General features: G+C 40.9%; 47 protein-coding genes and 1 pseudogene (2 of these 48 running past the window's edge). 21 read left to right on the top strand and 27 right to left on the bottom strand.

The features are described 5' to 3' along the window. The 3 genes from V7K79_RS15370 to V7K79_RS15360 form a co-directional block, all read left to right on the top strand. A protein-coding gene (locus tag V7K79_RS15370) for a methyl-accepting chemotaxis protein (RefSeq protein WP_335048858.1) crosses the window boundary here: on the top strand, nt 1–781 show its end. 2,165 nt of this gene lie to the left of the window's left edge; the window shows 781 of its 2,946 coding nt (coding positions 2,166–2,946); its start codon lies off the left edge, out of view; it ends in the stop codon at nt 779–781. A 98-nt stretch (nt 782–879) separates the two neighbouring features. Further along, nucleotides 880–6,945 (top strand): hybrid sensor histidine kinase/response regulator, encoded by a 6,066-nt coding sequence (locus V7K79_RS15365; protein WP_335048857.1) that lies wholly within the window; start codon nt 880–882, stop codon nt 6,943–6,945. 218 nt (nt 6,946–7,163) lie between these two features. Continuing rightward, nucleotides 7,164–9,257: a prolyl oligopeptidase family serine peptidase gene (locus tag V7K79_RS15360; RefSeq protein WP_335048856.1), complete on the top strand. Its 2,094-nt coding sequence runs from the start codon at nt 7,164–7,166 to the stop codon at nt 9,255–9,257. Between the two features lie 65 nt (nt 9,258–9,322). Here the strand turns inward: V7K79_RS15360 and V7K79_RS15355 are convergent, their stop codons facing one another. Then, nucleotides 9,323–9,862, bottom strand: coding sequence for a hypothetical protein (locus V7K79_RS15355; RefSeq protein ID WP_335048855.1), 540 nt, complete (start codon nt 9,860–9,862; stop codon nt 9,323–9,325). Nucleotides 9,863–10,275: 413 nt separating this feature from the next. Continuing rightward, nucleotides 10,276–10,743, bottom strand: a complete 468-nt coding sequence (locus tag V7K79_RS15350) for a hypothetical protein (protein ID WP_335048854.1) — start codon at nt 10,741–10,743, stop codon at nt 10,276–10,278. A 364-nt stretch (nt 10,744–11,107) separates the two neighbouring features. Between V7K79_RS15350 and V7K79_RS15345 the strand changes: the two genes are divergently transcribed. Continuing rightward, nucleotides 11,108–13,924 carry a M16 family metallopeptidase gene (locus V7K79_RS15345; RefSeq protein ID WP_335048853.1) on the top strand — a complete coding sequence of 939 codons (2,817 nt, stop codon included), beginning with the start codon at nt 11,108–11,110 and terminating at the stop codon, nt 13,922–13,924. Nucleotides 13,925–14,077: 153 nt separating this feature from the next. Here V7K79_RS15345 and V7K79_RS15340 read toward each other — a convergent pair whose 3' ends face one another. The 3 genes from V7K79_RS15340 to V7K79_RS15330 form a co-directional block, all read right to left on the bottom strand. After that, nucleotides 14,078–15,094 carry a sulfate/molybdate ABC transporter ATP-binding protein gene (locus V7K79_RS15340; RefSeq protein ID WP_335048852.1) on the bottom strand — a complete coding sequence of 339 codons (1,017 nt, stop codon included), beginning with the start codon at nt 15,092–15,094 and terminating at the stop codon, nt 14,078–14,080. Between the two features lie 549 nt (nt 15,095–15,643). Next, entirely contained in the window at nt 15,644–15,991 is a 348-nt protein-coding gene (locus V7K79_RS15335) for an SH3 domain-containing protein (RefSeq protein WP_335048851.1), read from the bottom strand. A 56-nt stretch (nt 15,992–16,047) separates the two neighbouring features. Further along, complete coding sequence (locus V7K79_RS15330; protein WP_335048850.1) at nt 16,048–16,800, bottom strand: L,D-transpeptidase; 753 nt, start codon at nt 16,798–16,800, stop codon at nt 16,048–16,050. A gap of 547 nt (nt 16,801–17,347) precedes the next feature. On the opposite strand from V7K79_RS15330, the gene chlP reads away from it, so the two are divergent. From chlP to V7K79_RS15310, 4 genes are all read left to right on the top strand, one after another. After that, nucleotides 17,348–18,568, top strand: coding sequence for a geranylgeranyl reductase (chlP, locus tag V7K79_RS15325; protein ID WP_322720788.1), 1,221 nt, complete (start codon nt 17,348–17,350; stop codon nt 18,566–18,568). Nucleotides 18,569–18,782: 214 nt separating this feature from the next. Next, on the top strand, nt 18,783–19,061 hold the full coding sequence (locus tag V7K79_RS15320; RefSeq protein ID WP_335048849.1) for a hypothetical protein: 279 nt from the start codon (nt 18,783–18,785) through the stop codon (nt 19,059–19,061). A gap of 151 nt (nt 19,062–19,212) precedes the next feature. Continuing rightward, a complete protein-coding gene (locus V7K79_RS15315) occupies nt 19,213–20,577 on the top strand; it encodes a DUF3370 domain-containing protein (protein WP_335048848.1) in 1,365 nt (454 codons plus the stop codon). Between the two features lie 157 nt (nt 20,578–20,734). After that, nucleotides 20,735–22,087 carry a pentapeptide repeat-containing protein gene (locus V7K79_RS15310; RefSeq protein ID WP_335048847.1) on the top strand — a complete coding sequence of 451 codons (1,353 nt, stop codon included), beginning with the start codon at nt 20,735–20,737 and terminating at the stop codon, nt 22,085–22,087. A 20-nt stretch (nt 22,088–22,107) separates the two neighbouring features. Here the strand turns inward: V7K79_RS15310 and V7K79_RS15305 are convergent. The 5 genes and pseudogenes from V7K79_RS15305 to V7K79_RS15285 all read right to left on the bottom strand — a co-directional run. After that, nucleotides 22,108–22,446, bottom strand: a pseudogene (locus tag V7K79_RS15305) (Uma2 family endonuclease); the annotation flags it as partial. Nucleotides 22,447–22,635: 189 nt separating this feature from the next. Next, a complete protein-coding gene (locus tag V7K79_RS15300) occupies nt 22,636–23,322 on the bottom strand; it encodes a calcium-binding protein (RefSeq protein WP_335048846.1) in 687 nt (228 codons plus the stop codon). A 406-nt stretch (nt 23,323–23,728) separates the two neighbouring features. Next, entirely contained in the window at nt 23,729–24,343 is a 615-nt protein-coding gene (locus V7K79_RS15295) for a Uma2 family endonuclease (RefSeq protein WP_335048845.1), read from the bottom strand. Between the two features lie 141 nt (nt 24,344–24,484). Then, entirely contained in the window at nt 24,485–25,270 is a 786-nt protein-coding gene (gene map, locus V7K79_RS15290) for a type I methionyl aminopeptidase (RefSeq protein WP_335048844.1), read from the bottom strand. Continuing rightward, complete coding sequence (locus V7K79_RS15285; RefSeq protein ID WP_335048843.1) at nt 25,270–26,289, bottom strand: Gfo/Idh/MocA family protein; 1,020 nt, start codon at nt 26,287–26,289, stop codon at nt 25,270–25,272. The genes map and V7K79_RS15285 overlap by 1 nt, the downstream gene beginning before the upstream one ends. Before the next feature lie 572 nt (nt 26,290–26,861). On the opposite strand from V7K79_RS15285, the gene V7K79_RS15280 reads away from it, so the two are divergent. Continuing rightward, a complete protein-coding gene (locus V7K79_RS15280; protein WP_335048842.1) occupies nt 26,862–27,161 on the top strand; it encodes a ferredoxin in 300 nt (99 codons plus the stop codon). A 235-nt stretch (nt 27,162–27,396) separates the two neighbouring features. Here the strand turns inward: V7K79_RS15280 and V7K79_RS15275 are convergent, their stop codons facing one another. After that, nucleotides 27,397–29,094: a SpoIID/LytB domain-containing protein gene (locus V7K79_RS15275; protein WP_335048841.1), complete on the bottom strand. Its 1,698-nt coding sequence runs from the start codon at nt 29,092–29,094 to the stop codon at nt 27,397–27,399. 115 nt (nt 29,095–29,209) lie between these two features. Here V7K79_RS15275 and V7K79_RS15270 point away from each other — a divergent pair, with 115 nt between their 5' ends. The 4 genes from V7K79_RS15270 to V7K79_RS15255 all read left to right on the top strand — a co-directional run bounded on the left by V7K79_RS15270 (nt 29,210) and on the right by V7K79_RS15255 (nt 32,137). After that, a complete protein-coding gene (locus V7K79_RS15270; RefSeq protein WP_104907642.1) occupies nt 29,210–29,473 on the top strand; it encodes a ParB N-terminal domain-containing protein in 264 nt (87 codons plus the stop codon). Nucleotides 29,474–29,585: 112 nt separating this feature from the next. Continuing rightward, complete coding sequence (locus V7K79_RS15265; protein ID WP_289799395.1) at nt 29,586–30,077, top strand: Dps family protein; 492 nt, start codon at nt 29,586–29,588, stop codon at nt 30,075–30,077. 124 nt (nt 30,078–30,201) lie between these two features. Then, the gene (grpE, locus tag V7K79_RS15260) at nt 30,202–30,846 is read left to right on the top strand and encodes a nucleotide exchange factor GrpE (RefSeq protein WP_335048840.1); all 645 of its coding nucleotides are present in this window, start codon (nt 30,202–30,204) and stop codon (nt 30,844–30,846) included. A gap of 964 nt (nt 30,847–31,810) precedes the next feature. Beyond that, nucleotides 31,811–32,137 (top strand): STAS domain-containing protein, encoded by a 327-nt coding sequence (locus tag V7K79_RS15255; RefSeq protein ID WP_335048839.1) that lies wholly within the window; start codon nt 31,811–31,813, stop codon nt 32,135–32,137. Here the strand turns inward: V7K79_RS15255 and V7K79_RS15250 are convergent, their stop codons facing one another. The 6 genes from V7K79_RS15250 to V7K79_RS15225 all read right to left on the bottom strand — a co-directional run bounded on the left by V7K79_RS15250 (nt 32,138) and on the right by V7K79_RS15225 (nt 37,998). Continuing rightward, a complete protein-coding gene (locus V7K79_RS15250) occupies nt 32,138–33,274 on the bottom strand; it encodes a PP2C family protein-serine/threonine phosphatase (RefSeq protein WP_335048838.1) in 1,137 nt (378 codons plus the stop codon). Nucleotides 33,275–33,896: 622 nt separating this feature from the next. Then, on the bottom strand, nt 33,897–34,664 hold the full coding sequence (locus V7K79_RS15245) for a DUF1350 family protein (RefSeq protein WP_335048837.1): 768 nt from the start codon (nt 34,662–34,664) through the stop codon (nt 33,897–33,899). Between the two features lie 242 nt (nt 34,665–34,906). Continuing rightward, nucleotides 34,907–35,626 carry a hypothetical protein gene (locus tag V7K79_RS15240; RefSeq protein ID WP_335048836.1) on the bottom strand — a complete coding sequence of 240 codons (720 nt, stop codon included), beginning with the start codon at nt 35,624–35,626 and terminating at the stop codon, nt 34,907–34,909. A gap of 498 nt (nt 35,627–36,124) precedes the next feature. Further along, nucleotides 36,125–36,376, bottom strand: a complete 252-nt coding sequence (locus V7K79_RS15235) for a hypothetical protein (protein WP_335048835.1) — start codon at nt 36,374–36,376, stop codon at nt 36,125–36,127. Between the two features lie 427 nt (nt 36,377–36,803). Continuing rightward, complete coding sequence (gene psaK, locus V7K79_RS15230) at nt 36,804–37,064, bottom strand: photosystem I reaction center subunit PsaK (protein ID WP_335048834.1); 261 nt, start codon at nt 37,062–37,064, stop codon at nt 36,804–36,806. A gap of 286 nt (nt 37,065–37,350) precedes the next feature. Next, on the bottom strand, nt 37,351–37,998 hold the full coding sequence (locus V7K79_RS15225) for an AraC family transcriptional regulator (RefSeq protein ID WP_335048833.1): 648 nt from the start codon (nt 37,996–37,998) through the stop codon (nt 37,351–37,353). A gap of 163 nt (nt 37,999–38,161) precedes the next feature. On the opposite strand from V7K79_RS15225, the gene V7K79_RS15220 reads away from it, so the two are divergent. The 6 genes from V7K79_RS15220 to V7K79_RS15195 all read left to right on the top strand — a co-directional run bounded on the left by V7K79_RS15220 (nt 38,162) and on the right by V7K79_RS15195 (nt 45,722). After that, nucleotides 38,162–38,692, top strand: a complete 531-nt coding sequence (locus V7K79_RS15220) for an alpha/beta hydrolase (RefSeq protein WP_335048832.1) — start codon at nt 38,162–38,164, stop codon at nt 38,690–38,692. 559 nt (nt 38,693–39,251) lie between these two features. Continuing rightward, the gene (locus V7K79_RS15215; RefSeq protein WP_335048831.1) at nt 39,252–40,562 is read left to right on the top strand and encodes an efflux RND transporter periplasmic adaptor subunit; all 1,311 of its coding nucleotides are present in this window, start codon (nt 39,252–39,254) and stop codon (nt 40,560–40,562) included. 243 nt (nt 40,563–40,805) lie between these two features. Beyond that, a complete protein-coding gene (locus tag V7K79_RS15210; RefSeq protein ID WP_335048830.1) occupies nt 40,806–41,546 on the top strand; it encodes an SDR family oxidoreductase in 741 nt (246 codons plus the stop codon). 56 nt (nt 41,547–41,602) lie between these two features. Continuing rightward, nucleotides 41,603–42,697: an alkene reductase gene (locus V7K79_RS15205; RefSeq protein ID WP_335048829.1), complete on the top strand. Its 1,095-nt coding sequence runs from the start codon at nt 41,603–41,605 to the stop codon at nt 42,695–42,697. A gap of 785 nt (nt 42,698–43,482) precedes the next feature. Next, nucleotides 43,483–44,214 (top strand): class I SAM-dependent methyltransferase, encoded by a 732-nt coding sequence (locus V7K79_RS15200; RefSeq protein ID WP_335048828.1) that lies wholly within the window; start codon nt 43,483–43,485, stop codon nt 44,212–44,214. 20 nt (nt 44,215–44,234) lie between these two features. Next, nucleotides 44,235–45,722 carry a hypothetical protein gene (locus V7K79_RS15195; protein ID WP_335048827.1) on the top strand — a complete coding sequence of 496 codons (1,488 nt, stop codon included), beginning with the start codon at nt 44,235–44,237 and terminating at the stop codon, nt 45,720–45,722. 183 nt (nt 45,723–45,905) lie between these two features. Here V7K79_RS15195 and V7K79_RS15190 read toward each other — a convergent pair whose 3' ends face one another. Then, nucleotides 45,906–48,779, bottom strand: coding sequence for an ATP-binding protein (locus tag V7K79_RS15190; RefSeq protein WP_335048826.1), 2,874 nt, complete (start codon nt 48,777–48,779; stop codon nt 45,906–45,908). A gap of 560 nt (nt 48,780–49,339) precedes the next feature. Between V7K79_RS15190 and V7K79_RS15185 the strand changes: the two genes are divergently transcribed. Further along, a complete protein-coding gene (locus tag V7K79_RS15185; RefSeq protein ID WP_335048825.1) occupies nt 49,340–50,533 on the top strand; it encodes an MFS transporter in 1,194 nt (397 codons plus the stop codon). 12 nt (nt 50,534–50,545) lie between these two features. On the opposite strand, the gene V7K79_RS15180 is transcribed toward V7K79_RS15185, so the two are convergent. From V7K79_RS15180 to V7K79_RS15145, 9 genes are all read right to left on the bottom strand, one after another. Next, the gene (locus V7K79_RS15180; RefSeq protein ID WP_335048824.1) at nt 50,546–51,121 is read right to left on the bottom strand and encodes a TMEM175 family protein; all 576 of its coding nucleotides are present in this window, start codon (nt 51,119–51,121) and stop codon (nt 50,546–50,548) included. A gap of 196 nt (nt 51,122–51,317) precedes the next feature. Further along, a complete protein-coding gene (locus V7K79_RS15175) occupies nt 51,318–51,479 on the bottom strand; it encodes a hypothetical protein (RefSeq protein WP_335048823.1) in 162 nt (53 codons plus the stop codon). Between the two features lie 202 nt (nt 51,480–51,681). Next, on the bottom strand, nt 51,682–53,070 hold the full coding sequence (gene hisS / locus V7K79_RS15170) for a histidine--tRNA ligase (RefSeq protein WP_335048822.1): 1,389 nt from the start codon (nt 53,068–53,070) through the stop codon (nt 51,682–51,684). 71 nt (nt 53,071–53,141) lie between these two features. Continuing rightward, nucleotides 53,142–53,315, bottom strand: coding sequence for a type II toxin-antitoxin system RelN family antitoxin (locus V7K79_RS30020; protein WP_442938944.1), 174 nt, complete (start codon nt 53,313–53,315; stop codon nt 53,142–53,144). Nucleotides 53,316–53,409: 94 nt separating this feature from the next. Next, on the bottom strand, nt 53,410–53,625 hold the full coding sequence (locus V7K79_RS15165; protein ID WP_335048821.1) for a hypothetical protein: 216 nt from the start codon (nt 53,623–53,625) through the stop codon (nt 53,410–53,412). Next, the gene (locus tag V7K79_RS15160; RefSeq protein ID WP_335048820.1) at nt 53,622–53,843 is read right to left on the bottom strand and encodes a hypothetical protein; all 222 of its coding nucleotides are present in this window, start codon (nt 53,841–53,843) and stop codon (nt 53,622–53,624) included. The genes V7K79_RS15165 and V7K79_RS15160 overlap by 4 nt, the downstream gene beginning before the upstream one ends. Before the next feature lie 192 nt (nt 53,844–54,035). Further along, entirely contained in the window at nt 54,036–54,203 is a 168-nt protein-coding gene (locus V7K79_RS15155; RefSeq protein ID WP_335048819.1) for a hypothetical protein, read from the bottom strand. Beyond that, on the bottom strand, nt 54,193–55,611 hold the full coding sequence (locus tag V7K79_RS15150; RefSeq protein WP_335048818.1) for an aldehyde dehydrogenase family protein: 1,419 nt from the start codon (nt 55,609–55,611) through the stop codon (nt 54,193–54,195). The genes V7K79_RS15155 and V7K79_RS15150 overlap by 11 nt, the downstream gene beginning before the upstream one ends. 284 nt (nt 55,612–55,895) lie before the next feature. Then, nucleotides 55,896–56,666, bottom strand: a complete 771-nt coding sequence (locus V7K79_RS15145) for a red chlorophyll catabolite reductase (RefSeq protein WP_335048817.1) — start codon at nt 56,664–56,666, stop codon at nt 55,896–55,898. 287 nt (nt 56,667–56,953) lie between these two features. On the opposite strand from V7K79_RS15145, the gene V7K79_RS15140 reads away from it, so the two are divergent. After that, nucleotides 56,954–57,671, top strand: partial view of an NmrA family NAD(P)-binding protein gene (locus V7K79_RS15140; RefSeq protein WP_335048816.1) — the 5' portion only. It continues 221 nt past the right edge of the window; only the first 718 of its 939 coding nucleotides appear in the window; the start codon lies at nt 56,954–56,956; its stop codon lies off the right edge, out of view.

The raw sequence follows: 57,671 nt of genomic DNA, 5'->3' as shown, positions 1-57,671 counted from the left end.
TAGTGATGCTTTACGCCAAGCAGAAGAGTTAGCAGTAACGCTGAATTCTGTACAGGTGATGACTGACTCGATTCAACGGGTAGCAGAGGCGGCGCGAGAAGCCGAAACCGTTGCACGTGATGCTAGTGCGATCGCCTTGAAAGGTGGCGAAGCAGTAGAAAATACCGTAGCAGGGATTTTAGAAATTCGAGAAACTGTTGCCGAAACCACTCGCAAAGTGAAGCGGTTGGCGGAATCTTCCCAAGAAATTTCTAAAATTGTGGCGTTGATTTCTCAAATTGCTTCCAGAACAAATTTGTTAGCACTCAATGCTAGTATTGAGGCGGCAAGAGCCGGAGAAGCTGGACGCGGGTTTGCGATCGTTGCAGATGAAGTGCGCCAGCTAGCAGATAAATCTGCTAAATCCCTCAAGGAAATTGAACAAATTGTGATGCAAATCCAAAGCGAAACAGGCTCAGTAATGACCGCGATGGAAGAAGGCACACAACAAGTAATTAAAGGGACAAAATTGGCAGAAGATGCCAAGCGATCGCTCGAAAACATTATTCAAGTAGCGAATCGTATTGATATTCTGGTGCGCTCCATTACTAGCGATACTGTGGAACAAACGGAAACCTCCCGCGCCGTCGCTCATGTAATGCAATCAGTAGAACTGACCGCACAAGAAACTTCCCAAGAAGCACAGCGAGTTTCAGGTGCCCTACAACACTTAGTAGGTGTATCCCGTGACTTGATTGCCTCCGTTGAACGTTTCCGAGTAGAAACTATGGAAACCAGATAAATTGTCATTTGTTCTTTGTCTTTTGTTATTTGCTAATGACCAATGACCAATGACTAATGACTAATAACTAATGACTAATGACTCTTGACTAAAAAACTATGCTGCCGGAACAACAACAGCGGATTTTGGGTTACTTTATTGAAGAAGCCAGGGATCACCTGAATACCATTGAGCAGGGCTTACTGAATTTAGAGGGTACCCTGAACGACCCGGAAATGATCAGTGAAGTCTTCCGGGCGGCTCACTCCATCAAAGGAGGAGCGGCGATGCTTGGATTGAGTAGCATCCAGCATACCTCCCACCGTCTGGAAGATTGTTTCAAAATTCTCAAAGATAATCCGGTTCAGATTGATCAAAAGTTAGAGTCTTTATTTCTTGGTGTTTCTGATACCCTAAAATCGCTGTTAGAGCATTTGAGTGGGCCTTATGGTCTTTCTGAAGATGCAGCTAATACTTTGATGTCAGAAACTGAGCCAGTCTTTCAATGGCTGTATCAGCATCTGGAACTACTTGTAGAACAAGCAAACAGTGGAGTAGCCAGCACTTCTAAGGCAACAGAACTTACAACCTCTACAGAGAATGTCTCTACACTGACAGAACTTTTCCTGCGGCAAGATATTCCCAGTTCGGCAGAAGACACCCATCAGGAATCTCCAGACTCGGTAGCACCCCACGAGGCGCGAGACGCTCGCAGAGTCGTTAACGCTGCGCTAGATGCTCGCGGACTCGCTAACGCTATGCTATCGCCAGTCACCGCTAAAGAAAATAATAACTGGAGCGAGTTTCAAGCCCAAGTGCTGCAAACACTGCGGGAAATGTTGCAATTATTTAAGCAAGCTACAACACCTGCAACTCGGCAAAACCTCCAGCAATGCTGTCACCAGTTAGTAAAACTTGGTGAAACTTGGAATTTGTCCAAGTGGTGTGGTTTGTGTCAAGCAGCAGCCAGTGCGATCGGCAATTCCGAAAATACTTATCTGACTTTAGCTAAAATTGTCATTACCGAAATCAAACAAGCTCAAGAATTAGTTCTGCAAGGTAGAGAAGCTGAAATTGCAATTAGTCAGCAACTAGAAGCACTTTTGAGCTTTGCAGAAATTGAGTTATTAGAAATTACCCCTGATTTGTTTGATGAACAGTCTGCGGCTTTCACAGAATCCAAACCAATTGTATCTGCTAACACCGAGCCTTTTGTCATAACTAACCTAGCCCAGACAACTGAAGAACTGAATCTAGACAACGATAGTAGCGATAGTACAGCATTAGCGAGTTCAGGAGCGTCTAGCTACGCCAACGTCTCCGAAGAACGCCCCACTTTTAAGTTACAAGGAACACCATTAAACGAGAGCAGAAACACTAGTCTTACTTTCACCACACATGACGAAGCACATCCAATCAGTAACAATCTTGACCCCAATGGCCCAGAAGTAGGAATAGCTGAGTTAAATACCCTTGCCGATTTATTTGACGGTGAGACTCCCGAACTAGATGAAAGTTGGCATCAAGAAGAAACCTTAGATATTGTTGCTATCGATGACTTTGGAATTGATTTGAGTAGGACTGAGGCTGAAGAGGCTCATAACGATTTATCTGATTTACTCTCCTTTAATGAAGATATAAGCAACACGTTGCACCCAACAACCACACCCACAACAGAAGATTTATCCCTGTTATTTGGCGACCATTTCCTAGAAAAAGATAATTCAGAACCGCAAAATCAACAAACATCTGCCACACCTCTAGAGTTGAGCGATATTAATGAATTTGAGATAATTTTAGACTCAGATTCTTCCGAAATTTTACAAGAATTTATTGATATTCCTAGTGATATAAACCAAACCAATAGTGAAATTGTCCAAAATAGTGAACTCGAAGATTTATTGACACTGGGGTTAGATGATGAACTCTTGCCAACAAGCAAAGTTACTCAACCAGAAACTGAGCCGTTCAACAGGTTGGAACTATCTACTAATCAACAAAACAATTTTGATAACTTATTCTTAGAAACTAAAAATGTAAATTGGGTAGAAGAAATTACCCCTAGTGACTACATAAAATTACCTCAGCCAACAGACATGTCTTTGGACAACTTGTTTGCTGAAATGGAAGAACAGCCACAACTATCGACAAGTGAACTAGAAATCAGTGATTTATTTGATACACCTCCAATAACCGAACCTGAGTTTTCTCAATCAGAAAATGATCTGAGTAACTTCTGGAATCAGGGAACCACAGAAAAAAAGGATGAATTCGATTCCTTAATTGAGCAGAATCGAGAAAGGGCATTAGATGAAAGTTTCTTTACTGCGGCGGCTGATGACATTTTTGCTGATAATCAGCAGTCCATACCTTCTCCTATAGTCAGTTTTGATATAGAAGAAGATTTTGATATCAATTTCCAGCATCAAGAACAGCTAGATTTGATATTATCAGATTCTGGAGATAATTTATTTGATGAATTAACATCAAGTAGTTTAACTAGTTATCCAATAAACAATGATACCTCCACGCCTGAAATAGCTTTGTTAGCGCAGCATCCGGAGGAAGAAATTCTCAGACCACAACAACCAGAATCTTTAGATGTTGTTCCAGAATTTACTAATCAGACCCCAGATATATCTGCTGTTAATCTAGAAGCTAATTCATTAGGCTCTTTTGATAAGAATCCACAACTGCTGTTTGAAGATGTTGCTACAAATGAATTGACCTATATTCAGATGGACACCACAGAGAATACTGTGCATGAACTATCAAAAACCATTAGCTTTGGGGAAAATTCAGATTCAGCATCACCTGAAGAACAGCCAGGTGATTTGTTTGGCTCTTTCGATGAAAATCCACAACTGCTGTTTGAAGTCGTCGCGACAAATGAATTAACTTTTATTCAGATGGACACCACAGAGAATACTGTGGATGAACGATCAAAAACCATCAGTTTTGGGGAAAATTCAGATTCAGCATTACCTGAAGAACAGCAAGGTGATTTGTTTGGCTCTTTCGATGAAAATCCACAACTGTTGTTTGATGATGTTGCTACAAATGAATTGACTTATATTCAGATGGACACCACAGAGAATATTGTGGATGAACTATCAGAAACCATCAGTTTTGAGGAAACTTCAGATTCAGAACTTTCTCCAGCACAGCTAGATGAATTGTTTGGCTTTTTCGATGAAAATCCACAACTGCTGTTTGAAGTCGTCGCGACAAATGAATTGACTTATATTCAGATGGACACCACAGAGAATACTGTGGATGAACGATCAGAAACCATTAGCTTTGGGGAAAATTCAGATTCAGCATTACCTGAAGAACAGCCAGGTGATTTGTTTGGCTCTTTCGATGAAAATCCACAACTGCTGTTTGAAGTCGTCACGACAAATGAATTAACTTATATTCAGATGGGCACCACAGAGAATACTGTGGATGAACGATCAGAAACCATCAGCTTTGGGGAAAATTCAGATTCAGAATTTTCTCTAGAACAGCTAGATGATTTATTTGACTCTGAAGATGTCGCGACAAATGAATTCACCTATATTCAGATGGATACCACAGAGAATACTGTGGATGAACTATCAAAAACCGTCAGCTTTGGAGAAAGTTCAGATTCAGTATCACCCGAAGAACAGCCAGGTGATTTATTTAGCTCTTTCGATGAAAATCCACAACTTCTGTTTGGAGATGTTGAGACAAATGAATTGACCTATATTCAGATAGACACCACAGAGAATACTGTGGATGAACTATCAGAAACTATCAGTTTGAGAAAAATTTCAGATTCAACCCAGCCAAGCCCAGAAGTTTTAGAAAATGAGGAAAATAATAATTTAGAAACTACCTTTGATTTAAGAGAAAACACATTTTTTGAAAATAATTTATTATTTCCAAAAACCACTGAAATAGTTACTCAAGAAGATGAATTTGCAGACTTGGCAGCATTATTAGGAGAGGAAGTAGCACCTATCCCCAAAGCTAAGAAGATACCAGAAGTAGATTTTGCTGCTCTGGAAGAATTGCTAAGTACAGATAACAATAGCAATGTCTACGACGGGCCAAGCCAACGCCAGCCTTTCAAGACTCAACCAGTCTTAGCTAAAAATGCTATTCCATCACCATTCATAAAAGATGAATTTGGTGACTTGGAGAAGTTGCTGGCAGAAGCGAATCAAACAATATCCTATTCTCCTGTAGTAAAATCAAACACCAGCAAAACTACTGGCCCCTCTACTCGTAGGGCTACGAGATTTGAAGAAACGATGAAGGTTCCAGTTAAGCAACTGGACGATATGAGTAATTTAGTTGGGGAGTTGGTAGTAAATCGCAATACCTTAGAACAGGATCATGAACGACTGCGACAGTCATTAGATAACTTGTTGATTCAGGTACAACAACTATCAGATGTAGGTGCAAGGATGCAGGAGTTGTACGAGCGATCGCTACTAGAAGCGTCTCTGTTAGCTGGACGTAAAAAGAAAGACCCCGGCTTACAAGCCTCTGATTCCAATGCTGACAGAGGTTTTAGCGAGCTAGAAATGGATCGTTTTACTCCTTTCCATACACTCTCACAGCAGATGATTGAGCGGATTGTACGAGTGCGTGAGTCGGCTAGTGACATTGATTTTGTTACCGAAGAAACCGAACGAGTCGCAAGGCAGTTCCGCCAAGTAACCACCCAGTTACAAGAGGGATTAACTAGAGCGCGAATGGTGCCATTTGCTCAAACTATCGATCGCTGGCGGCGAGGAGTGCGCGACAACGCCATTAAGTGTGGCAAACAAGTAGAGCTGGTGATCGAAGGTGGCGATACCTTAATTGACAAGATGATTTTGGATCATCTTACCGATCCACTGACTCACATGTTGAATAATGCGATCGCTCACGGTATTGAAACGCCAGAAGAGAGGCAAGTTGCTGGTAAACCACCTGTAGGAATCATTACTATCCGTGCCTTCCACCAAGGCAACCAAACGATCATATCTGTAGGCGATGATGGCGCAGGTATCGATTCTGCAAGGGTTAAGGCTAAAGCGGTAAAGATTGGCATGATTACAGAAGCGCAGGCAAAAGCGATGTCTCGTCTGGAAGTCTACGATCTGCTGTTCCAGTCTGGTTTTACGATCAAAGACCAAGCAGATGAGATTTCTGGTCGTGGTGTGGGTATGGACGTAGTGCGCTCCGAAATTAGCGAAATTCGGGGAACAGTGAACACCGATTCTGCGATCGGTAAGGGAACCATCTTCACCATTCGTTTACCACTGACTCTAAGTATTTGTAAAGCTCTCTGCTGCGTCTCCGATCGCGCCAGGATTGCCTTCCCGATGGACGGTGTAGAAGATACGCTAGATATACCAGTCAAAAATATTCAGTACGATGCCAATGGGCAATCATTTATTTCCTGGCGCGATACGGTGTTACCATTCCGACCTCTAAAGGAACTTTTAACCTTCAATCGCCAAATCAGTCGCGGTAATGTCTATGGCGGCACCAGAGATGATGATATGGTTTCTGTGGTTGTGGTGCGATCGGCAAATACCCTGATTGCTCTACAGATTGACCTGGTATTGAGCGAACAAGAAATTGTAATTAAGCAATTTGAAGGACCAGCACCTAAACCCATTGGTGTAGCTGGTGCTACAGTCTTGGGTGATGGTCGGATTATGCCCATTGCTGACGTTCTGGAAATAATTGACATCTTCCAAGGACGGATTTCTACACAAACTGGTGGCAATTCTTGGCAACAGAAAGGGATTCCCACAGATACCTCTCCTACAAAGATTGACCCGACAGTGCTGATTGTTGATGACTCGATTACAGTCCGAGAACTACTCTCCCTAACGTTTAATAAGGCAGGTTATCGCGTAGAACAGGCGCGTGACGGTCAGGAAGCTTGGGATAAACTCCGCTCCGGTCTTCCTTGCGATATCGTATTTTGCGACATCGAAATGCCCCGCTGTGATGGTCTGGAGTTACTCTCTCGCATCCAGAAAGACTCCAACCTCAACCACTTACCAATTGCTATGCTTACCTCGCGAGGTGCAGACAAGCACAGACAAATTGCCGCTCAACTCGGTGCTAGTGGCTACTTTACCAAGCCATATCTTGAAGAAGCTTTACTTGAAGCCGCAGCACGGATGCTGAAAGGAGAGAAACTCGTTAGCTAAACCAACCAAAAGACTTAGATTTTAGGGAAAACTTTACGCGCTTCTACCTGCGTTAAAGCTGATACTAGTTATTCATAGTACAATTGTTCTATAAACAAAAATAGCACGTGTTGGTCCCGTCAAAAGCCGGGGCTTTCCCTTTGAGAACAATTAGAGTGAATACCCCAAGTCTTGGGTCTATCTTTGTAGTATGTAAAGAAGCACTTTGACCTAAGACTATGCCTTCTTCTAAAAAATCTCTCACTTACCCAACCAGCCATCAGAGCAATCAAGCTGATAATTACCACGGTACTTCAGTCGCAGACCCTTACCGTTGGTTAGAAGATCCTGACTCCGAAGAAACAAGAACTTGGATTGAAGCACAAAATCAAGTTACGTTTGGCTACCTGAGTGAAATTCCTGTTAGGGAAAAAATTAAACAGCGCCTCACCAAACTTTGGGATTATGAAAAATACGGTATTCCTTTTAAAGAAGGCGAATCTCTGCGAGACGGTTCCACCGAACGCTACTTTTATTTCAAAAATGACGGACTGCAAAATCAAAGTGTCCTTCATACCTTGAAAACCCTCGATGACCAACCCAAAGTTTTACTCGATCCCAATAAACTCTCAGAAGATGGTACTGTTGCTCTTTCGGGATTGTCAATTAGCGAGGATGGTAAACTTCTAGCTTATGGTTTATCCTCCTCTGGTTCTGATTGGCAAGAGTGGAAAGTCCGCGATGTTGAAACTGGTGAAGACCTCCAAGATTATTTGAAGTGGATTAAATTTTCTGGCGCATCTTGGACACACGATAATCAAGGTTTCTTCTACAGTCGCTACGATGAACCGAATGAAAAAACTCAATTAGAAGATGTTAACTATTATCAAAAGCTCTACTATCATCAACTGGGTAAATCTCAATCAGAAGACGTACTAATTTATCATCGTCCTGACCAAAAGGAATGGGGTTTTAGTGGTGGCGTTACTGAAGATGGACACTATTTAATAATTTCAATTTGGCTAGGTACTGACTCTAAAAATTTGGTTTTATTCAAAGATTTAACTAACTCTAATGCAGAAGTTGTAGAACTAATTAACCAATTTGAGGCAGATTATAGCTTTATCGACAATGATGATAGCGTCTTTTATTTTCGTACAGATTTAAATGCACCAAGGGGAAGGGTTATTGCGATTGACACCAAAAACCCTGCACCCGAAAATTGGCAAGAAATCATTCCGCAATCTGTGGAAACTTTGGAAAGTGTTGGTATACTTAATAATCAGTTCGTTGCTGATTACCTCAAAGATGCCCACACTCGAATCAAAATTTTTGACCTTCAAGGTGCATTTATTCGAGACGTAGAATTACCCGGACTAGGTTCAGCCGGAGGCTTTGGTGGTAAACGTTATGATACTGACACTTTTTATAGTTTTACGAGCTTTACCATACCAGGCACTATTTATCGCTACGACATGGTAACAGGAAAAAGTGAGGTTTTCCGCCAGCCGCAGGTAGATTTTAATCCTGATGATTACGAAACAAAACAAGTCTTTTATCACAGCCAAGATGGTACTAAAGTACCAATGTTTATTACGCACAAAAAGGGCATTAAATTAGATGGAAATAACCCTACTTATCTTTATGCTTATGGTGGTTTTAATGCTTCAATGACACCTGGTTTTTCAGTGAGTCTGTTGGTGTGGATGGAGATGGGTGGTGTCTATGCTATGCCTAATATCCGCGGTGGTGGAGAATACGGTGAAGAATGGCATCAAGCAGGAATGAAAGATAAAAAGCAGAATGTCTTTGATGACTTTATTGGGGCTGCTGAATGGCTGATTGGTAATAAGTATACTAAAACTGAGAAGCTAGCGATCGCAGGTGGTAGTAACGGCGGTTTATTAGTGGGTGCTTGTATAACGCAACGTCCCGATTTGTTTGGTGCAGCAATACCCGCCGTCGGCGTTATGGATATGTTGCGGTTCCATAAATTTACCATCGGTTGGGCTTGGACTTCTGAATATGGTTCAGCGGATAATCCAGAAGAGTTTCCAGCACTATATGCTTATTCGCCATTACATAACATCACACCAGATACAGCTTACCCAGCAACCTTAATTACCACAGCCGATCATGACGATCGCGTTGTCCCTGCTCATAGTTTCAAATTTGCTGCTGCTTTACAAGAGGCTCACGCAGGTGATGCGCCAACGCTAATTAGAATTGAGACTAAAGCAGGACATGGCGCAGGTAAACCCACGGCTAAAATTATCGAAGAAGCCGCAGACAAATGGGCTTTTTTGGTACGTGCTTTAAATGTTGAAGTTTAAAGGTTGATTTATTTGTAGGGTGCGTTGACGCAGTGTAACGCACCACATTATTTCCATAAGCTCAATTATTTCAGTGCATCTAAATTCAGAACAATTGACGGAGCATTAGCACTGATCAAGTTACCACCTTTGAATAAAAACTTGTCACCAATGACATTTTTTGTCTCTGGTGCATATTCCCAAGGATCTTGTGCAACCCAAACTACCTGAACTAGGCGTGTCCACATCCGATCTGTCTTCTCAGCAGTGGAAATAACTGTTTCCACCACATGAGTTACGCGATGACCATGATTGTAATGGTTTTGGCACAAGAGAATGCGATCGCCTTGAACTGCTCTCTTTGCATCCTTTTCTTTTCGTGCCAATATCTTATTGATTTCCTCTTCGCTTATTCCTTTCTTCTTGTCTTCGTTCATTGCCCAATGTAAATAGAAGGGAGGAGCATCAATTTTACAATATTCTTTGTAAGACCAGTGTTTTCTTCCACTAACAGTATGATTGACAAGCTTGAGGTATTTAATATTTAGATAATTACCAGTTGTTTCTAAAGAAGCTTCTTTGATTGGTGTCGTGAGTTGGATTTTTGGAGATAAACTTTGAGCCATAAAAGAATTACCTGACAAAGCAGGAGTCAAAACTACAGTTATATGGTTCCCTAGAATTATCCCTAAATTGCAGTAATAGGTATTAAAAATCAAACCTCTTTATACATCTTTGTTAATTCGTAAGTTTCCTAAACAAATTAAACGATAATTGTAGAGAATACGGGAGAGAGCGTAGTTTACCGCCGTAGGCATCGCCTAAATTACCTTCTGTTAAAATATATCTTAAAATTATTCATAAACTCTACTTCGATGCTGAATTAAAATCATCGCTTATTGATTTAAATTCTTATCTATTTCATAAATGAAACGATATTAATCTTGGCAAAGGGTGAAGGTAAACAATTATTTACTTTCACCCTTAATGTTTTGCTCCATCTAAGCAAAAGTTTAATATCTTTATCCTTCTTATATAGTTAAAACGCGACAGATTGGGCTGTACCAGTCAAATCTATTGTTGTATAGGTTTGTCTTTGCCCCTGGTTGAATTTAGGAATTACAGAAAAGAGGTTTGTTGTTGTGATTCCCTTAGTTTGAACTGGCGCTGAGATGCTTTTTCCAAGGTTTACACGCGGTAAGACCAAGGTAAACACGGTGTTACCTCTATCTACTGTCTTACGGATAGTTACAGTTACTAGTGTACCAATTTCTGTTTCTACACTACGGATCTGCTCAGTGCCTTGAAAGTTTAATGTCTGTTGCTTATCTGTATAGGTAAAAAGAGGCTTGCCAATAAAGCTTGTCGTTGAGTAAGTAATGCTGACATTCTTACCTTGAAACTGGTATAAGTTTGGTACTGCTTCTGAGGCTTGAGCTGATAATACAGGTATTGCTGTTAACAGCATACCTAATGTAAACGATCCAATTAAGTTTGTTGTTTGCATCTCTCAAAAAGTTGTTGCTTTGACGGAGATACCCGCTCTAATGGAATTACAACAGGCATCAAATCAATTTCAAAAAGCATATTCCGAAAATCGTGTCAAATGGAACACATTGTAAAGGTTGTTAATATACTTACTTATAATAATTTCTGAGATTACGTCAAAATTTTATCTGTAAATCTGATTAACCTCAGTAGATTTAACGATAAAAATCCAGATCACCATCTTAATTAACCAAACAAATTGCTTAAGCGACTTGTTAAAGGTAGGCAAACTTCCGCCACAGTCTACTAGCAACTTGAGTTAGATTTAGATTTTGAAATACCCTTTGGGGTTTTATTTTTAAATTGGAAATTTTGTATTGCTTATGAAACGGCGATCTTACATGCTTCTAGGATTTTTCTTCAGCCTGCTTTTAACTATCGTGCCTTTATCAGGCAATTTCACTAATGCTGCAACACCAACAGCAGTTACACCTGTCTCTGCTGTCTCATTCACTCAAGGAGTGCAAAAAACGGTATTAGACAACGGTTTAACGGTACTAACCAAAGAAGTCCATACCGCTCCAGTGGTGAGTGTGCAAGTTTGGTATAAAGTTGGTTCGCGCAACGAGGTTAAGGGAGAGAATGGCATTTCTCACCAGCTAGAACATTTGATGTTCAAAGGTACAAATGACCGTCCAGTACAGTTTGGACGGTTGTTTAGTGCTTTGGGTAGCCAGTTCAATGCTTTTACTAGTTATGACGAAACAGCTTACTTTGGCACAGTGCAGCGAGACAAATTAGAAGCACTGCTGACACTGGAAGCCGATCGCATGGAAAACTCCTTAGTTGGGCCTGAACAACTCACCAGTGAAAAGCGGGTAGTGATCTCCGAGTTACAGGGGTACGAAAATTCACCAGGTTATCGCCTGAGTAAGACAGTGATGCGAGCTGCTTTCCCCAATCGAGCCTATGGTTTATCGGTGGGAGGCACAAAAGCCGATGTAGAAAAATTCACGGTGGAGCAGGTACGGAATTATTACCAAACCTATTACAGTCCAGAAAATGCCACGTTGGTGATTACCGGAGATTTTGCCACAAAACCTGCACTCAAAGTTGTCCAAGAAACTTTTGGTAAGTTATCGCAACGAGCAAAAAAGAATACGCCACTCCATAATGCCAGCAGAGCAATTAATAATTCTTCGGCATCTTCTTCGATTGCCGACGCTTCCCCATCTACTCCTGTTGCGAAAAAAGCGCCAATTCTCCTCAAGCAACCTGGAAGTGCAGCACTATTGCAAGCAGTATATCCTCTGCCAGATATCAAACATCCTGATGTCCCAGCAATTGATTTGATGGATGCTATTCTCACAGGTGGGCGTAGCTCTCGGCTTTATCAGGCTTTGGTAGAATCTGGACTGGCGAGTTCAGTGAGTGGCAGTGCTGCTGAACTGATCGAACCGGGTTGGTATGAAATTAATGCTACAGCAGCTCCTGGTCAAGAGTTGGGTAAAATCGCCCAGGTACTCCAGGAATCTTTAGCAAAATTGCAACAGCAGCCTGTCACCTCAGAAGAGTTGAACCGAGCGAAAACGCAACTGCAAGCCTCGTATATTTTGGGAAATCAAGATATTACTAGTCAGGCTAATCAACTGGGATATAACCAAACGATCGCAGGGGATTATCGTTTTATTGAAAGGTATCTGGCTGCGATCGCTAAAGTTACCCCAGATCAAGTCCAGAAAGCAGCGAAAACTTACCTCAATCCGGCTCAACAAACTATCGGCTTCTTTGAGCCGACTCAACCAGATGGTAAACCAGGAACTTCTAACGCTGGCTCTGGACGCACTGTGGAAAATTTCAGCCCTGGTAAGCCTGTAGATCCAGCAGAACTGGCAAAATATTTGCCACCTGCTACATCAGAGACAGATTCTAATAAACAATCACTACCAGAAGAGTTTACCTTAAAGAATGGTTTGAAGGTTCTGCTGTTGAGCGATCGCAACCTTCCCACCATTAATCTGAGTGGACAAGTTGACGCTGGTACTGAATTTGACGGCAATCAAAAAGCTGGATTAGCGAATCTAACTGCAAATAACTTAATGAATGGGACGCAGACTAAAAATGCTCTGACCCTAGCAAAAACCTTAGAAGACCTGGGAGCTGGTTTGAGCTTCAGTGCTAGCCGCGAGGGAACTAGCGTTAGTGGTGAGGGACTTTCAGCAAATCTGCCAATATTGATTCAAACTTTGGCAGATGTGTTAGAAAACGCCACTTTTCCAGCCGATCAGTTAGAACTGAGTCGCCAAAGGGCATTGACAGGCCTGAAAGTCCAGCTAGATGACCCTAGAGGTTTGGGAAGACAAGTATTTCAGCAGGCAATTTATCCTGAAAATCATCCATTCCACAGCTTTCCCACAGCCGAGAGTTTAAAGACTATTACTCGTGATGATTTGCTTGGTTTCTACCAGACACACTACCGACCAGATACCACGACGATCGCAATAGTTGGAGACTTCGATCGAGTTAAGGTAAAAACTTTGCTAAATGAGGTGTTTGGTAAATGGCAAGCCACAGGTAAGCCACCTATTCTCAAAATCCAATCCGTACCATTTCCGCAAACTTTGACACAACTAAACAAAGTAATTCCCGGTAAAGCTGAGGCTGTGACATACATTGGCTACAATGGTATCTCTCGCAAAGATCCGCGTTATTATGCGGCACTAGTGCTAAATCAAATTTTGGGTGGTGATACCTTAGCTAGCCGCCTCGGTACGGAAGTGCGCGATCGCCAAGGTCTAACTTATGGTATATATAGTGGTTTTGCCGCCGGGATCAATCCGGGGCCCTTCTTGATTCAAATGCAAACTGCTCCTGGAGATGCTCAAAAAGCGATCGCCAGTACTCTCGCTTTACTAAAACAGTTACGCGAGCAAGGAGTTACTGAAGCTGAATTCAACACAGCAAAACGCTCAATTACCAATAGCTACCCTGTGGATTTAGCTAATCCTAGTAATGTATCAGAGATCATTTTGGATAATGCTGTTTTAGGGCTTTCACAGTCAGAAATCCGAGAGTTTCCTCAGCGGATTCAAGCAGTTTCTATGACTGATATGCAACAGGCAATTGAAAATTTAATTAAGCCAGAAAATCTGGTGATTGTCACTGCCGGCCCTGGAGATGCTGTAACCAAAGGCAACTAATTAGATCGGATAATACAGCAATCCTACTATGTGATTGGTAAAAATTCCAAGCTAAGATGCCCGACTTTTTTGAGAAGTCGGGCATCTTAATTAGACTATTGTTGACGAACTATTTCGGATTGCTAATTATTACCTCCTGCCCCCCTGCCTGATTCAAATTGAATAAGACACTGGAAAGGATTTTGCATCCTTTGGCTTCACATACACTCGCTGTAGAGGTTCTAACTTTAAGTCGTTAAAGCGATCGCGTGTTAAATGCGCCGTCAATACTTGTCCATCATCGAAAGTTAATTCCACCTGAATTTCCCAACCCAAATGTATCAATCGGCTTATCGTTGCAGGTGTAGTAGTACCGTTAGCGGTCTTTTCTAAAATCACATCTTGCGGACGCAAAAAGACTTGTGGGTGTGGCGCATCAAACCCGCTGCTTTGAAAAATCTTCGAGGTGCTGGGTAATACATTCACCGGGCCGATGAAGCTCATTACAAATGCCGTGGCGGGATTATCGTAAATTTCTGCTGGTGTCCCCACCTGTTCCACACGTCCTTTATTCATCACCACAACTTCATCGGAGACTTCCATTGCTTCCTCTTGATCGTGGGTAACGAAAACTGTGGTAACATGAACCTCATCATGGAGGCGGCGTAACCATGCCCGTAAATCTTTGCGGACTTTCGCATCAAGTGCGCCAAAGGGTTCATCTAGCAATAAAACTTCCGGTTCTACTGCCAGCGCCCTTGCTAATGCTACCCGTTGTCTTTGACCACCAGAAAGTTGTGATGGATAGCGATCGCCTAGTCCAGTCAATTGCACCAATTCAAGTAACTGTTCTACCCGTCCCTTAATTTTCTTTGGCTGTGCCTTACGAATTTCTAAGCCAAAGGCAATATTCTGCCTGACAGTCAGATGCTTGAATAGGGCATAGTGCTGAAACACAAAGCCAATATTTCGCTGTTGCACGCTTTGGTATGTAGCGTCCTTACCGGTAAGCAGGATTTTGCCGCTATCTGGCATTTCTAAACCTGAAATTAACCGTAGTAGCGTAGATTTTCCTGATCCCGATGGCCCGAGTAATGCAACTAGCGAACCACTCTTAATTTCTAGGCTGACTTGATCAACTGCCTTGAAACTCCCAAATTGTTTGGAAACGTTTTCAACTACTATACCCACTGCTACTATACCTCTGCAACTAAATCTACAGATCCTTGGTAGGATTACTGTGTCCTACATATACCATATATCGTTATTTATGGATGAACAAGATTTAGCTACCGCTGCTGCTGCAATCGAGGAAGCTACAATGAGGAGCGGGTTACAAAAATTATTTTGTAGTGGTTGTGCTGGCAATTTCTGATAGAAATTTACTTTTTATATCAGATAACATCCCGACGTTTAGATATTTGAAGTTTTCAAATGTCCTTACCTGTAGAAATAAGTCTCTATAGGGATCGCAGGTGATAGTCGATATAACCGTTTTTAAACCAAATTAAACACGCCTGATAAATTAAGCAGATAGGACTTGATTATAATACTATGAGAGTAATAAAAGAGCGTTATTTTATTAACTGAAGCTATGGCAACCTCTAATGCTATAGCCCTATTGAATCATTCGTGATAAACAAGATACCCCGACTTCTTTAAGAAGTCGGGGATATCGGTGTTGCAATTCTTATAAATCAAACAGGATTGCTATATCTAATACCTACTTACTAACAAGAATTAATCTGCATCTGCAACGGAGTATCCATTACAAACATAATCAGAACGAACCCAACCCGTTATTTCACCCTTTCTGATTCTAAACCACACAAAACTATCTTGACTATTTGTGCGATCTAGCACGTTAATATTCGTGTTATTGGAAAGTTCCGTAATCTTTCTATTACTCTTTCCAGGTCCGTTACGCAGTGAGAGATTACCATCGGACTCATTAGTACAAACATGAGCAGAATAACCTTCAGCAGATATAGAATTTCTGCCACCAATTCCGGGTCCGATTTCTTCTGCTGCTGCTGCTGGTAATATCGCAGTGATAATTAATGCACCTGCAAGAAAAAATTTCAACATGATTGATATCCTTTTTTAAGAAACGAATTTTGAAATTGAATTAAAAAAGTAAAAAATTACTGAATCATAACATCAAGAAATTCAGGTCTGTAAGCATAGACGTATTCCAACACCTGGCTCAAATCCTGACGGTTCGTTAATGCCACACATCCTGATGTACCGTCTTCGCCGTTGTTTTTCTCAAATGATGGATCGTAATGAATCCCCAAAGAAGAACGCCCAGTACTAAATAGGGGCTGTATGGGAAGAAAGCGATCGCCCGCTTCAGCAATTGAGCCGCGAGTAGTTGCTGTAGCAACTTTGTATATTCCGTTAGGTAATGGTGCTTCCGTTCCAGAGCGGTTACGATCTCTGGTTTGGGTATTCGCCCTTCCAGATACACTTATGTATCCACCAATCAACTGCCCATTTGCGAACAATTTCAATTCATAAAGTGGATTTCCTAGCAAATTTACTTGCCCTGTAGGCGTTAGAGTCATGTAGTTACTATTTCTCTGATACCCCAATCCAGTTGATATTTTTCGTGACTTCTGGTTATCCTTATTCAACTCCTGAATAGCTATATTTTTTGATAGATCAGATATAGAGCTTTCGGGTAATGGATAATTATTTTCACCAGACATAAAAGATTTTACAGGATTATAACTGTTGATTTTCTCTCCAGTAACTGATGCTAATTTATCTGCGAGATTGGTTTTTTCAGATGATTGTAATGAATTGATATTTGTTGGTACTTCAACTTCTGTATTTCCATTGCTACTTGCAATAGCTAAACAGGTTAAAGACATCACCATGTATCTAAAAAACATGAAATTTATTAACTTGTTTACCTGTTTTGAATATAAACTGGCTTTTTAGTCTATAGCCTCAGGAATAATTCTGATTTGTATAATTTTTGTTCAATTGTAATTTATGTAATTATTAGTAACTTTAAATTAATGTTTAGCTTTATATGGCAAGTAACACGTACAGAAAAATCTACTTAACTTAGGCAGAATAAAAATAAGTATTTTAATCAGAAAAAAAGGAAAAAAGTTTTCCAAATCGCTTTCTTAGGAATTTTTGGAACTTCCGAAATATCTCTTTTCCCAGGTAGTTTCACCACTAGCACCCCAATTTACTTAGATTTTAGTAGGAGATTTGCCGAATCTGACCCTAAGAAGTGCAGAATGTGGGTTAAACCCCTAGAATTTGGGAAATTTTCCATTAGCCAAATTCTCCATTCCCATCTCGCTTTTCGTATCGAAACATTAAGGAATATTGCATTTAAGCAGAAACCTGGAGGTAAAGCGCCAAATCACTAGAAAGACCGTGGTAGTATGCTCTCGGTAAATGTGAAGATTGGGAGAAAGACCTTTGACACTACGGGTTGCTGTTATTGGGTCAGGCCCTGCTGGTTCATCTGCCGCAGAAACACTGGCAGCCTCTGGGATTGAAACCTACCTGTTTGAGCGGAAGCTAGACAATGCAAAGCCTTGCGGGGGTGCAATTCCTCTATGTATGGTGAGTGAATTTGACTTACCACCAGAGATTATCGATCGCCGGGTACGGAAGATGAAAATGATTTCGCCTTCCAATCGTGAGGTTGATATTAATCTGATAAATGAAGATGAATATATAGGAATGTGCCGCCGGGAAGTGTTAGATGGGTTTTTGCGCGATCGCGCGGCAAAAGTAGGCGCAAATTTAATTAATGCCACTGTTCATAAACTCGATATACCAGGAAACAATACTGATCCCTATACCATTCATTACATTGACCATACAGACGGTATATCACAGGGTATTGCCAAAACTCTGAAAGTGGATCTAATTATCGGGGCAGATGGGGCTAATTCCCGCGTTGCCAAAGAGATGGACGCTGGGGATTACAATTATGCGATCGCTTTCCAAGAGCGAATTCGCTTACCCGAAGACAAAATGGCCTATTATAACGACCTCGCCGAAATGTATGTCGGTGATGACGTTTCTACCGATTTCTACGCTTGGGTTTTCCCCAAATATGACCACGTAGCTGTTGGTACTGGTACAATGCACATCAATAAAGCTAGCATCAAACAGTTACAAGCTGGCATCCGCGCCCGTGCTTCTGAGAAGCTAGCAGGCGGTAAAATCATCAAAGTCGAAGCCCACCCCATTCCTGAACATCCCCGTCCCCGTCGTGTTGTCGGTCGCATCGCTTTAGTGGGAGATGCTGCTGGTTACGTTACCAAGTCCTCTGGTGAAGGTATCTATTTTGCCGCTAAATCTGGGCGGATGTGTGCCGAAACTATTGTAGAAGCATCTAATAGTGGTAGCCGTATTCCGACAGAAGGCGACCTAAAAGTTTACCTGAAGCGTTGGGATAAAAGATATGGACTCACTTACAAGGTGTTGGACATTCTGCAAACCGTATTCTATCGTTCCGACGCTACCCGTGAGGCTTTTGTGGAAATGTGCGATGACCTCGATGTACAAAGGCTAACATTCGATAGTTATTTGTATAAGACGGTTGTCCCAGCTAATCCCATCACCCAACTGAAAATTACTGCCAAAACTATTGGTAGTCTAATTCGGGGTAATGCCCTTGCACCTTAATTGCGTGCAAAGCACTGGAAATTACAACAAATACATTACTCAATTTTGTGGGGTGGACATCCTGCACGCTCATGAATCAGGGCGGGCAAGATGGCTACCCCACAATGTTGTATATAGCAGGAGGCAGGAGGCAGGAGGCAGGGGGCAGGAGGTAGAACCAAGAGTTACGGTGTCCAAAAATTGCAACTTGTAGGCGCGATAGCTTAATACAGCTTTGCGTAAAATCGTAGCGTTTTTAATACAGGGGGATACATTGGCATTGTTAGTCGATACATTGGCATTGTTAGTCGATACATTGGCATTGTCAGTCAATGCATTGGCATTGTCAGCCGATACATTGGCATTGTCAGTCGATGCATTGGCATTGTCAGCCGATACATTGGCATTGTCAGTCGATGCATTAGCATTGTCAGCCGATGCATTGGCATTGTTAGTCGATACATTGGCATTGTCAGCCGATGCATTGGCATTGCAGGGTATTGCCTTTCATTAATTCGTCGTGAATTAATGAAATGCTGTACTTAGTAAATAAAGTCAGGTCAGCAACAGGTCTGGCGTTGGCGTAGCCCGTCGTAGACATCGCTCTCAAAACAATTTAGGTATGCTGTATTCTGAACTTCAGCGATAAATTGCTTTTTGAATAAATGCTTAATCTTATTTCCTATTTGTTTTTGGCTCAAGCATCGCCTTCTCCTGCACCACAAGAAATCTTCGTTCCTCAACAAACAAGACCTTTAACAGGACATCTTGACGAAGTACCAGTATTTAACAGTAATAACCCAGAAGTAGTTAAGAGTGAAGGAATTCTGCTGTCTACATTTCCTCCTCAAGGCAAAAAAGTGCCCAGCGCCCACCTGAACTTTCCATTTCAGGGACGGTTTGATTTATTTTCTCACCATATTGCGAGAGCGATTGAGACTCCAAATGATTTGCGGACTCTTTATTTAGGGGTGATTGTTTACAATCCGAGCGATCGCTCTGCAACTGTCAATATATTGCAAGCAGCTAGTTATCTTAGTCAACCTGATGCACCTTTTATCAAACTTCCCGCCATGCAATCAAATAATTCGGGAAACATTTATGCTGGCCCAGGCGATCGCGTCATGAATGATCTGCTGCGAGTCAGACGGCAGTCAGGATGGCCAGCCCAGTTGGTAATTCCACCAAAACAAAGCCGGATGTTAATGAATCATCCTATTCCAGTGCGGACTTTAACCCCGCCATTAAATGGACGTTCTACTTTGTTGCATTTGTATAGTAATAGTCCAGTTTATCTGGCGAACCTAGCCATGTTTGCCAAACCCAATCCCGATGGTAGTGAACGAGCGCCTACTTTAGAAGAATGGGAGAACTTGTTAGAAAATGGTGATTTTGCAGGGCCGCGTGAACCTGCCCCCAGTCCTCCAGATAAGCTTGCAGGGGCAAAAGAAATTTACGGACGGGTAGCGGGGGTAGCTGTTGGCTCTCGTTGGCAAGCACAAGTTACCAACGAAAATAGTTCATATTTAACAATTCCCGAATCAGGACAAGCTTTTTCCTACGGTTTAAGTACCCTTTTGGCAGGCAAAATGGGTACTGGACAAAACCAAACTGCTAAATTAGTGGCGCGTTATCCTGGTACTGCTTACGAAGCTCACGGTAACTACGGCATTGAATACAACATCTCTCTACCATTAATCAACAATACAGATAAGCCGCAAACTATAAAGGTGCTTTTCCAAACGCCGATCAAAGAAGATGAGTTAAGTAAACCAGGGCTTCGCTTTTTTTCACCACCCCAACCATCTGTCTTTTTTCGAGGTACAGTTCGTATTCGCTACAATGACGATAATGGCTTACCCAGAACCCAATATTGGCATTTAGTTCAACAACGGGGACAGATGGGAGAACCGCTTGCTCAATTAAAAATACTACCCGGCCAGCGACGACTGGTAGAAGTAGATTTTCTCTACCCACCTGATGCCACGCCTCCTCAAATGCTGACAATTCAAACTGTAGACCAAACTTAACAATTCAAAATTAAAGACATTACTTAAGAGGATTTAAACCCCGACTGAAACTGCTATATATAAAGCTTCTCAGTCCTATGGAATACAGGTCTTTGGTTTAGTGCAATTTCTGATAAAACAGATGTTGAACTGAATCTGCTGGGGCAAAATAGAAAACATGACAATTGAATCTAATTCCTCTAATCTACCAACCCCAGAACCAGCACCCGAAAACGATTTGCAACCGGATGACTTTGACGGGAGTCCAACTGAGAAAAACCTCAGTTCAGAAGTACTAGCTACACAACAAGCTCTAGCGGCGATCGCATCTTTGAAATCTCCGCAATATACAACTGCTCTCCAACAAGCCCATTCTGATCTCAATCAACCTACTACCAAGCAATTTCTAGTTAAGCCGAGGGCATTGGTAATTATTTTAATAGCGATCGCCATCACCTTCACTGGAGTTATCCTCAATAACTGGATTATCGGCATTATTGGAACGCTAATAACTTTGCTCTTATCCCTAGCGATATTATTGCCTTGGTTCCAAGAAGTTTTAAACAACTGGTTTTCACCCCAAGAACGCACCTTGTTTGTGGCATTTTTGGGATTACTAGTAGCTATTGTTGGCTTGATTCGGTTTACAGGTGTAGGCGATCGCTTGCTTGTTTTAGGACACCAGATTAACTGGGACATTGCTGGAACTCTAGCAGATTGGTTTGGTGCTTTGGGGCAAATTCTGATCGCTGTCATCGCCGTTTACGTGGCGTGGCGACAATATGTCATTTCTAAAGACTTGACAATTCAGCAAAACCTGCTGACAGTTCAGCAAAATATTATTACCCAGCAACAGACAATTGATTCCTATTTTCAAGGCGTTTCAGACTTAGTATTAGATCAAGAAGGATTATTAGAAGATTGGCCCCAAGAAAGAGCGATCGCAGAAGGACGCACTGCGGCAATTTTAAGTAGTGTAGATGGCAGTGGTAAAGCAAAAATTCTCCGCTTTCTCTCCCGTTCCAAGTTGCTCTCACCCTTACAACGCGATCGGCTATTAGGTCGAGCTATTCTCGACGGGAGTGGCGGATATGCAGAAGACCGCCTAGAAGGTGTGCGTGTCATTGATTTAGGGGTAACGCTAGCAGGAGCAGACCTTTCTGGTACTGATTTGCGTTGGACTGACCTGAGCGAAGCTAATCTTGTCCGCGCTAATCTGAGCAGTTGTGATTTAGTAAAAGCCAACCTCTCGCGCACAATTTTATATAGTGCTAATCTCAGTAGTGCCGACATCAACGGGATTCGTCTATTCTATGGTGTAGTGGATAAAGCATCACCCCGTAGTCGTACTCAACCACCAAATTATCAAACTGGCGAACACACTGGCGCTGTGGTAGAAAATGCCGATTTCACGAATGTACAACGGATGTCTGAGTCTGCACGTAACTACTGTTGCACTTGGGGTGGCGAAAAAACTAGAAGTACTATTCCCGGCGGTTGTGAAGGTATTCCTAATAAGTTGGGAAGATAATTATAAGACTAGATAAAAAATTAGTTAGCCGCATTAAAAATCTGCTGTGCAGTTAAATTTAATTGGGGAAAGGTAGGTGATGAAATCGCGGTGTTACCTTGAAACGCTGTCATTTGATATTCACCATCAACTAATTCGCAGACAAAAATAGTGGGTTGTTTAGGATTGCCAATGAACTTTCTTGCACCCAATGCAGCATAATCAGCAATCCAATATTCGGGAATGCCCATTTCTTCATAATCTCCAAATTTATTATAGTAATCATCTCGCCAGTTGGTTGAAACAACTTCGATGACTATTGGAACCGATGCTGCTTGGCTTACTGTTGACTGTTTTTGAAAAAGCGGTTCATTGTCAACCCTAAAAGAGGGTCGAAATTTAATTTTTTGTAGGTTGGGTTAAGGAACGAGACCCAACAAGCGCGGAAACGTTGGGTTTCGATCCGCTTAACCCAACCTACAGTTAGTATTTCTAACGCAAACGCTCCCCTCCCCTTGGTAAGGGGAGGGGTTGGGGGTGGGGTATTAAGGACTTTTGCAAGAAGTCTATTAAACGATAATATCGCTTGCCACTAGTAGTGGTGATCCTTCAAGCTGAATCTCGAAATTAGCCGATAGATTACTATCAGTATTACCTTGGAGAATATCTTTTGAATAACGGATCTGGCCGCGTGCGGTGAATGCGCCACTTCCTATGTAAGTGAAGGCTTGGTCGCCCGCTATATTGGTATTAGCGTCTATGCCAGATAAATCGATTCGATCTCCTGGTAAGTTACCGTTTCCAACAAAATCTTTGATAATATCTCGTGACAAACCAGGTTGACTATCTGAAACTGAGTCGAACTGGAAAACATCGTTGCCATCACCTCCATAGAGAGTGTCAGTCCCAGCACCCCCATTGAGTAAATCATTGCCACCATAGCCAAAGAGACCATCAGTGTCCCCTTGCCCATAGAGGTAATCGTTGCCTGCAACGCCATCGAGATCATCTCCTTGAATGACATCGAAGCCAATATTCCCATAGATAGTATCGTTCCCAGCACCACCATTGATGAAATAGCTGCTAGGAGAAACAGTACCGAGAAAGTCGTTACCGTCGAATCCGTTTATGGAAACAATATCAAAATAACTACTCGGAAGAAAATTATCTCCTATAGGATCATCTATCTTAAAGTAAATTAGACTGTCAGGCCCTGGAGTACCGTTAAGAGGATTTGTATCTGCGAATTCTGCCATTGATGAGTTTCTCCTTAACTTAGAGGGTAAAAAAATTACCTCATCATTTCCCCATCATCAAACGGCGTTGCTGATTAAAAGTATGAATTTGGTTTCCTCCAAAGGCGCAAAGGAAACAGTTTAAAACATGGAGTTTTACACTTTCATTCAGCAACGCCGAGAAAATAAGTTGGAGAAATAACGAGTAGGAAGAGATAACAGAACCACACCTGATTTGAACAGGTCTTTGCTATTAACTCTGAAGATTTGAGAAGCAGTGGATTTATTGATAATGTTGACATCAAAATAGTGCCAAGAGTTATGTTACATCGTTTTGCAATTTTGTAACATCACCCTTACTAACGAATTATTAAGCAGTTCACATACTTCTCACCAGAGAGTGCCACGTCTTCCCCAATCTCTAACTCTAGCGACCTGCAACAAATATCTGTTCTGCGGTCAAATTCAGGTCTGGAAATGTTTGGGAGATGAGGCGTTCTGTTCCCCTAAATTGTTGTCCTTGATAAGTTCCATCGACTAACTGATAAATCGTGATCACAGGTTCTTTGGATAAGCCGATGTAGCGTTTGCCTCCTAGCCCTAGATAATCTACGATCCAATACTCTCCAATACCTAAAGCTTCGTAGTCTTCCACTTTCCGGGCATAGTCATTTTGCCAATTGGTACTGACAACCTCTACGACCAATTTAACAGATTTGCCTAGTGTAATCACTGGCTCAGTTCTCCATAATGGCTCATTCGCCAAAGTCGTCTGATCGAGAATCACAACATCGGGTCTAAAAGCTGAATTCTGACCTAATGGTTTAATCAGGCATTTCATGGGAATAAACCAAGGCAAATTGAGCAGATCAATTGCTACATTGAGCTTACGATTAATTAACCCAGCTACCTGTTCATGAAGTCCAGTGGGTTCCAAGTCGATTAGTTGTCCGTCGATTAACTCGTAGCGTACATCATCCACATAACCAGCAACGAATGCCTCAGAGCTAAGAGTACCTGTATTAATAGTGGCTGAGACCATCAAAATTTGTCCTTTCGGGTTCAGAACTAGAGCAGCAATATCTGCTTTTAATTATTCTAGCTAGCTCTACTGATGGGCTACCGCTTCAGACTACTGGCTTTAGTTCATCCCAAACGAAAGGATTTTTTTAGTAGGATGTTATTATACAGCCCAGTAATTCTCGCCTTCAGGTAAGGTAAAGATTTCAACGCCATCTTCAGTTACAGCTAAGGTATGCTCACATTGAGCAGAAAGCTTGCGATCGCGCGTGACAGCAGTCCATTTATCGCCCAGAACTTCGACTTCGTAAGTACCTTCGTTTATCATTGGCTCAATGGTAAAAACCATCCCTTGTCTGAGGCGCTTGCCCTTACCACGTGTACCATAGTGGGGCACATCCGGCGCAGTATGGAAAATATTACTGATGCCGTGGCCAACGAAATCTCGCACCACAGAAAAGCCTTGGGCTTCAGCATACTCTTGAATGGCTGCACCAATATCGCCAATGCGTGCCTCAGGTTTAACTTCAGCAATACCCAAGCGCAAACACTCTTCTGTCACCTCTACCAGCTTTCTCGTTTTTGGAGAAGGTGTACCAACAAAAAATGTCTTCGATGTATCGCCGTGATAACCTTCAACAATCGGTGTGACATCAATATTAATAATGTCACCATCTTTGAGGATTTGCTTGGCATTAGGAATGCCGTGACAAATCACCTCATTTACACTAGTGCAAATCGACTTAGGATAACCCTTATAGCCGAGGGGGGCGCTTTTTGCTCCATGCGCTTGCGTCCAACGTTCGGCTTCATCATTTAGTTCAAGAGTGCTAACCCCTGGCTTCACAAAGGGTTCCAAATGCTGGAGAAGTTTAGCAGCTAAACGCCCAGCTTGACGCATTTTGTCTAATTCTCTTTGGGATAAAATAACAATTAGTTCGGTTTTCATTAACTTTTATCTAAAATATCTTTCATAAACATAGTTAACCCTGTCTGTGCAGCTCTTTGTGCCGCATCAGCAACCTTTAAGGTATACAAGCTCTCCTCTGGGGTAACGTACAAAGGAGTGCCATCAAAAAGATGGTCTAACACCATACTCGTGTCTTTGGCGAACAAACCCCGGCGAGGGCCAACCTCTATAGAAGATGTTGTTTCCCCTGGCTGGACGAATATTCCGGTGTCGCCATCAAAAATTAAACCACCTTTTTCACCGTGAACTTCAAACTTGCGTTCTGATTGCCAAATGCTTTCGCCTTTGCCGTATACTACTTGGGCTAAAAGTCCACTGTCAAAGCACAGTTGACTAGTACACAAGCAGCTTTGATAGTATTCCGCTTCTATTTCCCAATATCGCTGGTGACAGTTAACACTAAATACTTTACCAAATAAATCGGTAAGACGATGTAGACGAGATAAAGCACCAATTAAGGGAAAACCGAAAAACTCGTGATTATAAGTCCATTTGCGGGGTGCAGGATTTTGGGGATTGATGGTGCTGTAGCGAGCATAAAAAATTTCACCAATTTTGGCTAAGTTTTGCTTCAAAGCTTGATGCAACCCACCCAAAAGTTCTAGATGTTCAACGTGTAGAAGTTTTTGTTGTGCTTTTGCTAAGTCAATTAGTTCCTCGGCTTCGATTACATCCAACGAAAGAGGATACTCTACAATCACATGTTTGCCGTTGGTAAGTGCTGCACGAGCGATCGCTCCATGATCTCGATTAATAGTGCAGATTGCTACTAAGTCTATATCTTCACGCTCTACTAGCTCTTGCCAAGTACTCAAAACTTCAATTTGGCACTCTCTAGCAAAGGTTTCGGTTTTTTCTTTTGTATGACCAACAACTGCAATTAACTGCGATCGCTCATCATGGAGCAATGCTTCAGCCCGAAACTTTGCCGCATACCCAGTACCTACCAAACCTACACGCACTCTTGCTTTTTCCAAAGCTGCTTCTGAATTATACATGATCCTCACTAGTTCTGTTTTTAATCTTCCCACGCTTCTAGTGGTAAGATTCTCTGTTTATCGGTTTTACCAGTCTAGACTCTACAATATTCGTCCTACTCCTCAAGGACAAATAAGACTTTGTTTGAAGCTATATACCGCTTTTCCATCACTCTCAGAAAACAATAATCGAAGCAGAAAACTGAAATGTTATATTTGTTTGATCCATAACGGGGGCGTTTAATCAGATTAGAAAATTAAACAGTCTTACTTTTATAAAGGAGTTGAAGGATCTCTTCTGAGTAAATCCTACAAAATATAGGTAACATTAACCTTACTCATATTTACTTTTCTGGAATATAATTTTTTCTAATCACAACCTGCGTTGGGTCGAAAATAATATAAATAAAACTTATCAGGATTAAGTAACTAAATTTCATTACTAATCGGGTTCAATTTCTAGGTACATCGCTTAATTTTTCTCGTAGTATCAGAATTGAAGCAAATTTAAACTAGCGGCTAATTCCACAGAACAGCCGTGCCTTTGCCTTAAGATAACTTATACTGCCGTTTGCAAAAGAGAGGATTACTCAATGCCAAGTTATAAAGTGACACTAATCAACGATGCCGAAGGGTTGAACCAAACACTTGACGTTGATGATGATGTCTATATTCTAGATGCTGCCGAAGAAGCTGGTCTTGACTTGCCTTATTCTTGCCGCGCTGGTGCTTGCTCGACCTGTGCAGGTAAAATCGTCAAGGGTACTGTCGATCAAAGTGACCAGTCATTCTTAGATGATGAACAAATAGAAAAGGGATATGTACTGACTTGTGTCGCTTACCCAACCTCTGACATAACAATTGAAACTCACAAAGAAGAAGACCTTTACTAAGAGTTAAGCTACTCAATCATAAACTTGCAAGAGTTACTAATGTTGACCAAATAGAAGTAGGGCATCTATAACTTATATCCTTGTAATGCCGTGCCTACCTCTGAAAGAGACTTTGAAAAAAAGTCTAATTTTATATTGAGCAGGAACACAGTGAATGTTGCGTTCCTGCTTAATTTTTTTGTCTCTTTTTAACTCGTGACTCCTAGATTTTGGTGCAACTTCAATGCCGATTAGCTTAAAGCTTAGTCTCTTTTTTGAGAATTTGAATCTGAGTACCAGGATAATAAAATTGGAGAATTTTTGGACTTGGCCAACCTAGTTTTGCTAAATTTTGAGCGCCAGTTTGACTCAAGCCGACTCCATGTCCTAATCCACCACCAATAAAAGCGTATCCCCAAAGTTCCGGTTTACCTTTGTTCAGGGGTTCTATGTAAAAAAGCGTACTTACCGGGGCTGCAAAAGCACTGCGAACTTCGTCTTTGTGGAGAATAAAGGTGTTGCGATCGGTTTTAATTGCAAGTTCAAGGATACGTCCACTCTGGCTTCGCTTCACTACTGCCATAGCCTGAATTGTCTTAAATTTGGCATAAGGACTGTTTTTCACCTGTAAAAATTTCTGCAAGTCCTTGATAATATCCTTTAAAGGGGTTTCCTTGTGCCAACGAAACATATCCCACTTGCTTTCATTAAATCCTTGTTGCGTGTTAATAAATTTTTGGAAGTTCTTTTCATCTGCTAAACTCTGCTTAGACAAGTCCCAAAACTTAGTCGGGGCATCCAGTACAGGACGCAAATAGGGACGATCGTCGCCATTCCAGACATCGCTAAAGGAAGCGGTAACGCCACCAGTGGTAGAAGAATACAGGGCGTCTACGAGTTCATTTTTATAAGTTAGTACTTTACCCCTAGTTGAGGCGATCGCTTGGTCTGTTTTGGCCCCTGCTCCCTTCAGCCCATAATAAACTTGGCAGTGAGTATCAGCACACAACTGATAATTATCTGCGGCAAACCTACGTAAATTTCTCAAAGCATAAGTCCGAGCAAGAATTGCCTGAGCTTCTAGCGCTGCCTTTGGTGCATCCGTACCTATTTCGTAAGGTACAACCCCACGCAAATAAGTTTCTAAAGGTACTTGGTTAACTAGAGTATATGTGCCATAAGCATTTGGCTGCAAATTTATTCGACCGGCATAAAGACGAGCAAACTCTGGTTTTTCGCTTTTATTTACCCGAATCAAGTTTTTATCAGTGCTAATTTCTAAGTCACTCGGGCTATAGCGATTACCATCTATCACCCAACTCACTCGCGGCACTTGTTTGACAATTTTAGTATCAAGATATACTCTTTCTTGAGTAGAAGCTTGGATGTTTTGTAATAACAAGCGTCGCAGTAAAGGAGTGCTGTAAACATCTCGTTTTGCCCAAACCTGCCAGCGTTCTGGCTGGGCTATTTCCACTTCCATTCCCTGAGAACGCCATTTATTAGCACTGTCTTCCGCATTTTCAAAGGTGCGGTATGTGCCCAAAACTACTACTTCTTCGACTGCTGACTGGGGTAAAGCTTGCATGACTGTCTCCAGCTTTACAGGATTCTTAGTAAACAGGATTTGCTGCTTATTGCCCGCTTGAAATTTTAACTTTAAGCGATCGCCTTTTACGGGTTCCAGTTGCAGCTTGGCTGTAGGCTGATCGCCAAATCGCTGCACAATCCCAATTTTCAGTTCTATATCCTGGATGTTGCTCTCAGGCCCTGATGCCGCAGTCAGTCCCAATAGACAAAATATTGTAAGCACAGTGTGGGGAAAACGCCAAAACGAAAATTTCATCGCTACCCGATAGGGAAGCGATAGCGAGTACTCAAGCGTTTTCTGCCCCTTAATGCGTCGTTGGAGCTGATTTTCCAATTGCTTTGTAGTGCGGTTTTTTTGTCGCATGAATGCTCCAATGATACCATTACCAATTTTGCTCTAAACACTAGTTGCAAAACAAAGTCATAACGACTATGATTTACATAGAGACAAAAAACAGAATTAGTTGGATAAACTCTTTATGGTAAAAGTCCAAGAAATTCCATTAAATCAGATAAAACGGCCATTACCCCGTACAAACGATCCAAATAAAGTACAAGCCTTAATGGAATCGATTGCGGAGATTGGGCAGCAAGAACCTATTGATGTCCTAGAAGTAGATGGACAATATTATGGTTTTTCTGGTTGTCATCGGTATGAAGCTTGCCAGCGTTTAGGCAAAGAAACCGTTTTAGCCAGAGTCCGTAAAGCACCCCGTAGCGTTTTGAAGATGCACTTGGCATAGAGAATGGGGCATGAAGCATGGAGAATAGGGACTTAGAGTATTCCTAATGCCCTGTTTAGCCAATGCCCAATTTCCAATCCCCAATTACATATAACCTAATTAGGAGAAAATTATGTCATCGAAAGTAACAGTTAAAAATGTAAATATCGGCATTGACGAGGCGAGTAGGGCTAAAATTGCCGATGGTTTATCTCACCTGTTGGCTGACACTTATACACTGTATCTGAAAACTCATAACTTTCATTGGAATGTAACGGGGCCGATGTTTCAAACATTGCATTTGATGTTTGAGACCCAGTATACAGAATTAGCCTTAGCAGTTGATTTAATAGCCGAGAGAATTAGAGCGCTTGGCTATCCTGCACCAGGAACCTACAGCGAATATGCAAAACTGAGTTCGATTCCAGAAACTCCCGGAGTTCCGAAAGCTGTGGAGATGATTCGCGAACTTGTAGAAGGACAAGAAGCCGTAGTCAGAACTGCACGGTCTATTTTCCCTGTGATAGAGGAAGTTAACGACGAACCTACCGCCGATTTATTGACTCAGCGGATGCAAGTACATGAAAAAACAGCTTGGATGTTGAGAAGTTTACTGGAAGAATAGGAATTAGGGAATAGGGAATAGGGAATAGGGAATGGGGCATCGGGAATAGAGAAAAAACTTAATCGCCAATACCCATGCTCAATCCCCAATACCCAGTCCCCAATTACCTAGTAACCAATACCCAATGCTCCATTCCCAAAAGTTGCAAGATTTAATGCAACAGGTAGGTATTTCTAGTTTTAAAGGGCTGAGTCGTGCGGCTGGTGTCTCAGAGCGTCAACTTTTGCGCTTACGCCAAGGAAAGCTAGAGCAAATGCGGGTAGATGTGCTGCTCAAGCTGTCGCCAGTGCTACAGATGTCATTGAATGAATTAATTGCAACTTTTTCAACGGTGGAGTTGTTACCACCGAAAACAGCGCCGACTCAGGAATTATTACAAGAAATTACACATTTAAGAAAAGAGTACGATCGCTCGCAGCTTCAATTAGAGCAACAGCGAGAATTATTGCTACAAGAACTCCAGCAGTCGAGTTTGCAACTGCTGGAGTCTTTATTATTGCAATGGCCCACAGCAGCACAGAAAGCGCAGGAGAATCCCCAGTTAGCAGCAGTCAAAATAGTACCGTTGGTGCAGAAACCCCTGGAAAAGCTTTTACAGGCGTGGGGAGTGGAAGCGATCGCACTTGTGGGAGCAGAATTACCTTACGATCCCCAACTGCACCAATTACTGGAGGGAACTGCACAACCTGGAGAAATAGTCAAAGTACGCTACACTGGCTACCTTCAAGGTGAGAAACTACTTTACAGAGCCAAAGTGAGTCCTGTTTGAGGGAGTAACAAATTCATAACTCTTTACTTTTTGTCTTATCTGTCGAGAAATGACAAATATTGGGAATACTAAGATAGCAGAGGCGATCGCCTTCAGAAAACTTGTTTTAAAGCTTTGGTGTCGGTTCTAGCTCAATATGCTTGGGTTAAGGGAGACAGGGCTTGGTGGGGGGACAAGCAAGAGGGGGAAGACAAGGGAGAAATTTCTTCTTATCTTTGTCCTCCTTGTCTCCCTTGTTTTCCTTGTCCCAGTAAATAGAAGATGCTTAACCCAAGCGTATTGGGTTCTAGCTTGCTTGGCGTTGTTGAAATCTAAATTTTTGGCTCTAGAGCGGTAGTCCAGAGGTTAATTATTTCAATTATGTAAGTAATTGGACATAAATAAATGTAGATCCTAGTTACTGTCATAAGGAAGGAAGGGAGGAAAAGTTATTGCTAGACTCAGTTTAGCTACACGAGCGCTGCGACTGGTTAAATTTTGAATTGCTTAATAACAGCTATTTTCATGAGATTTATTGGAGAATCTCAGTTTTGCAAAAATCTTTGGTAAATAATCTGAAAAGCACTAACTTCAGCTTGTATGTAAATAAGTATATATCTAAATCCATAAAATGCAAGTAAGTCAGCATTGAAAAATAAATATAGATGATAAAACATCAATTGAACGAACAGTTTATAAATTGGTCATATTAACATTTTTACAAAACTAAATATACCAGTTATTTATAATGCTGACTTACTTAGCTGGCTTATTTATATAGTCGGAAAACTATACTTAATTAAGTAATAATTTTTAAAAATTACAAATAACTAAATTCAAGTTTTTATAATTAATATTTATCAATTCTGATTAATTATCAATAATTACTCAATATTTAATCTTAAATTTTATTTTACAAGCATTTTTAAATACCCTATAATAGCGAAATCAGAACATTATTTACACAAGTCAGAGTATCATAATTATGATAGAACAAGTAAAAGTTATTAAGCTCAGTGGGAATTTGAACGCCACAACTTCACAAGACTTTCGACAAAAAATCACTGATATTTTAGAAAACGGTGCAAAAATTGTGTTAGTTGATTTTAAAGATGTAACATTTATGGATAGTTCAGGTTTGGGAGCTTTAGTATTAGCTTTTAAAACCTTGCGAGCAGCGGATACGAAGCTTGTTCTTTGCTCAATTAATGAACAAGTCAGGATATTATTTGAACTGACTAATATGGATAAAGTATTTGAAATTTTTCCAAATCAAGATGCATTTAATCAGGTTTTAGTCTCTAATCTGTAATTAATCAAACTTCATTTGCAAAATAGATAAATCATCATCAAAAGCATCTTTGGAGTTCAGAGCTATTAAATAACTGAGTACGCAATCGAGTTGGCTATCAACAGGATCTTGTAAGCTAACTAGTAGCTGAATAAAAGCATCCAAACTCCAAAGTGTGCCGTCTGATTTAGTTATTTCATAAGCGCCATCACTAAAAATATAAAGGGTACTGAATTTTTCGATATTGCAAAATCCATCAACATATTTTGCCTCTGGAAACATGCCAACTGGCATACCAGGGGTTTTCAATAGTTTAACTTCAGACTTTCTCGGAGATATACCAGTTACTAAAACTGCTGGTGGATGACCTGCACTAGCATAAATTAACTGGCGGTTAATTCGGTTGTAAACTCCATACCAAATCGTAAAGTATTTATCATTTTGATAGTTCATCTGAAAAGTATCATTTAAAGCCTTTAATACATCACTAGGTTGATAGTAATCAAGACTTTTGAGCGCACGAGAACGCAGCAGATTAAGCACTGAAACAGAGGGAAGAGTAGCTTTGAGTCCATGTCCAGCAGTATCAAGTAAGTAAATTGCCAGATAGTCATCATCAAGCCAATAGTAATCGAAACAGTCACCGCCAAGTTGTCGTGAGGGAATGAATCGGAAATTTATATTGAAGGGTTCAGTCATGGAAAAAGGTAGCAGCGATCGCACATATTCTGCTGCTTCTGACATTTCTGATTCTAAAAGCAACTTTTGAGCTTGCAAATCTCTACTTAATTGATGCAGGCGTAATCCCGCTCTTACCCTCGCTTGTAATTCATTATGCTCAATAGGTTTAGAGATAAAATCATCAGCACCAGCATCTAGACCTTTGACGCAATCGGCAACGGAATCTAAAGATGTTAATAAAATAAAAAATGTGGTAGAAAATTTGGGGTCTGCCTTAATGTGGTGGCAAACTTCCAAACCATTTAATCCTGGCATAATCCAATCACAAATAATTAGTGCTGGACGATAAGCTAATGCCTTTTCTATTCCTTCTTCGCCGCTACTGGCAGTAATTACTTCATAACCTTGTTTTTCCAACATCCTCTTCAGGAGTATTTTTATTGAATAGTCGTCATCAATTATTAGTATTTGAAACATATAAATTTGTTGAAAACACTCATTAATAATTTTTTGTCAAAATAGAAAATAAAAATATGTATCAATACAGAAATGCTGCTATAGTGCTTATCGTACCCTGCGGGTACTGCTTCTCTCAAGTGAAGATGCCAACGCGAACGGAGAACTCGTAGAGTAGCCGCTATACGTCTATGTATGCAATATACTTTGACTCCTCTGTTTTAAAAACAGAGAGTACACCGCGTTGTAGCAACAGACGTAAAGAGTTGAGGGTTTGGTCTTTATTAGACTCAAATGAGAAGCACTATAACTCATTTCTATTTACTCATCGAATTTACAACTGTTTAACAGTCATAAAATACAGCAGATTGCAAGTAAGTGAAGCAGCGCGGTCTTCTCCCAAAGGGAGAGGCTAGCGCCAAGGGGGTTTCCACGCCACTTGCTTCAACGGGGGGAACCCCCTTGGCGCAGTGGCTCCCCATGAGCGACTGCTGTTAGCGCAGCGTTAGCGACGCAGGAGCGTCACCCGCTTTCTTAAGGTACAAAATCCAGGACTGATTTATCAGATATAAAGAGTTTCTACCTCTTCCCTCCTGCCTCCAAATCCGTAACTTTGTACATCATGCAAATGAAAACTGCTGTATTATGGCGCTCCCAAAGGATTTAGCCATAAAAGAATGTTGCTTTTTAACTGGTTTAAGTCGCGGTATGCTTCTTGCTTGAACCATTGCCCTAAAGCGTCAAAGAAAGTAAAAGATGTTCCCGTTTGCCATTTAATATCTTGACCTAAAGGTGTTGTATGATTTCCTGGTAACGTTTGCGCTGTCACCATCTCATCAAAACGTTCTTGTAAGATTTTGGTTAAAGCTACCGATTGATCGATGGTGTCATTACTAAATTTTATTAATAAATTGCGCCGGATATTGTAACGTTCTTGGACAAGTTTGTTAGTTTCTAATGGCGAGGGGGTAAACTCGATTTTCAAAGTAGAATTGAACTGCTCCACTAGAGGGATAGCTTCTTTAGCGGCATAGTTGTTAAAGGATATTAAAATATTGCCTGCACGTTCTACTTTAAAAAGGCTACCAATCAGCAAATGGAGTTTACAGCCCATACTGTGTCCAACACCATAGATGGGCAAGTAAAGCTTGCGTAATGCCCCAGAATCATGCAATCGTTCGAGGGTGCGGTCAAAATTTAACAGCACGGAATTGGCGATCGCAGTATGATCTAATGTGTTGACAAAAGGCGTAGCAATTACAACATAGCCTTTACTTGCCAGTTGTTCGAGTAACCAGCGATAAGTGATGTGCGGTGCAGTGGCGACAAATGCACCTCCTAAAAAATGAACGATACCTATGGGATTTCGGGGAATAATTACCCAGTTCCCTCTAATTTCTTTCCAGTCCATGCGGATAAGCGATCGCTTTACGATTATTCTTTATGTTAGACCGGAGATCGCAACCGTGGGAAGGATTATGGAAAAAAGCCATTGAGAATATTTTACTAGTAGATTAGCAGCCAACTCACCCAGCAACCTCTATGAATTTATCAGCAGCATCTACGCTTTCTCCAACTCTGACTGAGTACTGAGTGAATTTAAGAGGCTTTCTAAATTTCTATACAAAACTTAATTACGAATTACGAATTATCTTAACGTTGAGTCTGTAATCTTTTCATCTCGTATTGTACATCTAATGCAATTTGTAATGCTTCATTAAGTAACCTTCCATGCTCAGTAGCCTCTTCTGTTACTTGCATAGCTGTTAAAGTTGCTAAGTTGTTAACAAATAGTTCTGTATTACTCAAGATAAAATTCTTATTCTCTCTCAAAATTCTTTCTGTCTTCAAAGCACGAATTAAATCAGCTTTGGTAAGTTTAAGTGCTTCGAGCGCACGCTCTCTTTCCTTTATAATTACTTCTGGATTACCAGCTTCTTCTATTTGGTCATTGATATCTATAACATTAATAACAGTATTATATCTCTTCACCTCCTTTAACAGAATTTGCAAAGATTTTGTCATCTTAGCTTTAACAATCTTACTTCTGCTTTTCCAGATCAGATATAAGATGCTTTGCGTCATACCACCAACCAAAAGTCCTAAAAAAATTAATAATATCCATGATGGAATTGTTATCCATCTAATAAACATTTTGATAATTATATCAAAAAAAATATAGATGAAAATAAATGTAGAAAATCCTAGAAAAACTACAGTTGCTCCTTCAGAACTTTTAAGCTTTTGTATATATATATATGCTAATCTCTTAAAAGTGTTTGTAATGATGAAAAGTTCTTCATTAACAGGTAAATTAGTCAGCTTTTGTAGATCGTTCTGACTAATTTCCAAGCTTTGTAAATCATCCCGCACAGCTTTTAAACCCTTGCCAGAATAGTTATTTCATCTAATATAGCAATCAAATTTCTAGAATGCTGGTATTTTGTCTAAACTTTTTCAGGCAAGTTAATACTTATAGGCAATGTCAATAAGGTTTGTACAATATGATACTCTTTTGCCAGAATAATTATTTACAGCAGAATTGAGGAGTAAAACACGCTTTATACTTAGGTAACATACTTAGCTTATGTACCTGCTAAACTTGAAATTTGCTGTATACTATAATAAACAAGACTCTCAAATTATAGTTTCAATTATTACAATTTAAATTAAATTACTATCTAATAGTCAGGATATAAAAACAAAACTATTTCTGAACTTTATCATCTCTCTTTTTTCTATGTACTCTGCGCCTCTGCGGTAGATTAAAATTGATAACCAGATATAGTAGATTTAAAATTGGTGAGGTTGACAAGCTAAGTCTGTTACCCAGATATAAAATGATATTTTAATTCAAAATTAGGCTGTATCTCACCTATAAATCTGAATAAATAGGGAATAACCACTGACAGCAAGAATAAAAAGGATAGCAGCAGGAAAAATTACTACATCCCTGACAATAAATAAAATCCAATCTTTTCTTAGTTCTTGTTTAAACTTGAGTTCTCGCAGTTTTCGCTCAAGTTCTAAGTCTTCTTGTGACTGCAAGTTTACAGGTGACAAAACTAGCGGATTGTCGCCTTTGCTGGCAATTATTTTTGATAAATCTGTTATATCTGTCATGTTGTTTAGATACCAATAATTTTAGTTTCAGGATTTTGGTTATCATCTGCAACCCAGATAGATTTGCCTTTTTAATTGGCTTCTATAGCTACTTCTAGTAGTGCGTAGGCATCCAGGTAAGAGCATCTCAATATATTACGCCAGATTATTTGGTGTATTCCTCAAGTTCTGGCGAAAATCTAAATTTATTTAAATTTGTTGAGTTTTTGCTTGTGTAGTCATTTCTATTTTAGTTATACTTCACCACGTTTCGGGTTCATTGATCAAATCCAATACTTCTTATTGAACCAGTGTCGAACAAAAAATATCTAAAGCATCCTGGTGATTTCTCAAGACAATTTAGTGAAAAAAGAGCCAGAGAACTAACTCTCTGGCTCAAAGCTGGAGACAAAAAAATCATCAAATAAAGGCTGACTTGGGTAAGAACCTAAATTCTTCCCAGGTTATGCAGCCCTAAAATAGCACCTACTCCCAAGATATGACCAAAGGCGGTAGTCGCTAAAAGGGCTGGTACACCAAAATTACTCAAGAAATTGGCTGAGGGTAGTTTTGGTTCTGCGTCGGGATACTTGATGGTAGATTTACCAAAGGCAATGGCAATGATATTAGCAATAATCATAATCAGTCCAACTGTAGGACTCCATTGCAGAGGTGTGGTTGCAGCAGCGAGTAAGGTTGAAGTCAACACCTGATTTGCTCCTGAAATTTATTAATGGTTGAAATCATAATCTGAAATTTTCCGAAGCAAATTCAATAAATCACCCGATTTTGCATCAATATTTAACAGTTATTATTACTACTTAACGTAAGTTGCTAGTTAATGTCCATCCATAAACTGTATTTATATTGATACAAAAAACCAGGTTTTAAGTAGTGCTAAATACCAAAAAAAATCTTGTACTTAAGTAAAGGCGCTTTTTGATAACTAGCAACCTGGGTTATTAGTCCTTTGCACCAATAAACCTGTCCAATTCTTATTTCCCTAAATTGCTACGCAGCTTGGCGATGTCACGATGCGGGGGAATACCAAATAGTTTTTTATATTCTCGGCTGAAATAAGACGGGTCATCGTAACCGACGCGAAAGCTGGCGATCGCGACGTCCATGTTCTCGCCGAGCATCAGACGGCGCGCTTCCTGAAGCCGTATTTGTTTCTGGAACTGCAAGGGACTCATTGCCGTAACAGACTTGAAATGAGAGTGAAAGCCTGACACGCTCATGGCGAGTGAGCGGGCTGTATCTTCGATCTTCAGCGGCTGTGAAATGTTCTCGCGGATTTGCCTGACGACCCTAGAGATGCGCTGCGCGTCGCCTTCGGTAGTGATCAGCTGGCTGAGGCGCGCGCCTTGTTTTCCTTTTAAAAGCCGATAGATGATCTCGCGGATGATCAGCGGCGCGAGAAACTTCATTTCGTCCGGCGTGTCAAATAGTTTCACCAATTTGACGACCGCTTCCAGCAAATCGGCATCAACCGGGCTGACATCCATCGCCTTGACTCCGGTGCCGCTTTTTTTAGTTTCGATGCCAGATTCAATCATCACCGCAGCGACAAGTGCCGGATCGAGGTCTATCCGAAGATTCAAATAAGGTTTTTCCTCAGACGCTTCGACGACATTACTCATAATCGGCAGATCAAGCGTTGAGATTAAGTAATGACCGGAATCATAGTGAAATACAGTTGACTTTCTTGGCACCCGTCCGTTTGTTGACAGAAACCGAATTGGAATAATTGGAATTTGTGGTAGCGGAAGCTTTGTTATCAGTGCCGCTAAGATTGATCCACGAATGAAAGCGATCGCAACTGTCAGCATGTACGATATGGGAGCAGCCAACCGAAATGCACTTAACCATTCGCTGACCCTTGAGCAGAGAAAGAAAATCCAGTCGGAGGCTGCGGAGCAACGTTATGTAGAGTTTACCGATGGTGAAACCAAATATACGGGTGGGACTGTACATAAGTTAGATGAAAACACAGACCCCATCCAGCGTGAGTTTTATGATTTTTACCGTACACCGCGAGGTGAATACACTCCAAAAGGAGGATCACCGGAACTCACAACGCACCCGACGTTAAGCAGTAACGTTAAGTTTATGAATTTTTATCCGTTTAATGACATAGAAACGATTTCCCCTCGTCCTATGCTTTTCATCACGGGTGATAAGGCTCACTCAAGAGAGTTTAGTGAGGATGCCTACAAACGTGCAGCCAAACCCAAAGAATTGTATATCATTCCGAATGCAGGACACGTTGATTTATATGACAGAGTTGAGTTAATTCCCTTTGATAAACTTACATCATTTTTTACTGAACATTGAAAGTAACGTTCGTTTGGGATAAGAACCGAAGAATTATTGAATAAACCGTCGCTTGAGATACAACGACGGTTTATTTTCAAGTAATTTAAACAATAATTGAAACAAATCTTTGTCACGATGATTGAATTCGTATTTGCACTCGAATGAGTGCAAATAAAAGTTCTGTTAAAGATTGACTCTCGATTTTTAAGAAGCGGTCTAACTATTTGACTGTGGTAGCTAGTTTGAATTTCAATATCTAAAATAAGCAACTTATTAGTCTTGATTTATACTTAGATAACAGTAATTCGGATAAAATTATTTCAATTCATCCATAGTAATTCGGGCAGTAGTTAGGAATAAAAAGATCCCCGACTTTTGAAGGATACAGTTGAAGTCAAAAATTTAAAGAGCGGATTCACCTTTCGGTAGATTTAGACAGAATCATCAAAATTGTATATTTGAATGAGATAACACATAATTTGCTACAAAACCTCATGCTAAATCAGTAATTTCCAGAGCAACAGATGAAATTTTGATTGAATTATAGTTAATTTGTTCTTTAAGTTCCTCAAAAGCCATGACATCCCCTGAGCCTCAAACTGATTTTGGAGAAAAAACTCCACAAACGTCATTTGAGCCACCTTCTGGAAAACGGCGGTGGCTTTGGTTAAGTTTAGCCGCACTCCTATTTTTAGGGGGCGGAGGAACTTTAGTTTGGCGTTTACTCACTCCGCAAAATTCAGCACCTTCAAATGCTAATGCTCAACCTCAAGGGGTAAGAGTCAAAATATCAACAGTACAAAGCGGCATCATTGAGGAAAGTTCAGATTTTATTGCTAGTCTACAATCCCTACGCTCAGTCACGCTCCAGCCGAAAATTCTGGGTCAAGTTACCCAGATACTTGTCAAATCGGGAGATCCAATCGTCGAAGGAGCTGCAATTCTCCAAGTAGATCCTACACCACAGGCTGCGATCGCTAGGAATAATACTGTGCCTCAAGCATTTTTCGTGCAACTGGCAAATGCCCGCGCTACACTCAAATCTTTAGAAGCAGAACGACCATCCTACGTTGCAAATGTGCAATTGTACCAGCAGAACTATGATAAGTTTGTCAGCCTAGCTGAACAAGGAGCCGTGTCTCGACAGACTAGCAATCTGTTTGCTAATCGGCTTGCCAATGCTAAGACTAGTTTGGATGCAATTGATTCCAGGATTCAAGCACAACGAGCCACCATTTTGCAGGCTGAAAAATCCTTGCAGCAATCTAATGTAAATACTCAAACACAACAGCCCCAGTCTGACAAAATTACCGCTCCCTTTAGTGGCACAGTTGGCAACATCCCAGTGAAAGTCGGTGATTTAGTTAATACTTCTACACCATTAGTTAATATCAAGCAAAATCGACCTTTAGAAGTGAATATCTCTGTACCACTACAGCAAGGGCCTCAATTGCGTAAAGGTATGCCAGTAGAGTTGATGAACACACAAGGGCAAAAGCTTGGTAGAAGTAGAATATTTTTTATTGCACCTAATGCCAGCAATGAAACACAAACGATATTGATTAAAGCACTTTTTGACAACACTAACGGTCAGCTACGTGCAGATCAATTGGTCAGGACTAGAGTGTTCTGGAATCAGCGCCCCGGAGTTTTAATTCCTACAACAGCAATGACTCGTGTAAGTGGAGACACTTTTGTTTATGTAGTTGAAACAGAAATATCTCCCCAAGGTGTATCCCAACAAATAGCTCGGCAAAGGCGAGTGAAGCTAGGCGAGATCAAAGGTAATAATTACCAAGTTATTGAAGGATTACAGCCAGAAGATAAAGTTATTATTTCAGGGTTGCTTAATGTTAGGGATGGTGTTGCGATCGTTCCAGAATTTTAATTAAGAAAGTAGAAGAGAAGTCTCAATCTTGTCTCCTACCAATCTTCACCCAAGAGCGCGTGTATCTTCACCTCTTGCAAAGTATTTTCATTTCTCCCGCCTGAGAGTTACTTAAATTCGCTGGCGGGATTTTGGCTGGAATGAAGTCTACAGTTTTAGCAGCGATCGCTAAATTTAACCTTGGAACAGTACTCTAAGAGCAGATAATCACTTTAGTGAACCAAAATAAAACTCAATTAATCTATGGCATCAATAGCCGGTAAGGTTGCAATTATCACTGGTGCATCGCGGGGAATTGGACGAGCGATCGCACTAAAATTAGCTGGTAACGGCGCATCTATTGTCGTCAACTATGCAGGTAATGCAGGCAAAGCAGAAGAAGTTGTTGCAGAAATTGAAAAGTTGGGAGTAAAGGCAGTTGCTATCCAAGCTGATATTAGCAAAGTGCCTGACATCCAAAGGTTATTTGAGCAAACTCTGGAACGCTTCGGTAAAATCGATATTTTGGTCAACAATGCCGGAATTGCTTTCTATAAACCAATTACTGAGGTCACAGAAGAAGATTTCGACGCGATTTTTGCCATCAATGTTAAAGGCACTTATTTTGCTTGCCAACAAGCCGTGCAACACATGGCAGAAGGGGGACGGATTATCAACTTTTCCTCATCAACTACGGTGATGATGTTGCCAACTTATAGTGCCTATGTAGGAACTAAGGGTGCTGTTGAACAAATTACGCGGGTACTAGCTAAAGAATTGGGTGCAAAGGCGATCGCAGTTAATGTTATTTCTCCTGGCCCCACCGATACAGAACTATTCCGAGAAGGTAAAACACAAGAACAGATAGATCGTTTAGCCCAAATGGCTGCTTTTAATAAACTCGGAGATGTGCAAGAAATCGCCGATGTCGTAGCATTTCTCGCTAGCGATGAAGCCAGGTGGATCACTGGACAAAACATTCGTGTCAACGGTGGGATCGCGTGAGGAAAGTTTCAAAACCTCAGCCAGTAATGTACAACCTCGTAATAGAAATTTAAGCGATGAATTCCAATATCAATCTTTTCACACCAGTTCAGATCGGCCCTTACACCCTACCAAACCGGATCGTAATGGCACCGATGACGCGTTTACGAGCAATTGCAAGCATACCCAACTCGCTAATGGCAACTTACTACACCCAACGCGCTAGTGCTGGGCTGATCGTTACCGAATGTACAATGGTTTCACCTCTTAGTTTAGGATACACTAACTGCCCTGGAATTTACTTAGAAGAACAAGTCGCAGGATGGCGGTTGATAACTAATGCAGTACATGAACAAGGGGGTAGAATTTTTTTGCAACTTTGGCATTCTGGGAGAGTTTCTCACTCAGCTTTACTCAGTGGGAAGTTGCCAGTTGCTCCTAGTGCGATCGCTGGGATTGGCTCACTCCACACACCCATAGGTAAAGTATCGTTAGAAACTCCCCGTGCTTTAGAGAGTGTAGAAATTTCTGAGATTGTTGAGCAATTCCGCAAAGGTGCCGAAAATGCTTTGACGGCTGGTTTTGATGGGATTGAACTTCACGGTGCATTTGGCTATTTAATCGACCAATTCCTCCAAGATGGCTCGAACCAGCGTACAGATGAGTATGGCGGTTCCGTAGAAAAACGTAGCCGATTCCTCTTAGAAGTTGTGGAAGCAGTCGCTAGCGTTTGGGGTGCAAATCGGGTTGGTATCAAACTTTCGCCAAGTAACACTTTTTATGGAATGTATGACTCCAACCCTCAAGAAACTTTTGGTTATGCGATCAATGCTCTTAACCCCTTTGGACTTGCCTATCTTCACCTGATGGAACCGAACGAAGTCGATTTAAAAACCCGCGAAGTCATGAACCCTGTTACACCCTACTTCCGCCAAGTATTCCAAGGTACTTTGATTACCAATGGTGGCTACGATCGCCCAACAGGAGATAGTATTCTTACTAGTGGCAATGCAGATTTAGTTTCTTTTGGCAAGTTATATCTTGCTAATCCTGACTTACCAAAACGCTTAGAACTTAACGCACATTTGAACACCCCAGATCCAAAAACATTTTATGCCTCTGACGCCACAGGATACACCGACTATCCATTTTTAGAACTTCAGACCAATTAAAGGAATCACAGTCATCTCTAAATCAAACATATAATTTGTCAGTTGCAAAACTTGTCGGTTTTATATTTGTCCAAATAGGAGAACACGCCCGTGCTACCTGACGATGAAAACGAATTGCTAAATGTGGGCTGAAAAAGTTTGTATTAATATCGCGTCCGGCTGATCAGTTATAATTCCCTTTCTCTATGCAGAAAGTACGACGAACAGAAGTTACAAGACCCAGAAATAAAATTTGCTTTATATCTGGTTCTTGAGTTTAAAAACTGTAGTTCATTAACTTGCAAACTGCTTTCATGAAGCTGTCTTTTAAGCACATAAATGCGAAGTATCTCATATCGTGTCCGGTTAAAGACTTATCATTAAGACCGCAGAGGGGCAGAGGTGCAGAGAAGAGGGGTTTTTGGATTTTCTGCATAGAGAAAGGGAATTATAACTAATTAGCCGGACTTGATATCAAGAGATACTTTACATTCTTGCTTTATATACAACTTATACAATCAATTAACAGGTTATTAACATACCTTTATGCATTGATGCTACTTTAATGCCTTATTCTCAAAGATATCAAAAGATTTACAAAATATTTAATATTTGAGTGTATTACTAACTAAAATTTCAATAGTTCTTAATAATACATTAGTTAATATAAATAATGATTAACTTTTTACAATGCTTTTTTAGTATTATCGTTTAATATTTCAATGACTACAGAAGTTACGTGCTCTCTATATAAATTCTAGATTTGCTAGCTATTGCTAAGTTTCAAATATTTCGGAGATATTTTTGTGTCAGTTATTAAAATTGCACACGAGCAGACCCATGCATACCAAAGATTTTCAAAACAGTATTCTAATTTAGGAATTGAAGGGACATATTATCTTGCGTTCGCCGATATTCCCCAACTCATTCAAAACCCTACTTGCGGTTTACTAGCTCTAGATTTTGGGTGTGGAGCAGGGCGATCGACTCGGTTTCTCAAGTCTTTGGGATGGAATGCGATCGGTGTTGATATCAATGCCGAAATGTTAACCCAAGCTCGTCAAATCGATCCAACCGGAACATACTATTTGATTGATGCATTGCCGTTGCCTTTTGCAGATGCTAACTTCAATCTGATTTTTCAAAGTTTTGTCTTGCTCGAATATTCCTCTATTTCTCAGATGATAGAAACACTCCAAGAATGCGATCGCCTACTAAAAAATGATGGCATGGCGATCGTCATAACTTGTTCAGAGGAATATTACTCCCATGATTGGCTGTCGTTTCAAAATGATTTTCCAGAGAATCATAGCCTTCAGTCAGGGGAAAAAGTTCGAGTCTCGATTCGGGGAACAGAGATAGTCTTATATGACTACTACTGGACAGATCGAGACTACCGAATTGCGTTTGAGCAGGCGGGGTTTGAGGTCATTCAAGCGCAACGACCTCTTGCTCAAGGAAACGAACCCTTTACCTGGGTAAGTGAACTAGAGCATCCATGTTGGGTGATTTATTCACTCAAGAAACGTACTAACTAAAAAAAAAGGAGACTTTACCCATGACTGGAGTATTACCTATCAAAGCTGAACTAGAAAATCGGCCTTCTGTAATGTCTACCCTTGAAGGGAATAATGTGGTGCAAGCTGTGCTTGACGATATTCACCAAACCCTTGGTAATACAGGGGGTGAAGTTTACTTCAGTGGTGTCGATGAGCGTCGTTTTATGGAGTCCGATCCAGACAACATTGTTTCCCGTTGGCGTCAACTAATAGCTCAAGGAATTGAAACACGAGTACTTACCCGATTTGGTGATGCTTTCACCCTTAAAGACTCCAAATCCCAACATCGTTGGATTCCAGAGCATTTCTTTAATCCCACCACTATTTGTGTCTACGGCGATAAGGTCGCCACAATTCTTTGGGGTTCTCCGGCTCAGGTATTATTAGTGCAAGATTTTGCCTTTGCTGACGCACAGCGCAAACAGTTTCTCTGTATGTGGGAACAAGCAGAAATTCCAACAACAGAAAGCAGCACAATAGAAGCAAAGCATCTCTTGGCTGAACGGACAATCAAACGATTTGGCGGTCGAGTCAGCTACATTAGTGGCAAAGATCAACAGCTTTTTCGAGATTTTCGCCTATTAGACAAAACACAGACTTACGGTAACAGCTTTTATTATGTCTGCCAAGCAGCTAATGGACTCGGGCCAGATCGCCTCGGACTGAAGTACTTTGATGGTCGGATGCTGGCTGGTATCGGTATTGGTAATCGCTTCTCACTCGGAGGTAACTGGCACTTCCATGTTGTTAACCCGATGGGAGAATTCGATCCACAGAGCTTACAGCGTCTATGTCGGCATTTATTAGAGCTAAGTGGCGTTCCTGTGTTCGTGAAAAAGTTAACCACAGAAGAACGCGATCGCCTTCTGGGCATTGGCTTTTCACCAATCGAGGACTATCCCTGGCACGCCCAGGCTATGGAAGAAGATGATACCTTTGCTGAACAAATCCTCGATGTCAATGCCGTTTTGGAAAAGCTAAAGGTACATCAACGCAGTGGTCTTAAGACCAACTATCGCTACTTCTGCTCTAAGTTTGGAGAGCAAACCACATCGGAGTTTCTGGGCGAAGAGAATGCTGCTGAAGCACATGATATCGTCAATAAGTTCTTTGATTATTTGGATATCAAGCAGTTGCACATTTCCCAGACCTCAGACTACGACAACATTATTCATTACCCGCCATTGGGCAACAACGGCAAAATGTACTTCTCACGGTTGATTCGGATTGGCGGTAAGGCTGCGGCTTTCTTTGCTATGGAGCCTGTAAGTGATGATACAGTGGGGCTTTATGCTAGTATCACCCTGCATCAAGAGTTTCCTAACCTTTCGGAGTACTTGATTGTGGAATGCTGTCGGCTCCTGCAAAAAGCAGGATATCGCTATTTAAATTTAGGTGGCTCGGAAACAAGTGGATTGTTTAGCTTCAAAGAGAAGTTCTCACCTGTAGAATACAAGAAGCTTCAATGGGTGGTTTATAAGGTTTAGGTTATTCCTGTTGTGCCCTGGCAAGAAAAAATAGTTATGATTTTTGGGAATTTGATTGCATGAGAATTTTAGACTTCAGATTGAAAATAAATTTCATTAATCAACAATGGAATAAAGTTATTTCAATCAATGATCTCAATTTTTCTTTATTGAAAGAAAAAGTTATTATCTTAACAAACTAGATTAAAGAGTACTAATGTTGCTTATTTTGGCAACATATACTGATTTAATTGGGATTTCAATGCAAAACTTTGCCCCTTGTCCTGGCTCAGAAATACACTCTATCTTGCCACCGTGTTTATCCACTATAATTTGGTAGCTAATAGATAATCCCAAACCCGTGCCTTTACCCACGGGTTTTGTGGTGAAGAAAGGATCGAATAGCTTCTGTTTTACACTTGCGCTGATTCCAGGGCCATTATCTTGAATAGAGATAGTTATCCAATCAGGATTTAATACTTTAGTACAAATGATAATCGTACTAGGGTAGTTTTTGATTTCTGCTACTGTTCTTTTATCGTTGTGCTTGTCTAAGGCATCAATAGCATTACTAAGAATGTTCATAAATACTTGGTTCAATTGTCCGGCATAACATTCTACTGTTGGTAATTCTCCATACTCTTTGTAAATCTCAATCGCAGGATGTTCTGATTTTGTCTTCAAACGATTATGCAAAATTAACAGTGTGCTATCTATTCCCTCATGAATGTTGACAGGTTTCATCTCCGCTTCGTCCAGTCGAGAGAAGTTACGTAAAGTAAGCACAATTTCGCAGATGCGCTCAGTACCGACTCTCATCGAAGAAAGGGTTTTGGGCATATCTTCTATCAGAAAATCAAGTTCAACTTCTGCGATCAAATTTTGAATATCTGGTACTGGATTTGGATAAACATCTTGATAAAGCTCGATTAAACTAATTAGATCCTGGGTGTAGTTATCAATATGAGTGAGGTTCCCGTGGATAAAATTAACGGGGTTATTGATTTCGTGTGCCACACCAGCAACAAGTTGACCGAGGCTAGACATTTTCTCAGTTTGAATTAACTGTCCTTGGGTGTGCTGTAAATCTTGTAAAGTTTTTTCCAGTTCAGCCGCTTGCTGGCGCAAAGTTGCTTCCGAATCGCGTAATGCTTCTTCTACTTGCTTGCGATCGCTAATATCCCGTAAAAAAACAATATATTCTTGGCACTGGTGATTGATTTTGTGTGAAATTGTTGTTTCAATAATTTGTTTATCTTGTGGGGATTTTTCTAATATTTGCTCACTTCTACTTTGCCAAAAAGCAGGGGTATCGCCTAATTGCGGAAAAAAATCATCAAGATGACGCCCCAGCAGTTGATTGACATTTATTCCAAATAATGCGTCAGCAGCCGAGTTAGCTTGAGTGATTGCGCCATTTTCATCCAGTACTAAAACTGTATCTAGGACAGTATCTAAGGCAGTAATGAAGCGACTTTCAGCCACTTCGCGGGCTTCGGCAATCGATGCAATTTGTGGTAAAGTAGTCCAGCAAGCGATCGCTACTGCCATAAATGAGATTACCATCAGCAGAATGAAAAAAAGATTTTTATCTGCACCACTAGGAAGTTTTTCAAACTGCTCCTTAATCACCCAGGTAATAGTAGCAGTACTAGAAATTAATGCTACTAAAATTCCTACCTGAAACCCGACAAAATCTTTAATCTGGGTACTGTATGACTGTCGGCGTTGTATCCACCATCTCACATCGAAAGGTGCAAAAGGAATTCGCCTGATAGCCGCATCAGCTACCAAAACTACCATAGGTAACAGTAGCCCAGCAGCTAAATTTTGCCATCTCCAGGCTAAACCACCAACTACTAAAGCTACTAGCTCCACAAAACAAAAGCCCAAGGATAACCAAGGCCATCGTATTCCAGGCTGTCCGCGGTTCAACCATAGCCCAAAGTGGAATGTGATAATACATAACAAATAGCTAATAGTGATAGTTATCACTAAATTATTAAGATCGCCCGAAATTAAATAAAACAAACTAAATATAAAAGCAAATATTAAACTAGGTTGTAATACCCCTTGACGAGAAACAACTGTAAAGACTGGAGACATATACCCGTCTAAAGCTAGTTGGTACAAAATACGAGGAGTATTAGCTACCCCGATAGCAGCACCAAGAAGGCAACTAGAGCAAATCAATAACGTCACAATTAGTGAAGCTGCTTGACCCCAAAAAGGTGAAGCTGCTACAAAAGTCTTGAACAAATCGCCTTCTAACTCTGGGTTACTACCTAAACGCATCAACACCCAAGAGCCACACACAGAAATGATCGCGATCAAATAACCAGCTACTGATAATAAACGTAAAGTTTGATGGGGTTTTTGACTATCCGCTACAAACGCCGCACCTGTTTCAACACTATAAACAGCGTAAACGGCGAAGAAAAACCACTTCGGCCATTCAACAGCCGAAAAACTAGGCAAACTGCCAGCAAACAAACCAGGACTTTGTGGCGAAAACGCTAACCAGCCTATGCCTTGAACAGAAAACAGAAGCACTAATCCTACTGCTGGAATAATAAAACACAAATGCACAATCGCCAAAGCGCGTGTACCACTAAACGCGATACTGAATAGAAGTAGTGTGAAGCCAATTTTCATCAGCATCTCTGGACAATGAATGCCCCAAGGTTCAAGCTGAACTTTGATTAATTCTGTAAGAATGACGCCGTTGATGGGAAATGAAACCCAACCAACAAAATATCCTAGTGCTGCGTAGCGTCCTAAAAACGGAAAATTTTTCAGCAGTCTGCTGGTGTAATTAGGTGTTCCTCCTGATACATCCGGCCATTGCCTGCCCAACGCTTGCACCTGAAAGCACAGCATTACACCTATAATCGTTGCTGGTATCCACACAAACAAGGCTTGCATTCCTAGCCCAGAAGTTATAAATGGTGCAGAGGTAAACCATGAAAGTAAGCCAGACAAACCAAAGCCAAAAGTTTCAATAGCAGTTAAGGAACGCGGAAGCTTCATGACTGATTTGTAATTTTTTTCCACACCCAAAACTGACTGGGTAGGCATAATTAGTTAAAAATGACACTACAAGCGTTTAAATAACATATTTTTATTTGTTGGAATAAGGGTGAGAATGCTGAAAACTTCAAGATTAGCTCATATTATGACTATTTTGATCGGTAATTATCCACAACCTTCTAAATGTTGCATTGCTTGTTTGATTACTTTTACTGAGATAGCTGTCTCTATTAGTTTGAATATTTCAGTACTTTGTATTTAGTAGGCCTGTAGGAGAATTCTTGGAGATAGACCACATTTTACAGATAACTCTGGAGCTTCTGACTTCTTTTTCTTAGAAGTTTCAAAAGTCAAGAGTCCAACAGACTGTATATTTGCTTTTGAGACCTAAGTTCTATACCTCACTGAGTTACAAACTATTGTATTTTTATTCTTGGAAAGAATACTTAGATTTACATGACTTTGAGCTTTATACTGTTTCTTTGTGAAACTGCAATATATTTTACCCCCTTTTTCAAGGAGAGCCAGCAGGGGGATTTTATAAAGTGCATCTTCAAACAGAATTGCTATTAACTTAATTGTCTTGCTTGATAAACATAGTAAATAACATGAATTCTCCAAAAGAACGTAACCATTTTCAAGACCAAAAACCTATTTATTTAGAGTTAAACTTTCAGATTATTTGTGCAGTTGTATTGATTGCTGTTATCGGAGTTTCTAGCGTGACTCCGGCTTTTCCGAAGTTAGCTAAAGACTTAAATATCAATCCGAAGAATTTGGGTTTACTGATTACAGCATTTACATTCCCATCTCTGATTTTAGGGCCAGTTATTGGTATTTTTGCCGATAGATGGGGCAGAAAGAGAATTATTGTTCCTTCACTATTTATATTTGGCATAGCTGGTACTGCTTGCGCCTTTGCCCGTGATTTTAATTTATTACTGTGGTTACGTTTGCTGCAAGGAATTGGTGTTGCTTCTTTGCTTTCTCTAAGTATCACCTTAATCGGCGATTTATACACAGGAGATAGACGAACTACGGCGATGGGTTACAATGCCAGTATTAGCAGCATTGGCACAGCAAGTTATCCAATAATTGGTGGCGCATTAGCAACAATGGGCTGGTATTACCCCTTTATGCTGCCCATATTAGCGATTCCTCTTGGGTTACTGGTGTTGTTTGCACTTAAGAATCCTGAACCAAAAGGCGATCGCAATCTCAAAGAGTATTTGAGTAATGCCGTAAAAGTTCTGAAAAATCGTCAGCTATTTGGACTTTTTATTGCCAGTGCTGCTAACTTTGTTTTCCTTTATGGCGCTTATGTCACATATTTACCACAGCTAATTAACGATACTTTCAAAGCGCCGCCCACCATTATTGGATTGCTACTTTCTAGTGTTTCTTTAGCAATTACCATTACAGCTTCCCAGTTAGGTAGATTAGCGAGAAGATTTACCGCCACAAATTTAATTAGTGCATCTTATGTTTTTTATGCTTTAGCGATGTTAATAGTTCCTTTTGTGTCAAATATCTGGTTATTATTAATTCCGTGTACAATTTTTGGGATTGGACTTGGTATTAATTTTCCTAGCATCCAAACACTTTTAGCAGATTTAGCACCAAGAGAATATTTGGCGACGATTATATCGGTAAATGGGACATTCTATGGATTAGGACAAACATTAGGGCCTTTATTGATGGGCTATGCCTTTGGTTTTGGCGGAATTAGTAGTGTGTTTTTCGCCGCAACTGGTTTTGCAGTTTTGATATTTTTTGTGTTTAGGTATTGCACTTGTAAGTGATTCGTAATTCGTTTAAGAAGTGAGAGTCTTCTCAATCCGACGGTCAGGGATGAGCCACATGACCGCAACTAAAGCGTATAATGCACAGGCAAACCATGAATTGACAAAGGCAAGTGGAATTGCCACAGCATAAAAAACCACCGATATCTTTTCTTTAAAGTTTCCAGTGACTGCGATCGCTAGAGGCGAATCCTTGCCGTGGTGAGAAACTAGGGTCTGAGTAAGAATGAAGTAAGCGATCGCAGTTAACAACAAAACCGTACCATAAAAGACAACTGGTATGGGGGCAAAGTGATTCTCGCCCATCCAGCCAGTGACAAAGGGAATTAGCGATAACCAAAACAGCAGATGTAGATTAGCCCAAAGGATACGGCCATTAACGTGTCGGACTGCTTGTAGTAGGTGATGGTGATTGTTCCAGTAGATGCCGATATAAATAAAACTCAACACATAGCTAAGAAATACCGGGATCAACGGACGTAGCGCCGCTAAATTAAATCCATGCGGCACTTTGATTTCCAGTACCATAATGGTGATGATGATGGCAATCACCCCATCGCTGAATGCTTCTAATCTCCCTTTTACCATGTACGCATTCCTTTTCTATTTACTTGAAAGTAAGTTGTGACACTCTGTACTTTATCGTACCAAGTAGTCGTCATTGATGAAGATTGGCTACGCCAACGCAAAATATTTAATTCTCACTCGCCAATTTCCGCCGTAATTCCCGAATAGCAGGGCTAGTATTACGCTCGTAGGTAATTTTTAAAGACTCTGTGACTACCTATAACACATTGATGTTGGGGAAATAACGGCTCTTGGTTTCAATAGTGTAGCGATCGCTTAGTTGTTCATTGAGTGCTTGATAATCTTGCCAACTTACGAGTAGGCGTACTACTGCGCCTGGGGGCAAATGAATTGTATCAGGTGTAACCACAGCAAACATACAACTGAACCTCCACCTCAACTGTAATGCTTTAAATATCAATTGCTGCGGCTGAAAAATACAGCAGCTATAACAATTAAACCTAAAAGTGCTAGAGGAACCCAGAGATTAGGGACATCCGACAAACTCATAAAGGACTTCCAAATAATTAGGGTACATGAGGCAGATGGCAATAGACAGTCGCTACTTTATAAATCAACTTTTAGGTAAGCCTTTTTTTAACTTCTTCAGCCAAATTTTCTAGTAATACTTCTACTTGCTCGCCTGTTTTCAAATCTTTAAGTGAAGATTTTTGCGCTGCTGCTTCTTCAGAACCAATAATTACACAGAATTGAATTCCTTGTTTGTCTGCTAATTGAAATTGTTTACCCAATGGACGTTTATCAAAGTTAGTTATTACATTAATTCCCGTCTGACGCAGATGTTGAGAAACTTTTAAATAAGTGGGCATTAAATCTTCTTGCATATTCACTACCATCACTTGGGCTGGTGTAGCAGCTAAGGTACTTAGAATTCCAGCTTTTAACAAGCGACTAATTAAACGAGTTAAGCCAATAGAAATGCCGACACCAGGCATTTTCTCACCCAAAAATACTCCGACTAATTCTTCATATCTACCACCAGAACAAATACTACCTAAAGCTTCATGTCCTAATAGAGTTGTTTCGTAAACTGTGCCGGTATAGTAATCAAGGCCACGGGCAATGGATAAATCAATACAGAAACGGTTTTCGGCAACTCCAAGATTACGCACTCCAGTAATTACCGTTTCTAATTCTGTAACTCCTAAGCTCAATTGTTCGGTTTCTGACAGATTTTGAGCAAGGTGCTTGAGCTTATCTAAGACTTCATCAACTGAACCGTCTATTTTGATAAACTCAATAATTTTTTGTGCCTGTTCGGCTGAAATTCCTTCTTTTTCCAAATCTTGTTTTACTTTACTTTCACCAATTTTTTCTAGAGTGTCAACAATACCAATACACGATTTTATTTGATTTTCGGCAATTCCCAATGATTTAAAGAAACCAGTAAGAACTTTTCGGTTATTAATGCGAATCAGAAAATCACCAATATGAATTGCTTCAAATATCTCCGTGATAATTGCAGGCATCTGAGCATCATAAAGCAAGCTAAGTTCACGACGAGCAACTACATCAATATCGCACTGACGGAACTGACGAAAACGCCCATCTTTCGCCCGTTCTCCCCGAAAAACTATATCGGTTTGATAACGAGCAAAAGGAAAGGTTAATTCATTCAAGTGACGGGCAATATACGCCGCTAAAGGAACTGTTTGATCGAACTTTAAAGCTCTTGCTTCTGAACCAGTTTCGCCTGATTTATCTCTCTCAGCTTGTCGATTTGGTGGCAAGATGGGATCAATTCCATAAATGATATTGTCCCCTTGATTACCTTTAGCTTGTAGCACTTCTAAACGTTCTACAGCAGGTGTTTCGATGGGCGTAAATCCATAGCTTTCAAAAACTCTACGGATGATATCTAACAAATATAATTCTAGACGCTTTTCGCTAGGCAGAAATTCTGGAAACCCGCTAGGGGTAGAAAAGTTTATTTTGTCACCTTTGGCCATGCGTGTACCTTACTAAGTTGAAATTTGAGATGAAAGCCTAACGACTGAAGTCATAGCTATACAAACGCCGATCAGTCATTTTCTAGTCCTTCCCAAAGTTGAGCCACCGGGATAGTTTGCCCAGTCATGGCTTCGTGCCAAGCTTGCCGGAAATCTGCTAAGACTTCTGCTTGAGATTGATCGTTTAGAATTTCTTCTTCTGGAATTAGAACAATAACTTCTACGCGGCTGTTTTTATCTGTGATTAGAGGATAATCTAATGTTAGCTGTCCTTGCTCATTAATCTTGCCATGACTTTAAATGCTTTCATTGCTACTCCAAGATGCTAAGTAGTAGTGGTTAGGTTAATGTCCAAGGCTTCAAGTTGCCGATCAATCCAAGCCGTTGCTGTCGCCTCATCGGTTTCGTTGGCGGAACCTCTGTGCAAGAGAATCTCTTTTTATACTCCTGTTTTAGCAATTTCTCTTCAATCACAGCTTTTATTTTTGCTAGCAAATTGCTATCCTGAATTTTTTCAAGAGCTTTTTCAAAGCTTTTCCTAAATTCGACTTTCACGCTTTCGGCTCCAAAAGTTGAAAGATGGATTCACGGCTAACTAGTTTGGTTGTTTCACCTTCAGCGATCGCTTGTTCCATTGCCACATCTTCAATAATTTCTGCCAGAAATTCAGAGACTTCTTTTCGATTGTCATGAATTAATCGTAGAGACTGGGGACTAGGGACTGGGGGCTGGGGACTGGGAAAAAGGAATAAAGGTGTACTGAGTTTTTTCACACAATCAAATATGAGTCCTATAGAATCTACGTAAAGGCTTAGTCAGTTATAGAGTGTAACGCTATTGTAGAAACTGACCAATAAATTTTCTTAATACTAGACAACAAATTGTTAAGAACAGACTTGTGTTCTGAACGAATGGACTTGTGTTCTGAACGAAAAGACTTGTGTTCTGAACTAAAACTATCAAAATTATTCCAGGTGCTTTGGTTCTCGTGGACGAAACTGTGGCAAAAGCGATCGCCTTTGGTAAAACAGATATTTTGAACAGGATGAGAATGCGATGCCTTCTCTACGAGACGCTTTGCGAACGGCGGGTAATGAGTTGCATAGTGATGATTGCCATTGGTCACTCCTCATTCCCAAACCACCAAGGGTCATTAGTCGCGTTAGTTTTAATCAAAATAGCTTTTTTTCGCATGAACCGTTTTAGCGCCGCCGCACCTATGCGCGATCCTCCCAAACCGGAGAATTTGAAGGGGTTTTTCTCTCCCTCATGCATGATGGCGGTGAGTCCAGCATCGTTGATACTAATAGCACCTACATCTATCTGGTAAGCAACTTCTAAAGCTTCTGTTTCTGAGGCAAATATAGCAGCACTTAATCCATAGATTGAGTCATTGGCTAAAGATACTGCTTCACCTACTGTGGAAAAAGGCATGACTGGCATAATCGGGCCAAAAGTCGTTTCGGTCATGACTTTCATGGAATGATTAACTTGGGTAAGCACTGTCGGACGACACCACCAACCCCCTCCAAAATCTTCTATTACACCGCCGCAGTGAATTACTGCTCCTTTTTCAACTGCATCTAGAAGATGATCGCTAATAATAGCTGCTTGTTTTTCGGCGATAATCGGGCCAATTTCTCCACTTTCGACTGTGGGATAGGCTAGCTTAAGGCGATGTGCTTTGGCTACTAGTTGATGGTAAAACTTTTCAAATATGGAGTCTGCAACGTAAATTCGCTCAATTGAGAAGTATGACTGTCCGGTGTTGACAACGGAAGCCCACAATATTGCTGAAGTTGCTAATTCTAAGTTGGCTGATTCTAAAACGATCGCAGGATCTTTTCCTGCTAATTCCAAAAAAGCTGGAATAAATTGTTTTGCAGCCGCCTGTGCAACTTTTATCCCTGTGGCTACACTGCCTGTAAAGCATACCAAATCTACATTTTCAATCAAAACAGATCCAGTTGCGCCTGCTCCTTCCACAAAAGTTAATACCTCGTGCAGTTTGGGAACCGTGTTGAGTGCTGTAATCAGTGGTGCTACGAAGCGAGGAGTAATTTCACTGGGTTTGACAATCACAGCACAACCTGCCAACAATGCCGGAATAGTATCAACAGTAGACAGTGATAGAGGAAAATTCCCCGGACTAATTACCCCAACCAATGGATAAGGAACGGATGTTTGTTGCAAGGCAATAAAGGGAATGGCTGTATTTTTTGCAGATTCTTGCAGGACTTCCGGTGCTAACCGACACCAGCGATCGATACTGGAGAGGAAGGAATCTATTTCTAATACCGAGGTTGACAATCTTCCTGTATCATTTACCAAAGCTTCCGTGAGGCGATCGCGTCCAGATAATATCGCATTCTTCCACTGCTGTAAAGCTTCAATTCTCCCTTCTAAACCTAACTGCTGCCAGCGAACTTGTGCCCTGCGCGTCCGCTTACATTGTTGTACCAGCAGCCTTGGAGGCGGCGGAATAATTACGTAGTCAAATTTACCAGTTCGGGGATTGCGGACTTCTATTGGTTTTGTCATTGGTCATTTGTCATTTGTTATTACTTCCTAATCCCCAAATTTCCATTCCCAAATTCAAATCATCCCCAGGTTTATTAAGCACTCAATGGTGGTTTGCTGTGTTTACAGAAAGTATTTGCGGTCTACTTCTCTTTCCAGCATAGTATTAGGGGGGTAAAAGTGTAATTGGCGATCGCTTGTTTGATTAACTGCATTGCAGGTAACTTGCAATGGGAAAGCGCAGTCCGATTCTAAATTAGTGGACATGGAAAATTGAGAGTCATAACAAATGACCAATGACAAATTTAGAGAATGCGATCGCCACCCCAGAGCGATCGTACAAGTCTATCTGTCAATTCCGATCCAAACATCTGTGCGGCAAATTTATTACCTGGATCGCGTTCAGCACTAATACGCCGGAGTGCTAAATCACGAGCAGCTAAAGCCTCACGTGCATCTTCGGTTACAGGTTCGGCTGCATCTACCCAAGTTAACCAGCGATCAAGTGTTTCGCGTGCAAGTGTGCGAGTTAGTTCCAGGGTTTCAAGAGTAGGTGCACCTGTGTAGCAAAGACTAACAGGCGATTGAAATAGGCGAATATACACACTTTTGCTAGTAAATACCTCAAGCCGCGAATCTGACTGTAACTTTAAGAATGTTTGATTAACTGGCTCATAGTAGCGATCAAGATGTGCCAAATCGGTTAAAAGTTCAGTTCGGGCAATGTAATCTATATAAAAGAAAATATTTCCATTTGGAAGTGTGCCAAACTCAAAGGCCAAATGAGGAATCTGAATATGCGACTTTAACCAAGTGGTGAGGCGCATAGTGCTAAAGTTTGATTTTTCAGGGTTTCCTAGCCACGAATGCACTAGCCAGTCAATTTCTTTCCCAGAAAAAGCGGTGAGCGAACCCTTCATATTGCCATCAAGACTACTGTATTGCTGTAAATTTTCTACAGAAGGGTCTGGATGTAACTGAAAACGAGCTTCTAGTTTTTGGTAAAGTTCGTTTGTCAAACCCCACAACTGTTCAAATAAGGTTGTACTGCCTACATTAGGTTGCTGCTCAAGCACTGTTTGTATGTACCCTTTTGAGATAACGAATACAAACAAAGCATAATGTTAAAACAAAACACAAGCATCTAGCTTCTGTCAGAGTTTTTCTGAGGTTAACTTACCGAAAACTTGGGTCTAAAGCCTCAATTGAGTAGCGGGTCTGAATCCCTCACTCATTGATTTTGACCGGAAGCAGAGCGTCTTTGGCTTTGCTGCTGAATTCTGAATTCTTTTTCAATTATTGTTTGCTTCTCCTGTCTTTGGATAAACTTAATTTAAATAAAAAACTCCAGGTAGAAGAGAGAATGTCAAATTTCCGCGATCGCACAGAGTCAAACACCGATAAAATATTACTCATCGGAGTTACTGGCGGCACAGGTGGAAATGTCGTCAAGGGATTTCTCGAACAGGGAGTTACCAACCTGCGAGTCATTACGAGAGAAATTGATCTTAATCGTCCAACTCTTGCAAAGCTCAACGATGCCAAAGTTGAACTGATAAAAGCTAACCTCGACGATGAAGCCTCTCTCATCGCAGCATTTGCAGGAATTTCGGCTGTTTACTGCCATGCTACTTCTGCGGATTCTCCTAAAATTGACCCCTTAGAGGTGGAGAGGGCAAAGCGAGTTGCACAAGTTGCAAAACTTGCTGACATCAAACACTTTGTCTACAATTCCGCAGGTGGGGTAGACAGGAATTCAGGAATTCCCCGCATTGAGCAAAAGTACCAAGTAGAGAAAATTCTCAAAGCAGCTGGCTTACCGACTACTATGTTGAGAGCTTGCTTGTTTATGGAGGAGTTTTGGAAGAAGTACACGCGACCTTCCATCCTCAAAGGTAGTTTCCCATTTTCCATTCAGCCAGATAGACCCCTTCATCTAATTACAACCAAGGACATGGGGCGCGTTGCTGCCTACGTAATTAAACATCCCACTAAGTACATCGGTCAAGAAATTGAGTTAGCTGGCGATATGTTGACTCCTCTTCAGATGGCAGAAGCATTTTCCCAAGCGCAGGGGATGA

Source organism: Nostoc sp. (assembly GCF_036917575.1).
Classification (GTDB): Bacteria; Cyanobacteriota; Cyanobacteriia; order Cyanobacteriales; family Nostocaceae; genus Nostoc.
This window is presented reverse-complemented; position numbering and strand designations above follow the sequence as displayed.

Excerpts from the sequence above, each read along its gene's own strand:
- V7K79_RS15365 (WP_335048857.1), top strand. The coding sequence starts at position 880 with ATGCTGCCGGAACAACAACAGCGGATTTTGGGTTACTTTATTGAAGAA.
- V7K79_RS15360 (WP_335048856.1), top strand. The coding sequence starts at position 7,164 with ATGCCTTCTTCTAAAAAATCTCTCACTTACCCAACCAGCCATCAGAGC.
- V7K79_RS15355 (WP_335048855.1), bottom strand. The coding sequence starts at position 9,862 with ATGGCTCAAAGTTTATCTCCAAAAATCCAACTCACGACACCAATCAAA.
- V7K79_RS15350 (WP_335048854.1), bottom strand. The coding sequence starts at position 10,743 with ATGCAAACAACAAACTTAATTGGATCGTTTACATTAGGTATGCTGTTA.
- V7K79_RS15345 (WP_335048853.1), top strand. The coding sequence starts at position 11,108 with ATGAAACGGCGATCTTACATGCTTCTAGGATTTTTCTTCAGCCTGCTT.
- V7K79_RS15335 (WP_335048851.1), bottom strand. The coding sequence starts at position 15,991 with ATGTTGAAATTTTTTCTTGCAGGTGCATTAATTATCACTGCGATATTA.
- V7K79_RS15330 (WP_335048850.1), bottom strand. The coding sequence starts at position 16,800 with ATGTTTTTTAGATACATGGTGATGTCTTTAACCTGTTTAGCTATTGCA.
- V7K79_RS15315 (WP_335048848.1), top strand. The coding sequence starts at position 19,213 with ATGCTTAATCTTATTTCCTATTTGTTTTTGGCTCAAGCATCGCCTTCT.
- V7K79_RS15310 (WP_335048847.1), top strand. The coding sequence starts at position 20,735 with ATGACAATTGAATCTAATTCCTCTAATCTACCAACCCCAGAACCAGCA.
- V7K79_RS15300 (WP_335048846.1), bottom strand. The coding sequence starts at position 23,322 with ATGGCAGAATTCGCAGATACAAATCCTCTTAACGGTACTCCAGGGCCT.
- V7K79_RS15295 (WP_335048845.1), bottom strand. The coding sequence starts at position 24,343 with ATGGTCTCAGCCACTATTAATACAGGTACTCTTAGCTCTGAGGCATTC.
- map (WP_335048844.1), bottom strand. The coding sequence starts at position 25,270 with ATGAAAACCGAACTAATTGTTATTTTATCCCAAAGAGAATTAGACAAA.
- V7K79_RS15285 (WP_335048843.1), bottom strand. The coding sequence starts at position 26,289 with ATGTATAATTCAGAAGCAGCTTTGGAAAAAGCAAGAGTGCGTGTAGGT.
- V7K79_RS15280 (WP_335048842.1), top strand. The coding sequence starts at position 26,862 with ATGCCAAGTTATAAAGTGACACTAATCAACGATGCCGAAGGGTTGAAC.
- V7K79_RS15275 (WP_335048841.1), bottom strand. The coding sequence starts at position 29,094 with ATGCGACAAAAAAACCGCACTACAAAGCAATTGGAAAATCAGCTCCAA.
- V7K79_RS15270 (WP_104907642.1), top strand. The coding sequence starts at position 29,210 with ATGGTAAAAGTCCAAGAAATTCCATTAAATCAGATAAAACGGCCATTA.
- V7K79_RS15265 (WP_289799395.1), top strand. The coding sequence starts at position 29,586 with ATGTCATCGAAAGTAACAGTTAAAAATGTAAATATCGGCATTGACGAG.
- grpE (WP_335048840.1), top strand. The coding sequence starts at position 30,202 with ATGCTCCATTCCCAAAAGTTGCAAGATTTAATGCAACAGGTAGGTATT.
- V7K79_RS15255 (WP_335048839.1), top strand. The coding sequence starts at position 31,811 with ATGATAGAACAAGTAAAAGTTATTAAGCTCAGTGGGAATTTGAACGCC.
- V7K79_RS15250 (WP_335048838.1), bottom strand. The coding sequence starts at position 33,274 with ATGTTTCAAATACTAATAATTGATGACGACTATTCAATAAAAATACTC.
- V7K79_RS15245 (WP_335048837.1), bottom strand. The coding sequence starts at position 34,664 with ATGGACTGGAAAGAAATTAGAGGGAACTGGGTAATTATTCCCCGAAAT.
- V7K79_RS15235 (WP_335048835.1), bottom strand. The coding sequence starts at position 36,376 with ATGACAGATATAACAGATTTATCAAAAATAATTGCCAGCAAAGGCGAC.
- V7K79_RS15225 (WP_335048833.1), bottom strand. The coding sequence starts at position 37,998 with ATGAGTAATGTCGTCGAAGCGTCTGAGGAAAAACCTTATTTGAATCTT.
- V7K79_RS15220 (WP_335048832.1), top strand. The coding sequence starts at position 38,162 with ATGAAAGCGATCGCAACTGTCAGCATGTACGATATGGGAGCAGCCAAC.
- V7K79_RS15215 (WP_335048831.1), top strand. The coding sequence starts at position 39,252 with ATGACATCCCCTGAGCCTCAAACTGATTTTGGAGAAAAAACTCCACAA.
- V7K79_RS15210 (WP_335048830.1), top strand. The coding sequence starts at position 40,806 with ATGGCATCAATAGCCGGTAAGGTTGCAATTATCACTGGTGCATCGCGG.
- V7K79_RS15205 (WP_335048829.1), top strand. The coding sequence starts at position 41,603 with ATGAATTCCAATATCAATCTTTTCACACCAGTTCAGATCGGCCCTTAC.
- V7K79_RS15195 (WP_335048827.1), top strand. The coding sequence starts at position 44,235 with ATGACTGGAGTATTACCTATCAAAGCTGAACTAGAAAATCGGCCTTCT.
- V7K79_RS15190 (WP_335048826.1), bottom strand. The coding sequence starts at position 48,779 with ATGCCTACCCAGTCAGTTTTGGGTGTGGAAAAAAATTACAAATCAGTC.
- V7K79_RS15185 (WP_335048825.1), top strand. The coding sequence starts at position 49,340 with ATGAATTCTCCAAAAGAACGTAACCATTTTCAAGACCAAAAACCTATT.
- V7K79_RS15180 (WP_335048824.1), bottom strand. The coding sequence starts at position 51,121 with ATGGTAAAAGGGAGATTAGAAGCATTCAGCGATGGGGTGATTGCCATC.
- V7K79_RS15175 (WP_335048823.1), bottom strand. The coding sequence starts at position 51,479 with ATGTTTGCTGTGGTTACACCTGATACAATTCATTTGCCCCCAGGCGCA.
- hisS (WP_335048822.1), bottom strand. The coding sequence starts at position 53,070 with ATGGCCAAAGGTGACAAAATAAACTTTTCTACCCCTAGCGGGTTTCCA.
- V7K79_RS15155 (WP_335048819.1), bottom strand. The coding sequence starts at position 54,203 with ATGAGGAGTGACCAATGGCAATCATCACTATGCAACTCATTACCCGCC.
- V7K79_RS15150 (WP_335048818.1), bottom strand. The coding sequence starts at position 55,611 with ATGACAAAACCAATAGAAGTCCGCAATCCCCGAACTGGTAAATTTGAC.